Origin of the sequence: Paenarthrobacter sp. DKR-5 (assembly GCF_018531425.1) — a bacterium.
Taxonomy (GTDB): Bacteria; Actinomycetota; Actinomycetes; order Actinomycetales; family Micrococcaceae; genus DKR-5.
Genome location: NZ_JAHBOI010000004.1, coordinates 449,818 through 492,322, shown reverse-complemented (window position 1 = coordinate 492,322; position 42,505 = coordinate 449,818). Strand labels below are relative to the sequence as shown.

The 42,505-nt window shown below is 68.6% G+C and carries 36 protein-coding genes and 2 tRNA genes (1 of these 38 cut by a window edge); 12 read left to right on the top strand and 26 right to left on the bottom strand.

The genetic code is table 11. The annotated features are described in order from the left end of the window. Positions 1-140: 140 nt before the first annotated feature. Genes rsmD through KIH31_RS11485 form a run of 4 tightly spaced genes read right to left on the bottom strand, consistent with a single transcriptional unit; the run spans position 141 to position 4,966 of the window. A complete protein-coding gene (rsmD, locus tag KIH31_RS11500) occupies positions 141-710 on the bottom strand; it encodes a 16S rRNA (guanine(966)-N(2))-methyltransferase RsmD (protein ID WP_214427232.1) in 570 nt (189 codons plus the stop codon). Positions 711-752: 42 nt separating this feature from the next. Then, a complete protein-coding gene (locus KIH31_RS11495) occupies positions 753-3,008 on the bottom strand; it encodes an ATP-dependent DNA helicase RecG (RefSeq protein WP_214427231.1) in 2,256 nt (751 codons plus the stop codon). Continuing rightward, positions 2,995-3,990 carry a DAK2 domain-containing protein gene (locus KIH31_RS11490; protein WP_307857630.1) on the bottom strand — a complete coding sequence of 332 codons (996 nt, stop codon included), beginning with the start codon at positions 3,988-3,990 and terminating at the stop codon, positions 2,995-2,997. The genes KIH31_RS11495 and KIH31_RS11490 overlap by 14 nt, the downstream gene beginning before the upstream one ends. After that, positions 3,980-4,966 carry a thiamine-phosphate kinase gene (locus tag KIH31_RS11485; protein ID WP_214427285.1) on the bottom strand — a complete coding sequence of 329 codons (987 nt, stop codon included), beginning with the start codon at positions 4,964-4,966 and terminating at the stop codon, positions 3,980-3,982. Before KIH31_RS11485 ends, KIH31_RS11490 begins: the two co-directional genes overlap by 11 nt. A 234-nt stretch (positions 4,967-5,200) precedes the next feature. Between KIH31_RS11485 and KIH31_RS11480 the strand changes: the two genes are divergently transcribed. The 4 genes from KIH31_RS11480 to galU all read left to right on the top strand — a co-directional run bounded on the left by KIH31_RS11480 (position 5,201) and on the right by galU (position 8,567). Beyond that, positions 5,201-6,259 (top strand): hypothetical protein, encoded by a 1,059-nt coding sequence (locus tag KIH31_RS11480; protein ID WP_214427230.1) that lies wholly within the window; start codon positions 5,201-5,203, stop codon positions 6,257-6,259. A gap of 69 nt (positions 6,260-6,328) precedes the next feature. Continuing rightward, on the top strand, positions 6,329-6,982 hold the full coding sequence (locus KIH31_RS11475) for a class F sortase (protein WP_214427229.1): 654 nt from the start codon (positions 6,329-6,331) through the stop codon (positions 6,980-6,982). Between the two features lie 94 nt (positions 6,983-7,076). Further along, the gene (locus KIH31_RS11470; RefSeq protein WP_214427284.1) at positions 7,077-7,505 is read left to right on the top strand and encodes a DUF3515 domain-containing protein; all 429 of its coding nucleotides are present in this window, start codon (positions 7,077-7,079) and stop codon (positions 7,503-7,505) included. Positions 7,506-7,664: 159 nt separating this feature from the next. Then, on the top strand, positions 7,665-8,567 hold the full coding sequence (gene galU, locus KIH31_RS11465; protein ID WP_214427228.1) for a UTP--glucose-1-phosphate uridylyltransferase GalU: 903 nt from the start codon (positions 7,665-7,667) through the stop codon (positions 8,565-8,567). Positions 8,568-8,573: 6 nt separating this feature from the next. Here the strand turns inward: galU and KIH31_RS11460 are convergent, their stop codons facing one another. The 6 genes from KIH31_RS11460 to leuC form a co-directional block, all read right to left on the bottom strand. Continuing rightward, the gene (locus KIH31_RS11460; RefSeq protein WP_307857629.1) at positions 8,574-9,728 is read right to left on the bottom strand and encodes a D-alanine--D-alanine ligase family protein; all 1,155 of its coding nucleotides are present in this window, start codon (positions 9,726-9,728) and stop codon (positions 8,574-8,576) included. Continuing rightward, positions 9,725-10,753 (bottom strand): NAD(P)H-dependent glycerol-3-phosphate dehydrogenase, encoded by a 1,029-nt coding sequence (locus tag KIH31_RS11455; RefSeq protein ID WP_250545918.1) that lies wholly within the window; start codon positions 10,751-10,753, stop codon positions 9,725-9,727. The genes KIH31_RS11460 and KIH31_RS11455 overlap by 4 nt, the downstream gene beginning before the upstream one ends. Before the next feature lie 47 nt (positions 10,754-10,800). Continuing rightward, the gene (locus KIH31_RS11450) at positions 10,801-11,595 is read right to left on the bottom strand and encodes a 1-acyl-sn-glycerol-3-phosphate acyltransferase (RefSeq protein ID WP_214427226.1); all 795 of its coding nucleotides are present in this window, start codon (positions 11,593-11,595) and stop codon (positions 10,801-10,803) included. A gap of 6 nt (positions 11,596-11,601) precedes the next feature. Then, entirely contained in the window at positions 11,602-12,927 is a 1,326-nt protein-coding gene (gene murA / locus KIH31_RS11445; protein WP_214427225.1) for a UDP-N-acetylglucosamine 1-carboxyvinyltransferase, read from the bottom strand. A 789-nt stretch (positions 12,928-13,716) separates the two neighbouring features. Beyond that, on the bottom strand, positions 13,717-14,316 hold the full coding sequence (gene leuD / locus KIH31_RS11440; protein ID WP_214427224.1) for a 3-isopropylmalate dehydratase small subunit: 600 nt from the start codon (positions 14,314-14,316) through the stop codon (positions 13,717-13,719). A 9-nt stretch (positions 14,317-14,325) separates the two neighbouring features. Next, complete coding sequence (gene leuC, locus KIH31_RS11435; protein WP_214427223.1) at positions 14,326-15,798, bottom strand: 3-isopropylmalate dehydratase large subunit; 1,473 nt, start codon at positions 15,796-15,798, stop codon at positions 14,326-14,328. Between the two features lie 161 nt (positions 15,799-15,959). Here leuC and KIH31_RS11430 point away from each other — a divergent pair, with 161 nt between their 5' ends. Genes KIH31_RS11430 through KIH31_RS11420 form a run of 3 tightly spaced genes read left to right on the top strand, consistent with a single transcriptional unit; the run spans position 15,960 to position 17,773 of the window. Further along, positions 15,960-16,679, top strand: a complete 720-nt coding sequence (locus KIH31_RS11430; protein ID WP_214427222.1) for an IclR family transcriptional regulator — start codon at positions 15,960-15,962, stop codon at positions 16,677-16,679. A 21-nt stretch (positions 16,680-16,700) separates the two neighbouring features. Then, entirely contained in the window at positions 16,701-17,156 is a 456-nt protein-coding gene (locus KIH31_RS11425) for a carboxymuconolactone decarboxylase family protein (RefSeq protein ID WP_214427221.1), read from the top strand. Positions 17,157-17,209: 53 nt separating this feature from the next. Beyond that, a complete protein-coding gene (locus KIH31_RS11420; RefSeq protein WP_214427220.1) occupies positions 17,210-17,773 on the top strand; it encodes a DUF1697 domain-containing protein in 564 nt (187 codons plus the stop codon). 15 nt (positions 17,774-17,788) lie between these two features. Here KIH31_RS11420 and KIH31_RS11415 read toward each other — a convergent pair whose 3' ends face one another. The 4 genes from KIH31_RS11415 to KIH31_RS11400 all read right to left on the bottom strand — a co-directional run bounded on the left by KIH31_RS11415 (position 17,789) and on the right by KIH31_RS11400 (position 21,507). Continuing rightward, on the bottom strand, positions 17,789-19,405 hold the full coding sequence (locus KIH31_RS11415; RefSeq protein ID WP_214427219.1) for a GTPase: 1,617 nt from the start codon (positions 19,403-19,405) through the stop codon (positions 17,789-17,791). Beyond that, entirely contained in the window at positions 19,402-21,129 is a 1,728-nt protein-coding gene (locus KIH31_RS11410; RefSeq protein WP_214427218.1) for a dynamin family protein, read from the bottom strand. Before KIH31_RS11410 ends, KIH31_RS11415 begins: the two co-directional genes overlap by 4 nt. 113 nt (positions 21,130-21,242) lie before the next feature. Continuing rightward, positions 21,243-21,315 (bottom strand) — tRNA-Glu (locus KIH31_RS11405). A gap of 120 nt (positions 21,316-21,435) precedes the next feature. Continuing rightward, positions 21,436-21,507 (bottom strand) — tRNA-Gln (locus KIH31_RS11400). Positions 21,508-21,904: 397 nt separating this feature from the next. On the opposite strand from KIH31_RS11400, the gene KIH31_RS11395 reads away from it, so the two are divergent. Continuing rightward, entirely contained in the window at positions 21,905-23,293 is a 1,389-nt protein-coding gene (locus tag KIH31_RS11395; RefSeq protein WP_214427217.1) for a hypothetical protein, read from the top strand. On the opposite strand, the gene KIH31_RS11390 is transcribed toward KIH31_RS11395, so the two are convergent. The 3 genes from KIH31_RS11390 to KIH31_RS11380 all read right to left on the bottom strand — a co-directional run bounded on the left by KIH31_RS11390 (position 23,290) and on the right by KIH31_RS11380 (position 26,396). After that, positions 23,290-24,036 (bottom strand): HAD family hydrolase, encoded by a 747-nt coding sequence (locus KIH31_RS11390; RefSeq protein WP_214427216.1) that lies wholly within the window; start codon positions 24,034-24,036, stop codon positions 23,290-23,292. The two genes, KIH31_RS11395 and KIH31_RS11390, sit on opposite strands and share 4 nt — an antisense overlap. A 14-nt stretch (positions 24,037-24,050) precedes the next feature. Beyond that, complete coding sequence (gene gltX / locus KIH31_RS11385; protein WP_214427215.1) at positions 24,051-25,556, bottom strand: glutamate--tRNA ligase; 1,506 nt, start codon at positions 25,554-25,556, stop codon at positions 24,051-24,053. 63 nt (positions 25,557-25,619) lie between these two features. Further along, on the bottom strand, positions 25,620-26,396 hold the full coding sequence (locus KIH31_RS11380) for a fumarylacetoacetate hydrolase family protein (protein ID WP_214427214.1): 777 nt from the start codon (positions 26,394-26,396) through the stop codon (positions 25,620-25,622). A 210-nt stretch (positions 26,397-26,606) separates the two neighbouring features. On the opposite strand from KIH31_RS11380, the gene KIH31_RS11375 reads away from it, so the two are divergent. Beyond that, positions 26,607-27,491 (top strand): endonuclease domain-containing protein, encoded by an 885-nt coding sequence (locus tag KIH31_RS11375; protein ID WP_214427213.1) that lies wholly within the window; start codon positions 26,607-26,609, stop codon positions 27,489-27,491. An 80-nt stretch (positions 27,492-27,571) separates the two neighbouring features. On the opposite strand, the gene KIH31_RS11370 is transcribed toward KIH31_RS11375, so the two are convergent. Together KIH31_RS11370 and KIH31_RS11365 are read right to left on the bottom strand one after the other, a co-directional pair. Then, positions 27,572-28,684 carry a branched-chain amino acid aminotransferase gene (locus KIH31_RS11370; RefSeq protein ID WP_214427212.1) on the bottom strand — a complete coding sequence of 371 codons (1,113 nt, stop codon included), beginning with the start codon at positions 28,682-28,684 and terminating at the stop codon, positions 27,572-27,574. A 120-nt stretch (positions 28,685-28,804) separates the two neighbouring features. After that, positions 28,805-29,857, bottom strand: a complete 1,053-nt coding sequence (locus tag KIH31_RS11365; RefSeq protein ID WP_214427211.1) for a 3-isopropylmalate dehydrogenase — start codon at positions 29,855-29,857, stop codon at positions 28,805-28,807. A 186-nt stretch (positions 29,858-30,043) separates the two neighbouring features. Between KIH31_RS11365 and KIH31_RS11360 the strand changes: the two genes are divergently transcribed. Both KIH31_RS11360 and KIH31_RS11355 read left to right on the top strand, forming a co-directional pair. Next, positions 30,044-31,477: an ABC transporter permease gene (locus tag KIH31_RS11360; RefSeq protein ID WP_214427210.1), complete on the top strand. Its 1,434-nt coding sequence runs from the start codon at positions 30,044-30,046 to the stop codon at positions 31,475-31,477. 3 nt (positions 31,478-31,480) lie between these two features. After that, positions 31,481-32,173 carry an ABC transporter ATP-binding protein gene (locus KIH31_RS11355; RefSeq protein ID WP_214427209.1) on the top strand — a complete coding sequence of 231 codons (693 nt, stop codon included), beginning with the start codon at positions 31,481-31,483 and terminating at the stop codon, positions 32,171-32,173. Between the two features lie 85 nt (positions 32,174-32,258). Here KIH31_RS11355 and metG read toward each other — a convergent pair whose 3' ends face one another. From metG to ilvD, 6 genes are all read right to left on the bottom strand, one after another. After that, positions 32,259-33,818 (bottom strand): methionine--tRNA ligase, encoded by a 1,560-nt coding sequence (metG, locus tag KIH31_RS11350; RefSeq protein ID WP_214427208.1) that lies wholly within the window; start codon positions 33,816-33,818, stop codon positions 32,259-32,261. A gap of 206 nt (positions 33,819-34,024) precedes the next feature. After that, positions 34,025-35,629: a phosphoglycerate dehydrogenase gene (gene serA, locus KIH31_RS11345; RefSeq protein WP_214427207.1), complete on the bottom strand. Its 1,605-nt coding sequence runs from the start codon at positions 35,627-35,629 to the stop codon at positions 34,025-34,027. Between the two features lie 166 nt (positions 35,630-35,795). Beyond that, positions 35,796-36,821 carry a ketol-acid reductoisomerase gene (gene ilvC / locus KIH31_RS11340; RefSeq protein WP_214427206.1) on the bottom strand — a complete coding sequence of 342 codons (1,026 nt, stop codon included), beginning with the start codon at positions 36,819-36,821 and terminating at the stop codon, positions 35,796-35,798. Positions 36,822-36,862: 41 nt separating this feature from the next. Continuing rightward, the gene (gene ilvN, locus KIH31_RS11335; protein ID WP_214427205.1) at positions 36,863-37,375 is read right to left on the bottom strand and encodes an acetolactate synthase small subunit; all 513 of its coding nucleotides are present in this window, start codon (positions 37,373-37,375) and stop codon (positions 36,863-36,865) included. A gap of 2 nt (positions 37,376-37,377) precedes the next feature. Then, positions 37,378-39,276 (bottom strand): acetolactate synthase large subunit, encoded by a 1,899-nt coding sequence (locus tag KIH31_RS11330; protein ID WP_214427204.1) that lies wholly within the window; start codon positions 39,274-39,276, stop codon positions 37,378-37,380. A 274-nt stretch (positions 39,277-39,550) separates the two neighbouring features. Beyond that, positions 39,551-41,242 (bottom strand): dihydroxy-acid dehydratase, encoded by a 1,692-nt coding sequence (gene ilvD, locus KIH31_RS11325; protein WP_214427203.1) that lies wholly within the window; start codon positions 41,240-41,242, stop codon positions 39,551-39,553. Between the two features lie 215 nt (positions 41,243-41,457). Between ilvD and KIH31_RS11320 the strand changes: the two genes are divergently transcribed. Further along, the gene (locus KIH31_RS11320) at positions 41,458-41,910 is read left to right on the top strand and encodes a hypothetical protein (RefSeq protein ID WP_214427202.1); all 453 of its coding nucleotides are present in this window, start codon (positions 41,458-41,460) and stop codon (positions 41,908-41,910) included. Between the two features lie 33 nt (positions 41,911-41,943). On the opposite strand, the gene KIH31_RS11315 is transcribed toward KIH31_RS11320, so the two are convergent. Beyond that, on the bottom strand, positions 41,944-42,505 hold the 3' portion of the coding sequence (locus tag KIH31_RS11315; RefSeq protein ID WP_214427201.1) for a 2-hydroxyacid dehydrogenase. The gene runs 401 nt beyond the window's last position; 562 of the gene's 963 nt are visible here — the last part of the coding sequence; its start codon lies off the right edge, out of view; the stop codon is at positions 41,944-41,946.

The following is a 42,505-nucleotide window of genomic DNA, read 5'->3' as shown; positions in this document are numbered from 1 at the left end:
AACCACAGACCAGAAAAAGTAAGGGAATTTTTGGCCGCCACACTCCCGCGGCGACTCAGAAAACACTACCCCACCCCCACCCCAAACACAAATCCACCCCCACACCCCCACCAACAAGCAAAGACACGGGGGTGGAGGGGCTAAGCCGGTTCAGCGAACCAGAGCCGGGTCTCGCCGTACTTCTTCTCCGCGAAGCGCTCCATGGAGCCGGGCCACCGCGGCTCGGCCGACCGGCTCGAACGTTCGACAACGACGACGGCGGCTTCCTCGAGGTGCTCACCGAGCCGGGCGAGGACCTCGGCGAGGGCGTCGTCGTCCAGCGGGTAGGGCGGGTCCAGGAACACCACGTCCCACCGCCAGCCCGTGCCTTCGGCGCGCTGCAGGAAGGTCTCCACCTTCGCCCGGTGCACTGTAACCACCGCGTGGCCCAGCACGTCATTGATGGCGGCGGCATTCCGCTGGCACACTGCGGCGGCTTTCGCATCCGCTTCGACGAGGTCCACGCTGACAGCTCCGCGGCTGGACGCTTCGATGCCCAAGGCGCCGGACCCTGCGTAGAGGTCCAGCGCCCGCTTGCCGGCGAGCATCTCGAGCGACTCAAGCCGGGAGAACAGCGCCTCTTTCACACGGTCCGTCGTCGGCCGGGTCCGGTTGCCCGGTACCGAGGACAGGGCCGTGCCGCCGGCGACCCCGGCAATGATCCTGCTCACGCCACGCCCCGCCCGCGGGTGCGGAATGACACTGAAGGAAGGTCAGCCGCGTTCAAGGAATGCCTCTTTCTCGGGGTTCAAGTACAAGTCGATGGCGCGCGCCAGCGCCGGGTGCTCCAGCAGCTCCGGGTCCGTTTCCACGATGGCCTGGGCGTCCCGCCGTGCCCGGGAAATGAGGTCCTCATGTTCGACGACGCGCAGGAACCGCAGGGCTGACCGTCCACCGGACTGGGACGCACCAAGGATGTCGCCCTCCCGCCGCAGCTTGAGGTCCTCCTGTGAAAGCACGAAACCGTCCGTGGTGGACTGCACCGCGTCCAGCCGTACGCGGCTGGGGTGGCCGGCTTCCAGATTCGTCACCAGCAGGCACATCCCGGGCAGTCCCCCGCGGCCCACGCGCCCGCGCAGCTGATGCAGCTGCGAGATGCCGAAGCGGTCCGCGTCGGCGATGACCATCAGCGTCGCATTCGGAACGTCCACCCCGACCTCGATCACGGTGGTGGAGACCAGCAGATCCAGCTCACCCGCGGCGAAGGCTGCCATGGTCGCGGACTTCTCGGCCGGGTCGAGCTTGCCGTGCAGGGGCGCTATCCGGACGCCGGCAAGGCTGGGCTCCTGCTGCAGCTGCTCCAGCATCGCCGTGACGGAGGCAAGTTCAGCGGCGTCTTCGGCCGGGGCCGCGCCGTCGTCGTCGGACATTCCGGCGTCATCCGCCCCGATCTTCGGACACACCACATAGACCTGGTGCCCGGCGTCAATCTCCTCACGCGCGCGCTGCCAGAGCCTGTCCGCCCACGCTGGGTGCTCGGCCAAGCCCACCACGTGCGTGGAAATCGGCGCTCGGCCCGCGGGGAGCTCGGACAGGGTGGACGTTTCGAGGTCCCCGAAGACTGTCATGGCAACCGTCCGCGGGATGGGTGTCGCCGTCATCACCAGCAGGTGCGGGGGCTTGCGGGCCTTGGCCCGCAGCGCATCCCGTTGCTCGACGCCGAAGCGGTGCTGTTCATCCACCACAATCAGGCCCAGGTCGAAGAACTGCACGTTGTCCGAGAGGAGCGCGTGTGTGCCGATGACGATTCCGGCCTCCCCTGAGGCGGCGTCGAGCATCGCCTGCTTGCGCGCGGCCGCCGTCATCGACCCGGTGAGCAGCACCACCCGGGTGCCGTTCTCGGCGCCGCCCAGCATGCCGCCCTCGGCCAGCGGCCCGAGCGTGCGCCGGATGGACTGGTAGTGCTGCGCGGCGAGCACCTCAGTGGGGGCCAGCAACGCAGCCTGGCCGCCGGCGTCGATGACCTGCAGCATGGCCCGCAGCGCCACGATCGTCTTGCCGGAACCCACCTCGCCCTGCAGCAACCGGTTCATCGGGTGGTTACGGGCCAGCTCCTCGGCCAGGGTGTCCCCGACGTCGCGCTGGCCAGCGGTAAGGGTGAACGGAAGCCGGGCGTCGAAGGCGGCGAGCACACCGTCAGGAACCGCTCGACGGGCCGTAGCCTCCTCCAGCGCGGCCTGGGCGCGGCGGCGGGCCAGCGCCGCCTGAAGGACCAGCGCTTCCTGGTAGCGGAACCTGTCCCGTGCGCGCTGCCAGTCGGCGGGCACAGCCGGCGCGTGGATCAGCCGGTAGGCGTCCGCGATGGGCAGCAGCCGGTCACGGGCCATTACCTCCCCGGGCAGCGGGTCCGGAAGCTGCGCGAGGTCCACCAGTTCCACCAGGGAGGCGGTGACCTGGGCGACCTTCCAGCTGGTGAGCTTGCCGGAGACCGGGTAGACCGGGATCGGCCGCAGGGCCTGGGCCTCTTCGTCTGCGTCGCCCTCCTCCTCGTCCAGCAGGAGGTAGTTGGGGTTCGTCAGGCTCAGCGCGTTCCGGTAGCGGTTGACCTTGCCGGAGAAGAGCGCGCGGCGGCCCGGCAGCAACTCGCTCTTCGCGGCCCACCCGTTGAAGAAGCTAATGGTCAGCATGCCCTGCCGCGCACTGTCATCAGTGACGACGACCTCGGTGATCGATCCCTTGCGCGCGCGCATCTGCCGCGTGTTCGAGGACAGGACCCGAGCAATCAGGGTCACCTCCTCGTCGAAGGGCAGCTGTGCGATCGGCGTGAGCTCGCCGCGGTTGAGGTACCGCCGCGGGAAGTGGTTGAGCAGCTCCCCCACGGTGTGCAGATCCAGGTACTTCTCGATCGGGCCGGCGGAGCGCTTGCCGATGCGCCGCTCCAGCGAAACGTCCAGTTCCGCCGGCCGCTCGACCTCGCTTCTCCCGGCTTCCGCGGTGCGGCCGCCCCCTGCCGGCTCAGAAAGTGCCATCTGCCGCCTGCCCATGGACGGCCGGCTCCCCGGCGAGATCGGTCAGCGACAAGTTCTCCGGTTCGCCGGCAGCCTTGAGCAGCGCCAGGGCCGGCTCAGGTTCGGGAACGTGAACGTGCACGCGCCAGCGGTACCCGCCCGCGCCGTCGGAGACCTCGGAGACGGGGCTGAGGATCACCGAGTTGCCCAGCTCGTCGAGCTGCAGCCGGAGGTTGGCCGCGTCAAGCGGCTCCAGGTTGATGGTGCACATGATTTCGACGCCGGTTTTGGCCGGGAAACGCGATGCATGTGGCTGTTCGAAGCCAAGTCCGTGCAGTCCGCGGACCACAGCGCCGAGGGTCTGTTCGTGGACCAGCGTGGCGCGCAGCGCGTCGAGCAGCAGCAGGAAGCCGACGGCGCCGGCGTCTACCACGCGGGCTTGTTCCAGCGGAGCCAGCTGGCTCTCGGTGTCGACGACGGCGGCCCGCGCGGCGTCAATCATCGACTCGATCATGGTCACCAGCCCGGAGCTGCTCTCGTCCCCGGTGCGGGAGGCGTCCGCGTCCAAGGCCGCCCGGGAGGTCTCCTCCAGCACGCTGAGCATGGTGCCCGCCACCGGATCGCTGAGCGCGGACCAGCTGCGGATGCGGGCGGATTCCAGCGCCGCGGCGAGGGAGGGGCCGGTCAGGCGGACGGCGCCGCGCAGCGGCTCGGCCATAGCCGCCAGGATTACCGAGAACAGTGTTCCGGAGTTGCCCCGGGCGTTTTCCATCGCGGTGCCGGCGGCCGTGCCGAAAAGTTCGCCGATATCTTCGGTCTTGAGGGCAGCGGCGGCGTCCGCGGCGGCCTTGACGGTGAAATACAGGTTGGAACCGGTGTCTCCGTCCGCGACGGGGAAGATATTGATGGCGTTGAGCTGCTCGCTGTGGTTGCCGAGCAACTTCTCGGCGTTGCCCAGCCACTGCCTCATTGCCTCGGCGTTGGCGGCGACTTTACTCTGCAAAATGGTCCCATCCCGTGGTGGCGGTCGGCCTGCCGGCTACCGTGACCACGGCTTCGCCGGCTTCTATTGAGCCTATCGCAGTGAACCCCTCCGGCAGCGGCGGGCCAGCCGGGAAGCAGCACAGCAGCGAGTGGTCCTCGCCACCGCCGAGCACCCAGTTCAGCGGCTCGGCGCCAAGCAGTTCAGCCGCGCTGCGCAGCGGGCCGGCCAGCCGGTTGAGGGCGTCGGGATCGAAGTCCACGGCAACGCCGCTCGCCTTGGCAAGCCGCCCCCCGTCGCGCACCAGGCCGTCGGACACGTCCAGCATGGCCGTGGCACCGGCTCTGGCTGCCCGGGGACCGGCGTCGAGCGGCGGCAACGGCCGCGACTGCAGCGCGACAAGCTCCTGCAATTCCGCGCTGAGGGAGTTGTAGGGGTGTGCGCTCTCGAGCAGCGCCAGCCCGGCGGCGGCACGACCTGCAGTGCCCGCGAGCGCAAGGATGTCCCCCGCGTGGGCCCCCGCCCGCAGCACCGGTGGGCGGCCTCCAAGGTCGCCGAGCACGGCCACCGTCACCCCTACCTCGGCGCCGGAGGACAGGTCACCACCGGCAACGGCGCACCGGTGCGCGCCGAGCTTGCGGATGGCGTCATTCAGGCCGTCGGCGAAGTCCTCAACCCAGGCCACCGGGGTGTTCTCGGGCATGGTGAGGCTGACCACCATGGAGGTCGCCTCTGCTCCCATCGCGTTGATGTCGGACAGGTTCTGCGCCGCAGCCTTCCAGCCGACGTCGTAGCCGGAGGTTGCGTAGCCGTTCGGCCAGTGCAGCCGAAAATCCCGGTCCTGGACTTGGGTGTCGATGGAGATGACGGTCCGGCCGTCGGGCGCGGCGACGACCGCGGCGTCATCCCCGGGGCCGAGCAGCGTGGAGGGTCCGGCGTCCAGCCGGGGGAAGATCCGCTCCAGCAGCGCCGATTCGTCCAGGGCACCGACCACCAATTCGCTCACGTACTAACGGTATCTGGCAGCGCGGACAGTTCGGGCACTGCACAGCTGCTACCCGAATTCCGGCGCGGTGCAAGAGTATCGCGCTGCCCGCGCAGGTGTTCGGTACTTGTTGTTGGCCCTTCGGGGCGGTGGAAAAGTGCGGAATCCGAGGTCTCGGCGGCGTCGCCGCCAGCGGATTTGTGATGGCTGCCCGCTCACCCGGCAGCCATGGAGGAGGGGACGATCATGAACGAGGGGTATCAGCCCGACACCGGCGAATCACTAGCCGGCCGTACAGCGGCGAAACACTCCAGCAGCTTCATCCGGCCGCGGATGGCAGCCGTTGCCTGCGGGGCCGTCCTCGCCTTCGGAGGTGCATCCGTTCTGATGTCGGCGCCGGCCGCCATGGCAACTCCGCCGACGCCCCAGTCCACCCACAGTTCCAACAGCAGCCCGCTCCCGGACGACGGCGGCGGCGGATCAACCCATGCGGGCGATCAGGCATCCACCCTGCCGGATGTCCTGATGACGGTTCCAGCGGCAGTGGCAAGTCACTTGCCGCTGCCTGCCGTGCCCAACGTCCCAACTTTCCCGGCTCCGGTGCTGGCACCGCCTGTGCCCGTCCTCACTCCGCCTGCACCCACGGTTCCATCCGTAGTTGGACTCCCGCCCTCACAAGTCCAGGACCCACCTTCAAGTGCCGCTCCGGAAGACAACGCTTCCGTTCCGGCGACGCAGCCGGCCGACAACGTCGGCGGCCCGGGTGGCGGCGGCCCAACGGAGTCCGCCACCAGCGCTCCCACCAACGACCCCACGGAGTCCGCCACCAGCAACCCCACCGGCACTGCAACTGATAACCCCTCGGACGAGGCCAGCGAAGATCCGGGCAACGGCCCCACCAACACCCCGGTCGCTACCCCGCCGTCGTCGCCCGCGGGCAGCGCCGGCGGCTCGACGACCCAGGCCAACGGCGGTGGCTCGACGCACGTGACCGGCAGCCATTCCAAGGTCGTGAAGGCCGCCAAGATCAAAAAGGCCAAGGTCAAGAAGGTCAAAGGCAAGAAGGTCAAGGTCGAGAAGGTCAGCGTCGAGGCCCACAAAGTGAAGGCGCAAAAGATCATGAAAGCCAAGAAGGTGAAGTTCAAGAAGATGAAGGTCCGCAAGGGCCTGAACCTGCAGACGGCAGCCAGCGGCGACTCGTTCCAGGCGGACCCGCTGGGCACCGCCGGTGTTCTCGGCGGCACTGTGCTGATGGCCGGGGCCCTTGTTCTTCCCCCGGCAACCAGGCGTCGTAAGCGGCACTGAAGCAAGCGGGCGCGCCGCAAGGGACGCGCCCCGCATGCCAGGCTGCCAATCATTCCCTAGGAGGCAACGGTGGAACGTCCCTCGGCGCCCCGCATCCTCGCGGCCGGCGGCCTGCTGGTCTCGGCAGTGCTGTTTCTCGGCTGGACCAACCAGCCGCCGGCCGCGACGAAGACGGCGTCGACAGAGCCATCAAGGATCGTCGAAACGCTCCCTCCTCAGCCCATCACACCGACCCCCTCAGCAAAGCGACCTGCTCCGCCGCCGGCGGCCCCAATGGCGGCAGCCCCGCGGCGCCTGATCTACCCCGCAGCCGGCGTCGACTTGCCCCTGAACGCGCTGACGCCCAGCCCGGACCAGTTGGCAGCCCAATACCTGCAACCGCCGATCACAAAGGACGCCTACTGGCTCACGAACTACGGCGAACCCGGCCGCGGCTCCACGGATACGACCTACATCATCGGGCACAGCTGGATTGACCAGGACGCGCCGTTCAATCACCTCACCAGCCGCGGCAGGGTGGGCGACATCTTCACCGTCGTGACCGTTACAGGCGCCCTGCGCTACCGTGTCGAGTCAATCCATACCTATACGAAGGCCACGTTGAAGGACAGCCCTGCCTGGGACCAGTTGCCCGGCCGCGTCGTGCTGATCAGCTGCTACACGGAGGATCCGGAGGGCCGCAACATCGTCCTGACGGCGGCACCGCTGCCTGCCGGCGATTGAGGCGCGCCGGCGGGGCTAGGCTGGATGGGTGCGATCCCCTGCTTCCCGCCCCGCCGCCGTCCGCTCCGCGAGCGCCGTTGCTGCCGGCCTGCTCATGCTCGCCGTGAGCGGGTGCTCCCCCGCGGTGGACGTCCAGCCCGCCAAGGACTCAGCGGACCCGGCCTGCGCGCCGATGATGGTGGCGCTTCCCGACAAGGTCGCGGACCAGCCGCTCCGCAAGACCAGCAGCCAGGGCACAGCCGCCTGGGGCGACCCCTCGAAGGTGATCCTGCGCTGCGGCGTCAACGTCCCAGGGCCGACGACGGACCCGTGCGTCGGCGTCAACGGCGTGGACTGGGTGATGAAGGCGGGCAACCCGGTATGGACACTGACGACGTTTGGCCGCAAACCGGCCACCGAGATCCTATTCGACCCGAATAAGGTCGCTTCCAGCACCGTCCTCGCCGACCTCGCCAGCGCAGCGGCCAAGATCCCGCAGACCGCCAAGTGCACGAGCATCTCGGAGACGCTGCCGAAGGGCTAGTCGGCGGCGCCGTGCCCGGAACGAGTAGTGGGCACCTATTCAGTCGCGCTCCGACAGGTCTACCATCGTGCCTATCGCAAGACTCAGAGGTCTCTTACAGGCGCGGGCGCGCAAAGACGCCCTCCCGCCGCCTGCCGTATCGACTACTCAGGGGGAACCATGCGCAAGGCCGTCATACCCGCCGCCGGGCTGGGAACGCGATTCGCGCCCGCCACCAAGGCGATGCCCAAAGAAATGCTCCCGGTGGTGGACAAACCGGCCATCCAGTACGTGGTGGAGGAGGCCGCCAGGTCTGGCATCACGGATGTGCTCATCATCACCGGCCGGAACAAGCGCTCCCTCGAGGACCACTTCGACCGGGAACCGTCTTTGGAGCAGGCGTTGGCGGACAAAGGCGACACTGTCCGTCTGGCCGCTGTCCAGGAGCCGACCGCCTTGGCGGACATCCATTACGTCCGGCAAGGCGACCCGAAGGGCCTCGGGCACGCCGTGCTCCGGGCGCGCAGTCACGTCGGAGACGAACCGTTCGCCGTCCTGCTCGGTGATGACCTGATCCACGAGGAGGATGAGCTCCTGACGGAAATGATCCGGGTACAGGAACAAACCGGCGGCTCCGTCATCGGGCTGATGGAAGTGGAGCCGGCGGAGATCGCCGCCTACGGCTGCGCCGACGTCGTTCCCGCTTCCGGCTCCACCCCCGGTGACGGCGATTACGTGCGGGTGCGGAGGCTGGTCGAGAAGCCGTGCCCGGCGGAGGCGCCCTCGAACCTGGCGGTGATCGGCCGGTACGTCCTGCACCCGGCGGTGTTCGACGTCCTCGAAACCACTCCCCCCGGACGCGGCGGCGAGATCCAGCTGACCGATGCCCTGCAGACCCTCGCTGCGGGCGACAGCGACGGCTTCGGGGTCTACGGCGTCGTTTTCCGCGGCCGCCGCTTCGACACCGGGGACAAGCTGAGCTACCTCAAGGCGGTCTTCACGCTGGCCATCGAACGCTCCGACTTGGGCCCGGACCTGCGCAAATGGTTGTCTGCGCAGTCCGAGGGTGCGGACCTCGGGTAAGAAAAGCTACCGGAGTCCGGTCCGGCGGGTCAGTGCGAGCTGGATCAGCTCGTCGATCAGGTCCGGGTACTGCAGCCCGGATGCGGCCCACATCTGCGGGTACATCGACTTGGGCGTGAACCCGGGCATGGTGTTGATCTCGTTGATGATCAGCTCACCGTCAGGGGTGTAGAAAAAGTCCACCCGGCTGAGGCCCTCGGCTCCCACCGCTTCGAACGCGGCGGCGGCGAGCTCGCGTACCCGCGCCGTGACGTCGTCCGGCAGCTCCGCCGGGCAGCTGAGCGCCGCGGCGTTGTCCCCCACGTACTTGGCGTAAAAGTCGTAGAACGCGTGGTCGTTGGCGGTGACGACGATCTCGCCCGGCATCGAGGTGCGCGGATCCGCGCAGCCGCGGCCCTGCAGCACGGCACACTCGATCTCGCGGCCAACGATGCCGGCCTCCACGACGACCTTCGGGTCGTGCTCACGCGCGGCAAGGATCGCAGTCTCCAGATCCTCGAGCCGGTCCACCTTCGAAATGCCCATCGAGGATCCGGCGCGGGCTGGCTTGACGAAGAGCGGCCAGCCCAGGGCCGCGGAACGCTCCAGCGCAGCTTCCTTGTCCTTGAGCCACTCACGGTCGGTGATCGCCACATACGGTCCGACCTTCAGACCCGCCGACTCGAAGACGACCTTCATGTAGTGCTTGTCCATGCCGACGGCGGACGCCAGGACGCCGGCGCCGACGTACCGCACGTCGGCCAGTTCCAGCAGGCCCTGCACGGTGCCGTCCTCGCCGAAGGGCCCGTGCAGCAGCGGGAAGACCACGTCCACCTCGCCGAGTTCCTCCGGCACCCTGTTGGGGGCGGTGGCGACCAGGCCGCGGTGGGAATTGCCGGCGACGCCGGTCAGGGCCACGGTGGCGTCTGCGGGACGCACTTCCGGCAGGCTTGAGGCACTGAGCGTCCACTGCTCGTCGTGGTCCTGCACCAGCACCCATTGGCCGTTTTTGGCGATGCCGACCGGGACGACGTCGTACTTGTCACGGTCGATGGCGCCCAGCACGCCCTCGGCGGTCACGCAGCTCACGGCGTGTTCGCTGGAGCGGCCGCCGAACAGCACGGCGACGCGGGGCTTTCGGCCGGGTTGTGCCGGGGCGCCGGCGCTTTCGGTCAGGGTCACTTCTCGCCTTCGGACTTCAGTTCGCGGGCCAGCAGCAACGGCCCTAATTGGTCTACGGAGATCTTGCCTTGAAGGACGGCGACGACGGCTGCCGTGATCGGCATGTCGACGCCGCGTTGCTGGGCCAGGTCGTGTACGGCGCGGGCGGACTTGATGCCTTCTGCCGTCTGGGTCATTTTCGCGGTCACTTCATCCACGGTCAGGCCGTGGCCGAGCAGCCGCCCGGCGGTGTGGTTGCGGCTCAGGGCCGAGGAGCAGGTCGCCACCAGGTCCCCCAGTCCGGCGAGGCCGGCCATCGTCTCGAGGTGGCCGCCGAGCGCCATCGCGAGGCGGGTGGTTTCGGCCAGCCCGCGGGTGATTACGGACGCCTTGGTATTGTCCCCGAAGTTCCGGCCTTCACAGATGCCCACGGCGAGGGCGATGACGTTCTTGACGATCCCGCCGATCTCCACGCCGGTCACGTCGGTGTTGGTGTAGGGCCGGAAGTACGGCGGCGTGCAGGCTTCGGCCACCCAGCGGGCTGTGGCGGCGTCGGTGCAGGCGAAGACGGACGCCGTCGGCTCCTCGCGTGCGATCTCCAGGGCAAGGTTGGGCCCGGAGACCACCACTATCCGTTCCGCCGGGAGGCCCAGCTCCTCGCTGATGACCTCGCTCATGCGCGCGTCGGTGCCCAGCTCGAGGCCCTTCATCAGACTGACGACGACGGCACCCGGGGCGATCAGGCCCTTGAACTGACGCAGCTGCCCGCGGAGCGACTGCGCCGGCACCGCAAGCACGACCAGCTCCGCGCCCTCGAGCGCCTCGGCCGCCTCGGCGTACGCGGTGATGTTCGCCGGGAGCGCGATGTCCGGCAGGTACTGCTCGTTGCGGTGGGCGGTGTTGATTTGCTCGACGACGGCGGCGCGGCGGCCCCAGAGCCGGATGCTCCGCGCGGCGTCACCGTCGGCGAGGGCGGCGTCGCCGAGGATCTTGGCGAACGTGGTGCCCCAGCTGCCCGCGCCGAGCACCGCGGTGACGGCAGGCAGCGGCCTCGCCGGCGCCGTCGTACCCGCCGATGCGCTGGCCGGTGAACTCACGCGCCGGCCCCCGGCAGGTTCCCGCCGGCCGCCGGCGGTTGATCATTGCTGCCGCGCTCGATGTAGCGGCCGTGCTTGGACTGGTTGTGCGCCGACGGATCCCAGCGCACCGCCGGCGGCGTCTCGCCGCGCAGCTCGGCGAGCAGCGCGGTGATCGCGTCGAGGATGACGTCGGTTGCCTCGATGAGCGTGGCCTTGTCCAGCGACCGGTCGCGGAATGCGCTCAGGTCCACCGGGTCGCCGACCAGCACGCGCACCCGCTTGCGCGGGAACAGGTGCAGCCGCTTGGCGTAGCGCGGGAAGAGTTCCTGCGCACCCCAGTGCGCCACCGGAACGACCGGCGCCCCCGTCTGCAGTGCCAGGCGGGCGGCACCGGTGTGGCCCTTCATCGGCCACAGATCGGGGTCCCGGGTCAGGGTGCCCTCCGGATAGATGATGATGGACCCGCCGTCATCCATCACCTTCTGGGCCACGCGCAGGGAGTCGTTGGCCGTGCCGGAGCTGCGCTCGACCGGGATCTGCCGCGCCCAGCGCAGCGCCGAACCGACGACCGGGACCTTGAACAGGCCGGCCTTGGCGAGGAAGTGCGGCATCGAGCCCTGGTTGTAGAGCATGTGCCCTACAACGATCGGGTCGATCTCGGTGCAGTGGTTGGCGCACACGATGAAGCCCTGCCCCTTGGGCAGCTTCTCGGTGCCCTCCCATTTCTTGGCGAGCACCAGGTTCATGACCGGCCGCAGCAGGCCGGCGAGAACCCCGAACGCCGTCCGGGTCCCGGCGGATTCACTCATGCTGGCCTAGTTCCCGTCGGTGAAGTCGAAATCCGCCCCGAGGCCCTCGAGCTTCTCGGTGAAGCGCTCGTAGCCGCGGTTGATGATCTCGATCCCGGTGACGCGCGAGGTCCCGGTGGCGGCCAGCGCCGCGATCAGGTGGCTGAACCCGCCGCGCAGGTCCGGAATGTCAATGTCAGTGCCCTTGAGCTGGGTCGGCCCGGAGATCACCGCAGAGTGCAGGAAGTTGCGCTGGCCGAAGCGGCAAGGAACGCTGCCCAGGCATTCGCGGTGCACCTGGATGTTCGCACCCATCCGGATCAGCGCGTCGGTGAAGCCGAAACGGTTTTCGTACACCGTCTCGTGGACGATCGAGACGCCGTCCGCCTGCGTCAGCGCCACCACGAGCGGCTGCTGCCAGTCGGTCATGAAGCCGGGGTGCACGTCCGTTTCGAGCACCAGCGGCGTGAGCTTGCCGCCCGGATGGAAGAAGCGGATGCCGTCGTCGTGGATCTCGAACCCGCCACCGACCTTGCGGTAGGTGTTCAGGAAGGTCAGCATGTCCAGCTGCGAGGCACCCTGGACGAAAATGTCGCCGCGGGTCACGAGCGCCGCGGAGGCCCAGGAAGCCGACTCGTTGCGGTCGGGCAGGGCGCTGTGGACGTACCCGCGGAGCTCCTGGACGCCCTCGATCCGGATGGTGCGGTCGGTCTGGACGCTGATGATCGCGCCCATCTTCTGCAGCACGCAGATCAGGTCGATGATTTCGGGCTCGGTGGCCGCTCCGCGCAGCTCGGTGATGCCCTCGGCGCGGACTGCGGCCAGCAGCACCTGCTCGGTGGCGCCCACGCTCGGGTACGGCAGCTCGAGCTTGGTGCCCTTCAGGCCCTTCGGCGCGGAAATGTGGATCCCGCCGGGGCGCTTTTCGACGACGGCGCCGAAGCTGCGCAGCGAGCTGAGGTGGTAGTCGATCGGCCTGTCACCGATCTTGCAGCCGCCCAGATCCGGAATGAAGGCCTCGCCGATGGCGTGGATCAACGGCCCGCAGAGCAGGATCGGAATCCGGGAGTCGCCGGCGTGGGCGTCGATCTCGGTGCTCGGCGCGGTCTTCGCGTCCGTCGGGTCGAGAGTCAGATCCCCCGTGACCGGGTCCTTGGCCACCGTGACCCCGTGGAGCTGCAGGAGGCTGGTGACAACCTCGACATCCTTGATCTCGGGGACGTTGCGGAGCGTGGACGGTTCGCTTCCCAGCAGCGCCGCAACCATGGCTTTGGGAACCAGGTTCTTGGCTCCGCGGACGGCGACCCGGCCGGAGAGGGGTACGCCGCCACGTACTGTCAGAACACTGCTCATCTACACCAAAATCCTCACGTTCAACGGCCTCACGAGGTTCAAAGGCCTCAGCTAAGCATAGGAGGTAGCGTTACCAGACTGAAACTTAGCCCTGCTGACACGCCCGGTTTGGCCGTCCTATCGTGACCGGATTCACGCCGGCGACGCCCGTCTCCGGGCGGTGGTCCCAGCCGCCCGACCGAAGTCCGCCGCCGTCGTCGGCGTGATCTGCTGTCGTTCCAGTCATGCGCTGTGGGTGTATCCGTCGCGGCTGACCGAAACGACAGCGCAGGACCTGATCGGTGCGGCATTGGAGCCGTCACTGGTCCTCCACAGGCCCTCAAGCCCGGAACGGTTCCACCTGGCCGCCTCGATGTGTCCGAGCACATGCCCGAGCGGCGGAGTCTGGGTGGATGCACCCATCACTTCCGCCGCTGCTGAGCGCCGCCTCCGACCCGCATACCGCAAATGCTCGAGGGGCGGGTACCTGCAGGGAAGGATCCCCGAGGACGTTCTCGCCGCCGAGAAGATGCGCGAAGACAGACTCCGGGCCACGGGCCTCAGGGTCTGCCGGTGGACGTGGAAGACAGCGCTCGACCGCGAGCTCCTTAGCGACCAGCTGATTCACGCCGGGCTGCACCCCGCGCGGCGCCCGGCACGAATCCCGTGACGGCCCGTTTCGCTGCCGTTTTGGTCATGCGCCCCCGATGCAACAGCAGCGGATGACCGAAACGGCAGCAGAAGACGGAACCGGGGCGGACCCGGGCTGGGATGCGGGCCGGACCGGAACCGGGACGGAACCCGCCGCCGTCAGGGCTTGGCCGGGAGCGTCTTCGGCTTCCAGGAGGGCCGGGTCGCTTCGTACGCCGAGATGTCCGCTTCGTGCCGCAGGGTCAGCCCGATGTCGTCGAGGCCCTCGAGCAGGCGCCACCGGGTGTAGTCGTCGATGTCGAAGGGGGCGACGACGTTGCCGCAGGTCACGAGCTTGGCCTGCAGATCGACCGTCACTTCGGTGCCGGGGGCGTTCTCCAGCACCTTCCAAATCAGCTCAATGTCCTCCTGCGCCACCTGCGCGGCGAGCAGCCCCTGCTTGCCGGAATTGCCGCGGAAAATATCCGCGAACCGGGACGAGAGGACGGCCTTGAACCCGTAGTCCTTCAGAGCCCAGACCGCATGTTCGCGGGAGGAGCCGGTGCCGAAATCGCGGCCGGCAACCAGCACCGACCCGCGGTTGAAGGGCTCCTGGTTGAGGATGAACTCGGGGTTCTTCCGCCAGGCGGCGAAGAGTGCGTCTTCGAAACCCGTCCGGGTGATCCGCTTGAGGTAGACAGCGGGGATGATCTGGTCGGTGTCGACGTTGCTCTGCCGCAGCGGGACGCCGATGCCGGTGTGGGTGGTGAACTGTTCCATGGCGATCTCCTAGGCGGCCGCGACGTTGGTGGCGGTCTGGCGCGCCGGGGGCACCGGCGGCAGGTCCGACGGCGAACTGAGGGTTCCGCGCACGGCCGTGGCCGCCGCGACGACGGGCGAGACGAGGTGGGTGCGTCCGCCCTTGCCCTGCCGGCCTTCGAAGTTGCGGTTCGACGTCGACGCGCACCGCTCCCCCGGTGCAAGCTGGTCCGGGTTCATGCCCAGGCACATCGAGCAGCCGGCGAAACGCCATTCCGCGCCGAAGTCCTTGAACACCTTGTCCAGACCTTCGGCCTCGGCTTCCAGCCGGACGCGTGCGGAGCCTGGCACGACAAGCATGCGGACGTTCGGGTCCTTCTGCCGGCCGCGGATGACGTCGGCCGCGGCGCGGAGGTCCTCGACGCGGGAGTTCGTGCAGGACCCGAGGAACACCGTGTCCACCCGGATGTCCCTCATCGGCGTGCCGGCGCTCAGCCCCATGTACTGCAGGGCGCGCTCGGCAGCTGACTTGGCGTTCTCGTCGCCGAAGGAATCAGGGTCCGGGATGCTCTCGGACAGCGACACGCCCTGGCCCGGGTTGGTGCCCCAGGTGACGAACGGTTCAAGCGTGTCCGCGTCGAGGAAGACCTCGGCGTCGAACTCCGCGCCCTCATCGGTCTGCAGCGTGCGCCAGTACTCCAGCGCCGCGTCCCAGTCCGCACCCTCGGGGGCATGCGGCCGGCCCTTCATGTACGCGTAGGTGGTTTCGTCGGGAGCGACCATGCCGGCACGGGCGCCCGCCTCGATGGACATGTTGCAGATGGTCATGCGCGCCTCCATCGAGAGCGCCCGGATCGCCGAGCCGCGGTACTCGAGCACATAGCCCTGGCCGCCGCCGGTGCCGATCTTGGCGATCACGGCGAGGATGATGTCCTTCGAGCTGACTCCCGGCCGCAGGGTGCCTTCAACATTGACCGCCATGGTCTTGAAGGGCTTCAGCGGCAGCGTCTGGGTGGCCATGACGTGTTCCACCTCGGACGTGCCGATGCCCATCGCCAGCGCTCCGAAAGCTCCGTGTGTGGAGGTGTGCGAGTCGCCGCAGACGATGGTCATGCCGGGCTGCGTGAGCCCCAGTTGCGGGCCCACCACGTGGACGATCCCCTGCTCCTTGTCCCCCAGCGGGTGCAGGCGGACGCCGAACTCGGCGCAGTTGTGCCGCAGCGTCTCAATCTGCGTGCGGCTGGTCGGGTCGGCGATGGGCTTGTCGATCTCCAGCGTCGGCGTGTTGTGGTCCTCGGTGGCGATTGTCAGGTCCGGCCGGCGCAGCGGTCGTCCCGCCAGCCGCAGGCCCTCGAATGCCTGCGGCGAGGTCACCTCGTGGACGAGGTGGAGGTCGATGAAGAGAAGGTCGGGCTGGGCAGCGTCGCCCGACCCTTCGCCCTTGCGGACAACGTGTGCATCCCACACCTTCTCGGCCAGCGTTTTGCGGACTGTTCCGGCCACGGCCAGCTCCCTTCATCGATGGCGTTCCCGCCGCGCCGCTCGGTGGTGGGCGGGCGCAGATCGCCGTTGAACGTTTGTGTTCACCAACTGAACCAGTCCGGCTGTCAGATCCGCCAGTGAAACAATTTGCATCTCAGATAATGAGACGTCAATATCAAGACATGGACAATTCTAGTGGCGTCGGTGTCATCGATAAAGCGGCCCAGGTGCTGGATGCCCTCGAGGCCGGCCCCACCACCCTTGCCCAGCTGGTTGCGGCCACGGGCCTGGCCCGGCCCACAGTCCACCGCCTGGCGCTCGCCCTGGTGCACCACCGCTTGGTCAGCCGGGACATGCAGGGCCGCTTCGTGCTCGGCGGCAGGCTGGTGGAACTGGCCTCCGCGGCGGGCGAGGACCGCCTGATTGCGGCCGCCGGCCCGGTGCTCATCCAGCTGCGCGACGCGACGGGTGAGAGCGCCCAGATCTTCCGGCGGCAGGGTGATTGGCGGGTCTGCGTTGCCTCGGCCGAGCGGCCGATCGGCCTGCGCGACACCATCCCGGTCGGAACGCAGCTCTCAATGAAGGCCGGTTCCGCCGCGCAGGTGCTGCTGGCTTGGGAGGACCACGACCGCCTGCTCGAGGGGCTCCAGAACGCCCGCTTCACCCCGACGGTCCTCGCCGGTGTGCGCCGCCGCGGCTGGGGCCAGAGCCTCGGCGAGCGCGAACCCGGCGTCGCCTCCGTGTCGGCGCCGGTGCGCGGTCCGAGCGGACGCGTGATCGCCGCGGTGTCCATCTCCGGGCCGATCGAACGACTCACCCGGCAGCCGGGCCGGATGCACGCCGAGGTGGTCTGCGGGGCCGCCCGCATCCTTACCGAGGCGCTGCGCAAGACCGGCGACTAGACCGGTGGCTAGGATGGCGTGATGGGTGACGCCTTCTACCTCGACAAGTCCAACCCCGACATCTGGAAGGGCCTGAACGCCGTCGCGCTCAAGGTCCGCGCAGCCGCCGAGGACGCCGGCATCTCCCGCGCCGTCCTGGAGCTGCTCAACGTGCGCATTTCCCAGATCAACGGCTGCGCCTACTGCCTGGACCTGCACAGCCGCTTGGCGGCCGACGCCGGCGTGCCGGCCCGGAAGCTCCACGTCCTTGCCGCCTGGCGCGAGGCGGGTGTCTATTCCGACCTGGAGCTCAGCGCACTCACCGTCGCCGAAGCCGTCACCCTCATGGGCGAGGAAGAGCGACGGTCGGCCTTGCAGGAGGCGCGGGCCCAGCTGACCGACGAGCAGTACGCAGCCTTGAACTGGGCCGCAGTGACCATCAACTCCTTCAACCGCATCTCGATCATCAGCGGCTATCCGATCAAGCCGCTCCCCTGACGCCGCAGTCCCGACACGGTACCTTCGCTGACGCTGCATCGTAGGCTGTGGCCATGACGAACTTCGCTGTGTTCCTCCGCGGCATCAACGTCGGCGGCGTCAACATCAAGATGGCGGACCTGCGCACCGCCCTGGCGGACCTGCCCTTCGAGGGCGTGAAGACGCTGCTCGCCTCCGGGAACGTGGTCTGCAGCGCGGAGCTGTCCGTCCAGGAGGTCAAGCGGCTCGCCGAGAGCCGCCTGCGGGAGCGCTTCGGGTACGACGCCTGGGTGGTGGTCTTCACCGGTGCCCGGCTGGCCGAGCTGATCGATATTTGCCCGTATCCCGCCGACGACGGCGCCGTGCACACCTATGTGACCCTCGGTTCCGAACCTGCGGTTCTGGACGAGCTCGCCAGTACTGCGGCGCAGGACCCGGCACTGCAGGATGCGTCGGTCGGCCTGACCCGGCTCGGGCCCGAGGCCGTGGCCTGGCTCGCCCCTGTGGGAGGGACCCTCGAGAGCCCGTTCAGCAAGCTCTCCTCGAAACCGAAGTACAAGGCCTCCACCACCACGCGGAACCTGCGGACGCTGCTGAAGGTCCGCGACGCTGCCGCGGCGGGAGCTGCCCGCACTTAGCTTCCCGGCCCGCGCCTAACCCCGGGCGCGGCGGACGCACTCGGTGAACTCCCCGAGCACCAGCAGCTCAGCCTGCACCGGGCGGACGATCACGGCGTCGGCAACGTCGGCGACCGATGCCTGCAGCCTGCGCCGCGCCGCGCCGGCGCGTGCGCGGGCTCCCGCGGCCGCGAGCGGCCTGGCGGCGAGCGCCAGGACGATCCCCAGCAGCAGTCCCCCGGCGAGGAGCAGAGTGGGCACCGGGAAGCCCTGCGTCCGCGGCACATCGGGGACGGGCAACTGGAGGTAGCCCAGCACGGCGGGCACCGCCAGCCAGACGGCCCCGGCGAGCGCCGCCAGCAGCCCCAGCCACTGCAGCACCCCGAAGACCGGCCACCACCAGGCCAGCCGGCCGCTGTGCAGCTCCGTCCGCGCGACGGCCCCGTCCAGCTCTTCCTCCAGGTCCTGCCGCCCCCGGCGCGCGGCAGCCCGGATGGCTGCCCGCCACGGATCTGACGCCCCGGCTGCTGCCTCGTCGGCAAAGGTCCGGACGGCGGAATCCAGCCGGGCTCGTTCGGGAGGGCCGGCGGCCGGCAGCGACGTGCGGTTCAGCTCGGGCCTGACGTCGCTGCGGCCCAGGTTGAGCCGGCGCAGCGGGTCGGGGCGGAGCCTGACGAGCCAGCGGGTCAGCGGCCAGCCGGTGCGTTTGACCGCCTCCCGGCGGTAGGAGCCGGCGACTGCCTGTGCCACTGCGTCCACGCGGGCCGCTTCGGCCAGTTCCCTGCCCAGCCGGCGCCGGCCGCTGTCCGAAATGCCGGCCGCGTCGGAGGTGCCGGCGGCCTCGCCGAGCGACCGCGCGGCTCGGCCCACCTCCAGCGTGAGCCGCGCCGTGGCTGCCTGTCGGCTCTGCGCGACGTCCGCGATCCGGCGGCGAAGCCGTGTCAGCCCTGCGCCGGTTCGCGCCGAAACGGGGAGGACGTCCACGTCGCCCAGGCCGTCCTGCGCGAGGACGGAGCACAGGGAGGCCGTCACCGCCTCCTGGTCCGCCGGGGAAAGTCTGTCGATCTGATTGAGCACCACCGTCGTGACAGCGCCGTCCGCGGCGAGCCGGCGCAGGAACCCGTGGTGCAGGGCTGCGTCAGCGTATTTCTGCGGGTCGAGCACCCAGACCAGCACGTCCACCATCCCGGCCATGCGTTCGACAATGCGCCGGTGCTCCGCGGCGGTCGAGTCGAAGTCCGGCAGGTCCAGCAGAATCAGGCCGGCGTCGGGCTCGGACTCACCCGCGGAGTCCACCGGATGGATCCGCCGCGGCACGTCGAGCCAGTCGAGCAGTTCCTCGCTGCCGGCCGGCCCCCACACCGCGGCGAGTGGATCCGCCGTCGTCGGCCTCCGTGCGCCGACGACGGCCGCCGAGGTGCCGCTCACGGCGTTGAAAAGGGAGGACTTGCCGCTGCCGGTCGCGCCGAAGAACCCGACGACTGTGTGCTCCGAGGAGAGCGACCGGCGGGTGCTGGCGCGCTCGAGGACCTGGTAGACCTCGGCGAGCACATCCGCGCTGAGCCTGCCCTCCCCCAGTTCCCTGGCCTTGTTCAGCGCCTCCAGCCGGTGGGTCAGGGCCGAAGCCTCGCTGCGGTCGCGGTGCCGGCTCACGAGAGCTGCCCCAGCCGGAGCAGCGACTGTGCATGGTCCCGCAGGTCCGCCGCCGCCTGTGCCGGCGCGAGCCCGACCAGCCGGTCGGTGAACCGTGCGCAGTCGGCAGCGAACAGTGCCTCGCAGCGCGTGGCCAGATCCTCGCGGGCCCGCCGTGCAAGGCGCCGGACCGCATCCTCGCCGAACACCGCCTCGAGCAGTTTCTGGCCGATGACCGCCGAGCCGCCGGCAATCCCGAGTTCCAGGCCCGTCAGACCTCCGGTCATCGAGAACACCACGACCATCAGCGCGACGCCGGCGCCGTTGACGCCGAAGGACAGCATCCGTGCCTGCAACCGGCGGTTGGAGCCCTCGGCTTGGATCATGGCGAGCAGGGCGCGCTGCCAGTCGCGGATTGCCGCGGCGGAGGCCTGCTCGAATTCCGCCCCGGGCCCCGAGAGGTCGTCCCCGCCCAGCAGCAGCCGGCCGGCCGGTTCCGACCGCCAGCGCCGGTCCGCCTCTTCGGCGGCGTTGCCGGCTTCTGCGACGATGACGGCCTGCAGCCCGGATTCGATGGCGTGCTCCACCCGGACGGCCGGCGCGGGCTGGCCGCGGAGGAATGCGCCGATGCGGTCACGCATGCGCCCGGCATTCTGTTCGAGAGCACGGAAGAATTCGCCGGTTCCCACGAAGTCCTGCCAGCGGGCCAGCACCTCGCCGCGCAGCAGTGTGCCGTCCTGGGCCGAGTCCATCACCCGCTGTGCCGCGCGCCGGTACGGCTCTTCCGCGGCGGACCGCAGGTGGCGGACGGCCACATGCTGGTCGTGCGCCGCCTGCGCCGCGGCGTCCACCTTCACCGCCAGCGCCTTGACGGCGCCGCTGAGCGTGCGGCGGGCCACCTCGGCCCGGGAGGCCGCGTCAAACGCGATGCCTGCCAGCCAGCGCCGAAGCGGCTCGACCAGGAGGGCAGGAAGCATCCCGGCGTCGTCGAGCCGGGTCTCGGGAATCACAAAGAGGAGCGCTTCCGCCAAGCCATGGGCCTGAAGCATCGCTTCAAGGTCCGCAGTCACCTCGTCCTCGGCGTCGGTCGGGACCCTGTCCAGCACGACGGCGACCAGGATGTCCCGGGAGGCTGCGTCGAGCAGCAGCGCCCAGGGCACGGCGTCGGCATACCGGTTGGCCGTCGTCACGAAGATCCACAGGTCCGCCGCGTCCAGCAGCTCGCCGGCGAGGCGGCGGTTCTCATCGGCCACGGAGTCGATGTCCGGTGTGTCCAGCAGTGCGATGCCGGAGGGCACCGACTGCTCGGGCACGACGGTCAGCGACGTCGCTGCGCCGGCTTCGGCGGGTTCGCCGGTGCTGCGGCTCAGGCCCGGCAGGATGCGCCGGTCCTCGAACCAGCCGGCGTCCTCGGGATGGTGCAGCAGCACCGGTCTGCGCGTCGTCGGCCGCACGGCTCCGGCGCGCGTCACCGGACGTCCGGCAAGGGCGTTGACCAGCGTGGACTTGCCTGCGCCGGTTGACCCGCCGACGACGGCGAGCAGCGGCGCGTCCAGGCTGCGCAGTCGGGGAAGCAAATAGTTCTCCAGCTGCGCCAGTGCGCCCGCGATGCCTGCACGGGCGGTCTCGACGCCCGTCAGCTCAAGCGGCAGGTCGGCCCCCCTGAGGTCGCGGCCCACGGTCTCCAGCAGCGCGATCTCGGCCGCGTGCCGGCTTGCCGGCCCTTCGCTCGGATTCGGGTTCACCTGCCCATCATGCCAGCAGGATCCGCCAATCCCGGGGATTCCCGATCCGGGCAGGCAGCATCCGGGCAGACAAAAAAGCAGGTCCCGGACGGATGCCCGGGACCTGCTATCGGTGACCCCAGCGGGATTCGAACCCGCGTTACCGCCGTGAGAGGGCGGCGTACTAGGCCGCTATACGATGGGGCCTTGCACTTTGTGTCCGCCTCTTCCGAAGAAGAAGCTAGACGAGTATGACACAGAGAATGTGTCCTGCGCCAATCGAGTGGCGCACCCCGTTTTGCCCGAAAAACCGGGCCAAACGAAGAGCTGGGATACCAGGACTCGAACCTAGAATGACGGTACCAGAAACCGTTGTGTTGCCAATTACACCATATCCCAAGGGCACTTTCGGGCTGATGATCGAAGCGGTCTTCGCTCTCTCAGCGCCTCAGCACGAGTCATTACTTTACCCGATTGTCGCACGAGCAACAAATCGGCCTCCCGCCCCGCGCGAGCGGCCGTTGTGGCGGGTTTTCCCTGTTGGAGGCCGCCCCGTCTGCCCGCTCGCCACGATGAGCGGGCGATGAGCGGCCGACGAGCAGGCCTTGCGTCGTACATCACATTATGTTTACCCTCGGTAAGTTACTCCTGAGTAACAACACGGTTCCGGTAGTCGGCCCAATGCGGGCCTTTTTGGGGGACGGGACCCGCAGCCGCCGTCGACCACGGCGGCTGCGAGCCGAAAGTCCGGCAGCGCACCGCTGCGCGCCGGATCCGACCGTCGATAGGAAACACTGTGGTTTCGAGCAGAGTCGCTTCAATCACGTCCCGGCCCCGGGCCGCACACCGGATCACCATCGCACTGCTTCTCGTGCTGCTGCTGGCCCTCCTCACCGTTTTCTCGCTGATCATCACCCGCATTGCGGACGGCTCCCAGCAGCTCAAGGACGGCGCCGACAAGGCTTCGGCCGGCGCAGTCAAGCTCAGGGACGGCGCGGGCAAGGCCGCCACCGGTGCCGGGACCCTGGCTAGCGGGGCGGGCAAGGCGGCCGACGGCGCCGCCGCGGCCGGCTCCGGGGCAGGCCAGGTCGCCGACGGTGCGGCCCGGCTGTACCAGGGCATCAGCGGCAAGCTCGCGCCCGGCGCGGAGAAGCTGGCCGACGGCGCGCAGAACCTCTACGCCGGTGCCGGCAAGATCTCCGCCGATGTCCACGGCAAGCTGGCCCCGGGCGTCTACACGGTGAACGCGGGCGCAGCCAAGCTGCAGGCCGGCGCCGAGCAACTCTCCGCCGTGCTCACCCCGACGGCGTCGGGCACCTCGGACAACAACCTCGCGGACGGTGCCGGCCAGATAGCCGCCGGCCTCACCCGGCTCAAGGGCTACCCGGGCCCGAACGGCGATGCCACCAAGGGCGACGGCACGGCCGCGCTGCGCCAGGGACTGCAGCAGCTGCTGGACGCGGCCAATGATCCGGTCAAGGGCCTGGTCCCGATCAGCGTCCTGCGTTCCCAAATCCAGCAACTCGCCACCGGCGCCGGACTGCTCGACGACGGCGCCGGCAAGCTCGCCGCAGGCTCGGCAACACTGAAGGCCGGCTTCGGTACGCTCGCCGGCAAGCTCAACAGCCAGGACCCGCAGGCACCGGGTCTGGTGCTGGGAACGCAGATGCTTGCGCGGGGCACGGCCGCGATCCAGGTCGGCATGGACGGCGTACCCGGGGACCCGAACCACCCCGGGCTGCTCAAGGCGACCCAGGCGATCACGGACGGCTCCGCGAAGCTGGCTGCCGGTTCCCGGCAGCTCGCGGACGGCATCACTGTGCAGGACGCAGCCTCGCCGGGCCTGTTGCAGGGCTCGCAGGCGCTGGCAGCCGGAGCGGCCAAGCTCGCTGACGGCAACACCCAGCTCGCGGTGGGCACCGGCAAGATCTCGGCCGGCGCGGCGGCGCTTTCCGACGGCACCAGGAAACTCTCCGCGGGCGCGACCGCGCTGGCCGCCGGCAATCTCAAGATCGCCGACGGCACCGGCCAGCTTCACGCCGGGGCGGCTTCCGTCACCCCGGCGAGCGTAGCGGGCTCGTCAGGAACCGCGCTGGCGGTGTTCGTCGTCGGGCTGCTGCTGATCGCCGCCGTCGCGCTCAATGTCCTCAAGCGGCGGCGCGTCTCGTGGCTCCCAGGCGCCTAAGCGCCCTCCGGGCCGGCGCCTGAGCCGGAGAAAAGGACGGTGAGTTCGCTCAGGCTGGTGATTTCGGGACCGGCGAACCGGCCCGTCTCGACGCCGGACCTGTTGAGCCACACGGACAGCAGTCCCGCGGCTGCCGCGCCCTCGGCATCGACCAAGCGGTTGTCCCCCACGTAAAGCGTGTGGGAGGGGTCGGTGCCGAGCCGGCGCGCACCCTCATGGAAGATGCCCGGGTCCGGCTTGGCGACCCCGACCGTGTCGGTGCCCACCAGGACGGAGATGCGCTGCAGGCCGCAGCCGTCGAGCTTCACCCGCTGGTAGTCCTCGACGTTGTTGCTCACCGCGCCGTACGGCAGCCGCGCGGCGTCGAGGGCGTCCAGGAGTTCGGCGACGTCGTCGAAGGCTGCCCAGTGGCGGGGCAGGAGCCGCTGGTACTCATCGTTCCAGCGGCCGAAGCCCTCGTCGTCCAGCTCGGCGGCGCCGAAAACTGCGTGCACGTGACGCGCGCGCAGCACCCGCTGCTCGACGAAGGTCAGCTCCCCCGCCAGGTACATGTCGTAGTACCCCTGCGGATCGGCCCAGAAGAGGTGCTTGAATTCCTCCCACTCCTGGTCCTGCAGGTGCGGCAAATGCGGTCCGCTGACATGCTGCAGCGTGGTGGACATGGCAGAGCGGAGGTCCACCAAGGTGTCGTCGATGTCGAACAGCACCGCCTTGACGCGCCGTTCGAGGCCGTTGAGTTCCATGACGGGGCTGTCCCTCAGCCGCGGAAAGCCTTGATGCGGGCCAGCGAGGAATCCTTGCCCAGGATCACCATCGACTCGAACAGCGGCGGCGAGATGCGCCGGCCGGACACCGCGGTGCGGATCGGGCCGAAGGCAAGCCGGGGCTTGATGCCGAGCTCCTCCACCAGCGCCTGGCGCAGCGCCGCCTGCAGGTTCTCGGCGGTCCAGTCGGCCCCGGTGATCGGTTCGAGGGCGGAGAGCCCGGCATCGAGCACCTCGGAAAGATTCTCGGGCAGGCCCTTGCGCGCGTCGTCGGCAATGTCGATCGCGTCGTCGGCCTTGAACAGGAACGCGAGCATCTCCGGGGCCTCGCCGAGCACGGCGATGCGCTCCTGCACCAGCGGGGCGGCCTCGGTGAGGATCTCCTCCTCGCGGGCGGTCAGGGTGTCGCCGACCAGGCCCGCGGCCTGAAGGTACGGCACCAGCCGGTTGCGGAAGTCCTCGGCCGCGAGCATGCGGATGTGCGTGCCGTTGATGGCCTCGGCCTTCTTGTGGTCGAAGCGGGCCGGGTTGGGAAGCACGTCCCGGACGTCGAAGTGCTCGATCAGCTGCTCCACCGTGAAGATGTCCTCATCCGAGCTCAGCGACCAGCCCAGCAGGGACAGGTAGTTGAGCAGGCCTTCCGGAATGAAGCCCCGCTCGCGGTGCAGGAACAGGTTGGACTGCGGGTCCCGCTTGGAGAGCTTCTTGTTCCCCTCACCCATCACGTAGGGCAGGTGCCCGAAAAGCGGAAGGTACTGGGCGACGCCGATGTCGTGCAGGGCGTGGTACAGCACGATCTGGCGGGGCGTCGAGGAGAGCAGGTCCTCGCCGCGGAGCACATGGGTGATGCCCATCAGGGCGTCGTCGACGGGGTTGACGAATGAGTACAGCGGCGAACCGTCGGCGCGCACCACCACGAAGTCCGGGACGCTGCCGGCCTTGAACGTGATTTCGCCGCGGATCAGGTCCTCGAACACGATGTCGTCGTCGGGCATGCGCAGGCGGAGCACCGGCTTGCGGCCCTCGGCCTTGAACGCCTCGATCTGCTCCTCGGAGAGGTTGCGGTCGTAGTTGTCGTAGCCGAGCTTGATGTCGCGGCCCTCGGCGCGGTGCCGCGCCTCGATCTCCTCCGGCGTCGAGTAGGACTCATACAGGTGTCCCGCGGCCCGAAGCTTGGCCAGCACGTCCTGGTAAAGGTCCAGGCGCTGCGACTGGCGGTACGGGGCGTGCGGTCCACCGACCTCGACACCCTCTTCCCAGCTGATCCCGAGCCATTTGAGCGCATCCAGCAGCTGGTTGTAGCTTTCCTCGCTGTCCCGCTGCGCGTCCGTGTCCTCGATCCGGAACACGAAGGTGCCCTTCACATGCCGGGCGTAGGCCCAGTTGAAGAGTGCCGTGCGGATCAGGCCGACGTGCGGGGTGCCTGTCGGGGACGGGCAGAACCGGACGCGGACCGGGGTGTCGGGGGTGACGGTGGGGATTCCAGCAGAGGTAGTCATAATGGTTCTCAGTTTACGGCCTGCCCGGTGCGCCCGCGGGCAGGCATCCGGCCGTTGCGGCCGTTACCGGCGCACGGCCGGGTTGGACAGCCGGCCGATCCCCTCGATTTCGACGTCGTACCGCTGCCCGGCCTCGATCAGGCCGACGCCGGCCGGCGTGCCGGTCATGATGACGTCGCCGGGCAGCAGGGTGAAGGCGCGCGAGACGTAGGAAACGAGCTCCTTCACGCCCCAGATCATCTGGTCCGTGTTGCCGTCCTGCTTGAGCTCGCCGTCGAGGTAACCCTTGACCGCGAGGCTCTCCGTGTCCAGCTGCGTTTCGATCCACGGCCCGAGGGGCGCGGCGGTGTCGAAGCCCTTGGCCCGCGCCCACTGGTTGTCGGTCCGCTGCGCGTCGCGCGCGGTCAGGTCATTGCCGCAGGTGTAGCCGAAGACGACCTCGTCGACGCGCTCGACGGGCACGTCCTTGCAGATCCGGCCGATGACGACGCACAGCTCCGCCTCATAGGAGATCTCGTCCGAGAAGTCCGGCAGCACGATCGGGTCCCCCGGGCCCGCCACGGAGGTGTTGGGCTTGAGGAACATCAGCGGGGACTGCGGCACCTCGTTGCCCAGTTCCCGGGCGTGTTCGGCGTAGTTCCGCCCGATGCCGATCACCTTGCTGCGCGGGATGATCGGCGCGAGCAACCGGACGTCCTCCAGCTTGTGCCGGACGGCCGTCCGCTCGATACCGCCGAAGAACGGGTCGCCGCTGATGACGGTGACTTCTTCTTCGCCGGGGGCGCCTTCGACGATGCCGTACAGGGGGTCAGAATCCACAACAAACCGGGCGATACGCATGGGTACGACTTTACACAGTGGCCTTGGCGTCGTTCCGGCATCCGCCCCGGAAGTGAAACTCCCCCAGCGGCACCCTTCGCGCCGGGAATGCCCGTTCCACCTCCTCAGGCGGATCGCGTCTGCTCCTCCAGAGGGCCGACGGCGTCCCGCTTGCCAACATTTCCACCAGGCAAGGGCGCAAAAGACGCAGGTCCGGTTCATGCTCGGCCCATGCATACACCGGAGCGCGTGGCACAGCTGATGGGCGGCACTGCCTGGCGGGAGGACCTCGTGCGTCTCGCCGGCGTGCACGCCCTGCGCAAGAGTGCGGCCGCCGGGCGCCTGCTGCGGCTCCGTCGCGGGCTGTACATGCTGCCGCCGCTTCCGGCAGCCGAGCTGGCGGCAGCAGCAACGGGCGGCGTGCTATCGCAAGCGTCAGCTGCGGCCATCTGGGAGCTGCCGATGGTGGCGGGGCCGACGGCGGTGCATCTGACGGTCCGTCCGTCGGCGCACCCGGAAGCGGTCGAGGACGTGCGGTTCCACTACGCCCGCCTGGCCGGGACGGACGTCTTCCACCGCGGCCCCGGCGTCGCCGTCACCAGTCCGCTGCGCACAGTGCTCGACTGCGCTGCCAGCCTGCCGTTCCGGGAGGGCCTTGCGGTGGCGGACTCTGCCCTGCGTCTGGGCCGCATCGACGCCGGGCAGCTGCGGCAGGTTGCCTGCGCGCGCCGCGGCCACGGTAGCGCGGCTGCCCTGCGGGTGGCGCGGTTGGCAAGCGCCCTGGCCGCGAATCCGTTCGAGTCCGCGCTTCGGGGCATCTGCCTGGACGCCGGCCTCAACGGTTTCGAGCCGCAGGTGCAGGTTCGCGACGCCGGCGTGAACTACTACCTGGATCTCGCCGACCGCCGACGGCTGCTGGCGCTCGAAGCGGACAGCTTTGAACACCACGGCCACCGCAAGGCTCTGCACGCGGACTGCACGCGCCACAACGAGCTTGGCCGGCGCGGCTGGCTCGTGCTGAGGTTCAGCTGGGAGCACGTGATGTTCGAGCCGGAGTGGGTGCTGGCCGTCGTCCGCGACACGTTGCAGTGCCGGCGCATCCGTCCGGGGAGGTGAAAGCGCGCAAAAGGGCCCCTTCGCGCGCGAAGGGGCCCTTTTGCCTCTCGTCCCGGAGGCGGAACCTGGCGGCGGGAGTGTCAGGCCAGGCGGGTGAGCCAGCCGTGCGTGTCCTCGACCGCGCCGGTCTGGATGCCGAGCAGCTGCTCACGCAGGCTCATCGTCACCTCGCCAGCCTTGGCGTCCGGGGCGCCGATGACCGAGTCGCCGTCGACGAGCTTGCCGATCGGCGTGATGACGGCGGCAGTCCCGCACGCGAACACCTCGGTGATCTCGCCGGACGCGATGCCCTCGCACCACTCGTCCAGAGTGATCTTGCGCTCTTCGACCTTGAGCCCGCGGTCCTCGGCGAGCTGGATGATCGACGAGCGGGTCACGCCTTCGAGGATGGTCCCTGTGAGGGCGGGGGTGACCAGGGTTCCGTCCTTGAAGACGAAGAACACGTTCATGCCGCCCAGTTCCTCGACGGCGTTGTCGTTGGCTTCATCAAGGAAGACGACCTGCTTGCAGCCGTGCGCTTCGGCCTCGAGCTGGGCCGCGAGCGACGCCGCGTAGTTGCCGCCGCACTTGGCCGCTCCGGTGCCGCCGCGGCCGGCGCGGGCGTAGTTGCGGGAGAGCCAGATGGAGACGGGCGCCAACTCGCCGCCGAAGTAGTTGCCGGCGGGCGAGGCGATGACGCGGAAGGAGACTTCCTTGGCCGGACGCACGCCCAGGAACGCCTCGGTGGCAATCATGAAGGGGCGCAGGTAGAGGCTCTCACCCTCGCCGTTCGGGACCCACTCCTTGTCCGCGCCGACGAGTTGGCGCAGCGCCTCCAGGAAGATCTCCGGCGGCAGCTGCGGCAGCGCCAGACGGGCTGCGGAACGGTTCAGGCGCTCGGCGTTCTTCTCGGCACGGAATGTCCACACCGATCCGTCCGCGTGCCGGTAAGCCTTCAGCCCCTCGAAGATCTCCTGGCCGTAGTGCAGCACGGCTGCGGAGGGATCGAGCATGATCGGTCCGTACGGCTCAAGGCGTGCGTCGTGCCAGGAACCCTTGCCGTCCTCGCCGACGCTGTAGTCGACGATGACGGTGTGGTCAGTGAAGTGGTTGCCGAAACCGGGGTTGGCCAGGATGGCGGCCCGCTCTTCCTCGGTCCGCCGGTTCGTCGAAAGCTTTTGTGCGAATTCGACGCCCGCATCTGTCTGCGTCATTGTTCCTCCACGATGTGCTGCACGTCCTCGTGCGGTTAATACCTGTTAACTCCCAGCGTACCGCTCGCTTCCCGCCGAGCGGCCAGCGCCGCTTCCCCGGGGCCGCCGGAAAGCGGCCGGCTAGAGAGCCGCCGCAATGGCGTCCCCGACCTGGGCCGTCGGACGGACCGCGGTGCCCCGAGTGTCGATGTCGGCCCGCACGGCCGCCTGGATCCGCCGCGCGGCGTCCCCATGGCCGAGATGTTCGAGCAGCAGCCCCGCGGAGAGGATGGCCGCCGTCGGGTCCGCCTTCTGCTGGCCGGCGATATCCGGCGCGGAGCCGTGCACCGGCTCGAACATCGACGGCGCTGTGCCGTCCGGATTGATGTTGCCCGACGCCGCCAGGCCGATCCCGCCGGTGATGGCCGCGGCAAGGTCGGTGATGATGTCGCCGAAGAGGTTGTCGGTCACGATCACGTCGAACCGGGACGGGTCGGTGACCATGAAGATCGTGGCGGCATCGATGTGCAGGTAGTCGACCGTCACCTCCGGATACTCTGCAGCCACGGCTTCGACCGTCCGCTTCCACAGGTGGCCGGCGTAGACCAGCACGTTGTGCTTATGCACGAGGGTCAGCTTCCGGCGCGGCCGGCTCTGCGCGCGGGCGAAGGCATCCCGCACAAGTCGTTCGACGCCGAAGGCGGTGTTGACCGACACCTCGGTGGCGATCTCGTGGGGCGTTCCGGCCCGCAGGGCTCCGCCGTTGCCGACATACGGACCCTCGGTACCCTCGCGGACGACAACGAAGTCGACGTCGCCGGGCGCGGACAGCGGTCCGGGAACTGCCTTGTACAGGGTGGACGGGCGCAGGTTCACGTAGTGGTCGAGGGTGAAGCGCAGCTTCAGCAGCAGCTCACGCTCGATCAGCCCTGAGGGGATGCGCGTGTCGCCGGGGGCGGCCCCCACTGCCCCGAAGAGGATGGCGTCCTTGGTGCGCAGATCCGCGAGAACTGCGTCCGGCAGGATCTCCCCGGTGGCCAGCCAGTGCTCGGCGCCGAGTGAATACTGCGTGCTGTCCACCTGCACGCCCCCGCCGGCTGCCGCCTTGCGAAGGACCTTGAGGGCCTCGGCGGTCACCTCCGGACCGATGCCGTCGCCGGGAATGACTGCCAGATTGATAGTGGAAGGGCTCATTGCGCCAGCCTAGCGAAACATTCCACATGCTGGTCAAACTGTCTCAAAAAGTGGATTTCGATGAGCGTGGATGCCTTCCGGTCCTCACAGCCGGCTCACAGCGAGCCGGGGGTCAACGCCTAGCTACCGTTGGCATGCTGGGCTCCGGGCGCCACCATGGCGCCCTTTGTGAGCTTTGGAGGAATGTTGAGTGTTCTAGCTCGTAGTGTGGGCAACGCTTTTCGCAACAAGGTGCGAAGCGGCGCCGTCGTCGTCATCCTGGCGGTCGCCATCGGCCTTGCCATGTCCATGCTGGTCGCCAACCAGGCCGTCGGCGACAGGATCAGTGCCCTGAAGGGTTCGGTCGGCAACAACCTGACCGTCAACCCGGCGGGGGCCCGCGGGTTCCAAGGCGGCGGCGAGCCGCTCACCGCCGCCGACGTCACCAAGGCCAAGGCGGTGGCCCACGTCAGTTCGGTTACCGGGACACTCTCCCTGCGGCTGCGCACGGAGACGGCGACGACGACGGCCCAAGCAGGCACGCAGGCAGGAACCGCGCAGGGCGGACCGGGCGGCGGAGACGGCACCACGAGCCTGCAGTCCGCCGTCGAACCGGGCACCCTCGGCAACCGTCAGAACCAGTCCGGCGCCCAGTCCGGCCAGGGTCCCCAGGGCGCCCCCGGCTCGGGCAACGGGGGCAACGGCAACGGGACTGTCCGCACGTTCACGCTGCCAGTCTCGGCGACCGGCGTCGCCGGCACCGAGGACGCGAACGGCAACACGATCAACGTCACCAGCGGCAAGCAGCTCTCCAACTTTGCAGCAACTTCGACCCAGGCGCTCGTCGGCACCACGCTGGCGCAGAAGAACAACCTGAAGGTCGGCTCCACGTTCACCGTCGACAGCACCAAGATGACGGTGGCGGGAATCTTCGACGGCGGCACGGTCTTCGACAACAACGGCATTTACCTGCCGCTCGCGGCGGCACAGAAGCTGACCGGCCAGACGGGACAGATCAGCGCTCTGACCGTGAAGGTCGACAGCATTGAAAACGTCGACTCCACCAAGACCTCGCTGACGAACGCCCTGGGCAGCACCCGGGTGGACGTGACCGCCGGCTCGCGCAACCTCGACTCCGCGGTCAGTTCCCTGGCCAGCGTGCAGAACATCTCCCTGATCGCCTTCATTGCCGCTCTCGTGACGGCCGGGCTGATCGTCCTGCTGATCATGATCATGGTGGTACGCGAACGCCGGCGCGAGATCGGCGTGCTGAAGGCCATCGGCGCTCCCAACCGGACCATCGGCCTGCAGTTCGTGCTCGAGGCGCTCGTCCTCGTGGTGATCGGCGCGGTGGTCGGCACCGCGGTGGCGGTCTTCAGCAGCTCCGGCATCGCCTCTGCGCTGGTCTCGGCCAACACGGCCACCGCCGGCGCGCGCGGCGGCCGCGGCGGATTCGGCGGCGGCGGTTTCGGCGGCTTCGGCGGCGGTGCGCAGCTGATCGGAAACCTCACCACGACCATCGGCCCGGGAACGCTGCTGGGCGGCCTCGGGGCGGTCCTGCTGATCGCCGCGCTCGGCGCCCTGGTCCCTGCCTGGCTCACCGCCAAGGTCCGCCCCATCGAAGTTCTGCGAGGAGAGTAAGCCATGTTGGAAGTACGCAACGTCAGCAAGCAGTTCAAGTCCGGCGACCACACGATCAAGCCGGTCAACGACGTCAGTTTCAGCCTGGAGCAGGGCACCTTTGCCGCGATCCTCGGCAAGAGCGGCAGCGGCAAGAGCACCCTGCTCTCGCTGCTGGGCGCCCTCGACAAGGCAACCAGCGGCGACGTCATGGTCGACGGCGTGAACGTGAGCACCCTGCCCGACGGCAAGCTCACCGCCTACCGGCGCAACGACATCGGGTTCGTCTTCCAGCAGTACAACCTGGTGCCGAACCTGACAGCCAAGGAAAACGTGATGCTGCCGATGGAGTTCGCGCGGGTCAGGCGTTCGGAGCGGCAGGCCCGCGCGGCGGAGCTGCTGGAGCAGGTGGAACTGGAAGCGGACGTCCACGACCGCAAGGCCAACCGGCTCTCCGGCGGCCAGCAGCAGCGGGTCTCGATCGCCCGGGCGCTGGCCAACAACCCCAAGATCATCCTGGCGGACGAGCCCACCGGAAACCTGGACGAGCAGACCGGTGAGCTGATCATCGAACTGCTGCGCTCGCTCACCCGCACGCAGAACACCACTGTCCTCGTGGTCACCCACGACATGGCGCTGGCCCGCAAGACGGACCGCCGGTTCCGGCTGGCCAAGGGCAGCCTCGCCGAGGAATTCGACCGCAGCCGGGCCCGCTAGCACCCCTCCCCCAACGCCGAACGGCCAGGGACGGCGGCTTCCGCTCGCGGAAGGTCGCCGTCCCTGGCCGTTCGCACCTCAGGGGTCAGGCTTCGGCCGGCTCCTCGTAGCGCGGGAAGACGGGCGCGGGGGCGGGCAGCTCGACGCCGGGGACGATCGCGTGCGCGATGGCGCTGAACTGGCGGGCGTCCTCGGGCTGGCCGAGCAGCGTCAGCAGCTTTCCCGCCGATGAGGGCATCACGGGCTGCACGAGCAGCGCCACGATCCGCAGCACCTCGAGCGTGACATACAGCACCGTGTTCATGCGTTCGACGTCGGTCTTGCGCAGCACCCACGGCGCCTGGTCCGCGAAGTACGCGTTGGTCTCCCCCAGCACGGTCCAGATCGCTTCCAGGGCCGCGTGGAAGTGCTGGACCTCATAAGCGGCCCGGGACTTCTCCAGCAGCCGCTCGGCCTTGGCCAGCAGCTCGTGGTCCTCGGGGGCCAGCGTGCCGGGCTGGGGAACCTTGCCCTCGCAGTTCTTGGCCACCATGGACAGGCTCCGCTGCGCGAGGTTGCCCAGGTTGTTCGCGAGGTCCGCGTTCATCCGCCCGACGACGGCCTCGTGGTTGTAGGAACCGTCGGCGCCGAAGGGCACCTCACGCAGCAGGAAGAAGCGCACCTGGTCCAGGCCGTACTGGGCCACCCAGTCCGCCGGCGCCACGACGTTGCCGAGCGACTTGGACATCTTGACGCCGTTGTTGTGCAGGAAGCCGTGGATCATGACCCGCTTGGGCAGCTCGAGCCCGGCGGACATCAGGAACGCCGGCCAGTAGATGGCGTGGAAGCGGGAGATGTCCTTGCCGATCACGTGCACATCCGCGGGCCAGAACTTCCGGAACCGTTCCGAGTCGACGTCGGGGTAGCCGACGCCGGTGAGGTAGTTGGTCAGCGCGTCCACCCAGACGTACATCACGTGCTCGGGGTTGCCCGGCACGGGAACGCCCCAGTCGAAGGTAGTACGGCTGATGGACAGGTCCTCCAGCCCGCGCTTGACGAAGCTGATGACCTCGTTGAACCGGGTGTGCGGAGCGGCGAACTCCGGCTGGTCGGCGTAGAGCGCCAGCAGCTTGTCCTGGTAGGCGGAGAGCCGGAAGAAGTAGGACTCCTCTTCGGTCCAGGTCAGCTCCGTGTCCGTCTCCTTGGAGTAGCGCTTGCCGTCCTCCCGGAGTTCGATCTCGTCCTCGCCGTAGTAGGTCTCGTCCCGCACCGAGTACCAGCCGGCGTACTTGGACAAGTAGATGTCCCCGGCTTCTTCCATCTTCTTCCACAGCGCCTGGGAGGCGGCGTAATGGTCCTCGTCCGTGGTGCGGATGAAGCGGTCGTAGGAGATCTGCAGGGCCTTGTGCGTGTCCTTGAACACGGCGACGTTGCGGTCCACGAGCTCCCGCGGGGTGAGCCCCTCGCGCTCGGCGGTCTGCTGGATCTTCAGCCCGTGTTCGTCGGTGCCGGTCAGGAAGAACACGTCGTAGCCGTCGAGCCGCTTGAAGCGCGCCATCGCATCGGTGGCGATGTACTCGTACGCGTGCCCGATGTGCGGCACCCCGTTCGGGTACGTGATGGCGGTCGTGAGGTAGTACGGCGTCTTCGAGTCTGCAGATGTCACCCTAGAAAGTTACCCCGATTCGCTCCCCTGTGCCGCATCGTTACCAGCGGTACGGGGCGCGGGGCACGCCGCGGAGCTGCTTTGCCGGCGGCAACGAAACTTGCTCGGGCGTAGAGCGCCCTCCCAAGTATTAAAGCCGCCTACGCAAAGCACCCCCGCGGCGCGTGGCCGCCGGCGAAGCCAGGCCTTCGGTGAACCAGCAGAGCTTAGTCCGCGAGGTCGACTTCGCGGGCCATGGAGGCGCCGATGGAGTCCTTGACCGAGTCGAGGACGTCCTGCGGGACCGAGCTGTCCACGGTCAGCAGGGACAGTGCCTGACCGCCTTCGGCGTTGCGGGCCACCTGCATCCCGGCGATGTTGACGCCGTTCTCGCCCAGGATCCGGCCGAGGGTGCCAACGACGCCGGGGCGGTCCTGGTAGGAGATGACCAGCAGGTGCTCGCTGATCGGGATCTCGATGTCGTAGCCGTTGACGCTGACCAGCTTCTGGATCTGCTTGGGCCCGGTGAGGGTGCCGGCCACGGACACCTGGGTGCCGTCCGAGAGGGCGCCGCGGATGGTGAGCACGTTGCGGTAGTCCGGGGACTCGGTGGTGGTGATCAGGCGCGTGTTGACGCCGCGCTGCTCGGCCAGCACCGGAGCGTTCACGTAGGAGACCTGCTCGGAGACGATGTCCTTGAAGACGCCCTTCAGGGCCGCCAGTTCCAGGGCCTTGACGTCATGGACGGCGATCTCGCCCGCAACCTCGACGTCGATCTGGGTCACCGAGTCGTGCGTGAGGGCGGTGAAGACGCGGCCGAGCTTCTCGATCAGCGGGATGCCGGGACGGACGTCGGAGGCGATGACGCCGCCGGCGACGTTCACGGCGTCGGGCACGAGTTCGCCGGCCAGGGCAAGGCGGACCGATTTCGCCACCGAGATGCCGGCCTTTTCCTGCGCCTCGTCGGTGGAGGCGCCCAGGTGCGGGGTGACGACGACGTTGTCCAGGCCAAAGAACGGCAGGTCCGTGCTGGGCTCCTTGACGAACACGTCGATGCCGGCGCCGGCGATCCTGCCTTCCTTCAGGGCGGTGTACAGCTCGGCTTCGTCCACCAGTCCGCCGCGGGCGACGTTGATGATGTACGCGGTGTTCTTCATCTTCTCGAACGCCGCGGCGCCGATCATGCCCACGGTCTCCGGGGTCTTGGGCATGTGGATGGAAATGAAGTCGGACTGCTCGAGAAGCTCATCGAGGGAGACGAGCTGCACGCCCAGCTGCGCTGCCCTGGCTGAGGTGACGTAGGGGTCGTAGGCGAGGATCTTGGTTTCGAAGGCCTGCAGCCGTGCCGCGATCAGGGCGCCGATCCGGCCCAGGCCGATGATGCCGACCTTCTTCTCGAACAGCTCCACGCCGGTGTACTTGGAGCGCTTCCACTCCCCGTTCTTCAGCGCGGCGCTGGCGGCCGGGATGTGGCGGGCCAGGCTGAGGATGTGTCCGATGGTCAGCTCGGCCGCGGAGACGATGTTGGAGGTGGGGGCGTTGACGACCATGACGCCGGCCTGGGTGGCGGCCTTGATGTCCACGTTGTCCAGGCCCACGCCGGCGCGGGCGATGACCTTCAGCTGCGGCGCGGCGGCGATCGCTTCGGCGTCGACCTGCGTGGCGGAACGGACGAGGATGGCATCGGCGTCGGCGATGGCGGAGAGCAGCTGGGAGCGGTCGGCGCCGTCGGTCTGCCGGATCTCGAAATCCGGGCCCAGCGCATCCACGGTGGCGGGCGACAATTCCTCGGCGAGAAGGACGACGGGCTTACGGCCATTTACTTCGGTCACGGACGATTCCTCAGCTCAGTACTCGGGGCTCTGTGCCTGCCGGCTCGGCACGGGCCTGCAGGAACGGGATGATGCAAGTCTATAAGCGCACGAAGGCCGGGTTCACACTGTGACGTGTGAACCCGGCCTCGTTTGGCGCCTCCGGATCCTGTGCAGGACCGCCGGGCTAGCGGGCGACGGAGCCTTCGGTGTAGTCGTCCTCGTTCTTGATCCAGGAGAACAGCTTGCGCAGCTCGCGGCCGGTGGCCTCGATCGGGTGGTCCTCGCCCTTCTTGCGCAGCGCCTTGAACTCCGGAGCCCCGGCGTCCTGGTCGTCAATGAAGCGCTTGGCGAAGGTGCCGTCCTGGATGTCCTTCAGGACAGCCTTCATGTTCTCCTTCACGTGCGGGTCGATCACCCGCGGGCCGGAGACGTAGTCGCCGTACTCGGCCGTGTCGGAAACGCTCCAGCGCTGCTTGGCGATGCCGCCTTCGACCATCAGGTCCACGATGAGCTTGAGCTCGTGCAGCACCTCGAAGTAGGCAACCTCCGGCTTGTAGCCGGCCTCGGTCAGGACCTCGAAGCCGTACTGGATCAGCTGGGAGGTGCCGCCGCAGAGCACGGCCTGCTCGCCGAAGAGGTCGGTCTCGGTCTCTTCGGTGAAGGTGGTCTCGATGACGCCGGCGCGGGTGCCGCCGATGGCCTTCGCGTAGGAAAGCGCGAGTTCCTTGGCCTTGCCCGACGGGTTCTGCTCGACGGCGATCAGGTCCGGCACGCCGCGGCCGGCTTCGAACTCGCGGCGCACGATGTGGCCCGGTCCCTTCGGAGCCACGAGGGCGACGTCGACGCCGGCCGGGGGCTTGATGTAGCCGTAGCGGATGTTGAAGCCGTGGCCGAAGAACAGGGCGTCGCCGGCCTGCAGGTTCGGGGCAATGTCCTCGGCGTAGACGTGGCGCTGGACCTGGTCCGGGGTGAGGACCATGATCAGGTCCGCCTCGGCAACGGCGTCGGCGACGTTGAGCACGCGCAGGCCCTCGGCCTCGGCCTTGGCGCGGGACTTCGAGTCCTCCTGCAGGCCGACGCGGACGTCGACGCCGGAGTCGCGCAGGCTCAGGGCGTGGGCGTGGCCCTGGCTGCCGTAGCCGATGACGGCGACGGTGCGGCCCTGGATGATCGACAGGTCGGCGTCGTCGTCGTAATACAGATCAGTCACTTTGGATATCTCCTCGTTTGGGTTTCTAGCTGTCTTTGGGGTCAGGCGGACCGCAGCGCGCGGTCGCTCATCGAACGGGATCCCCGTCCTACGGCCAAGGTGCCGGACTGCACGATTTCGCGGATGCCGAAGGGTTCAAGCACTGACAGCAGCGCATTGATCTTTTCGGCGTCGCCGGTGGCTTCGATCACCAGTGCCTCGGTGGAGACATCGACAACAGAGGCCCTGAAGAGGTCCGCAGCCTGGGTGACCTGCAGACGTGTCGCGGCATCCGCGCGTACCTTGACCAGGATGTGGTCGCGCTGCACGGAAGTCTCGGGAACGAGCTCAACGATCTTGATCACATTGATGAGCTTGTTCAGCTGTTTGGTGACCTGCTCCAGCAGGTCACCTTCGGCGTCGACGACGACGGTCATCCGGGAAATCCCCTCGACCTCCGTCACACCGACCGCCAAAGAATGGATGTTGAATGCGCGCCGGGCGAAGAGGCTGGCCACGCGGGTGAGCACGCCGGGCTTGTCTTCCACCAGAACGGACAGGGTGTGCCGTGCCATGGTCAGTCCTCCTCTTCCCACTGCGGGGTCAGGTTGCGGGCAATCTGGATCAGGTCGTTGCTCACGCCCGCGGGGACCATCGGCCACACCATGGAGTCGGGGCTGACGACGAAGTCGATGACGACGGGCCGGTCGTTGATCTCCAGCGCCTGCTGGATCGTGGCGTCGATGTCCTCGTCCCGCTCGCAGCGCAGTGCGGCGCAGCCGTAGGCTTCAGCCAGCTTGACGAAGTCGGGCACGCGCACGGTGTCGTGGCCGGTGTTCAGGTCCGTGTTCGAGTAGCGGCCCTCGTAGAAGAGGGTCTGCCACTGGCGCACCATGCCCAGCGACGAGTTGTTGATCACCGCGACCTTGATCGGGATGTTGTTGATCGTGCAGGTGGCCAGCTCCTGGTTGGTCATCTGGAAGCAGCCGTCGCCGTCGATGGCCCACACCACACGGTTCGGGCTGCCCACCTTGGCGCCCATCGCCGCGGGGACGGAGTACCCCATCGTCCCTGCGCCTCCCGAGTTCAGCCAGGCGTGCGGGCGCTCGTATTTGATGAACTGCGCGGACCACATCTGGTGCTGGCCCACGCCGGCGACGAAGATCCCCTCAGGCCCGGTCAGCTCGCCGATGCGCTTGATGACCTTCTGCGGCGCCGTCAGCCCGTCCGAGGGCTCGGTGTAGCCAAGCGGGTAGGTCTCGCGCAGGTTGTTCAGGAACCGCCACCAGTCCGCCAGCTCCGGCTTGCCGGCGCTCTCGAACTGCGCGCGGACGGCCTGCGTGAGGTCCGGGATGATTTCCTTTACGGACCCGACGATCGGCACATCGGCCACGCGGTTCTTGGAGATTTCCGCCGGGTCGATGTCGGCGTGGATGACCTTGGCATGCGGGGCGAAGGTGCTGAGCACGCCCGTCACGCGGTCGTCGAAGCGCGCCCCGAGGGTGATGAGGAGGTCCGCCTGCTGCAGCGCCGTCACGGCGGAGACCGAACCGTGCATGCCGGGCATCCCGACGTGCTGCTCGTGCGAATCGGGGAAGGCGCCGCGGGCCTGCAGCGTGGTGACGACCGGTGCGCCGGTCAGCTCCGCCAGTTCCCTCAGTTCCCGGGACGCGTGGGCTTTGATGACGCCGCCGCCCACGTAGAGCACCGGCTTGGTGGCAGCGGCAATCAGCTTGGCGGCCTCCCGCACCTGCTTGGAGTGGCCGCGCAGCACGGGCCGGTAGCCGGGCAGCTCGATCTTCGGCGGCCAGGAGAAGGTCATCTTCGCCTGCTGCGCGTCCTTGGCCACGTCCACCAGCACGGGCCCCGGGCGGCCGGTCGAAGCGAGGTGGAAGGCCTCGGCCATGACACGCGGGATGTCCTCGGGGTCGGTCACCAGGTACGAGTGCTTGGTGATCGGCATGGTGATGCCGACGATGTCCGCCTCCTGGAAGGCGTCCGAGCCGATAACGGCGGAGGAGACCTGGCCGGTGATGGCGACGATCGGCACGGAGTCCATGTGGGCGTCCATGATGGCGGTGACCAGGTTGGTGGCCCCGGGCCCGGAGGTGGCGATGCAGACGCCCACCTCACCGGTGACCATGGCGTAGCCCTCGGCCGCATGCCCGGCGCCCTGTTCGTGCCGGACCAGGATGTGGTTCAGCTTCGAGGCGAAGAGCGGGTCGTAGGTGGGCAGGATGGCGCCGCCCGGCAGACCGAACACGTCGGTGACGCCCAGTTCTTCCAGCGAGCGGACAATCGCCTCGGCGCCGGTCATTTCCACCGGCGCGACGACATTGTTCGGACCGAGGACGGCAGAGCCTGCTACGGACGCGGCATGGGTGTCGCTGGCTGGTGCCGCGTCGCGGTGCTCCGCGGGGGCACCTGAGGGCTTAGTGGCCATCAGCGAGGGGCTGACGGGCGATCCTTTGCTCATCGGGCTCTTCCTTCGGTGGATCTCTTGGTGCGTGGTTTGTCTCGTGCGTGCGGGCCGCTGGAGGGAATAAAAAAACCCCTCAGCCTTGCGGCTATCCGAGGGGTTGCGCGTGACGGATCGTTACCAGTCGGGCCTTATCGGGCCACGCGCTTGGTAATAAGTACGACGACGTCGGTAGCGGTGCGCATGCGATCAGTTTTCCCCTCGGTGAGACGGGTGTCAATCCGGGTGACACCCGTCTCACCATGCGGACGCTGGCGTCCAGCAGGTGGCCTTAGCCGCAGAACGCGCCCTCGGCGGCGGAGTGCACGAGCTTGGCGTACTTGGCGAGCACACCCTTGGTGTACGTGGCCGGCAGGGGCTCCCAGCCGACCTTGCGCTGCTCCAGCTCAGCTTCGTCCACCAGCAGGTCGAAGGACTTGTTCGGAATGTCCACGCGGATGCGGTCGCCGTCCTTGACGAAGGCGATCGGGCCGCCGTCGACCGCCTCGGGAGCGACGTGACCGATGCACAGCCCGGTGGTGCCGCCGGAGAACCGGCCGTCGGTGAGCAAGAGCACGTCCTTGCCCAGGCCGGCACCCTTGATGGCGCCGGTGATGGCGAGCATTTCGCGCATGCCGGGGCCGCCCTTGGGGCCCTCGTACCGGATGACGACGACGTCGCCCTTCTGGATTTCGCCCTTGTCGAGTGCGTTCAGGGCGCCCTGTTCGCGCTCGAAGACGCGGGCGGTTCCCTCGAAGACCTCGGCGTCGAAGCCTGCAGTCTTCACGACCGCGCCGTCCGGGGCGAGTGAGCCCTTGAGCACGGTCAGGCCGCCGGTCTTGTGGATCGGGTTGTCCAGCGCGCGCAGGATCTTGCCGTCGAGGTCCGGCGGGTTGATTTCGGCCAGGTTCTCCGCCACGGTGCGTCCCGTGACCGTGAGGCAGTCGCCGTGGATGAGCCCGGCGTCCAGCAGCGCCCGCATGATGACAGGGACGCCGCCGACACGGTCGACGTCGGTCATCACGTAGCGGCCGAAGGGCTTCAGGTCACCCAGGTGCGGGATCTTCTCGCCGATCCGGTTGAAGTCCTCCAAGGTGAGGTCCACCTCGGCTTCGCGGGCGATGGCGAGCAGGTGCAGCACCGCGTTGGTGGAGCCGCCGAATGCCATGGTGACGGCGATAGCGTTTTCGAAGGCCTTCTTGGTCATGATGTCGCGGGCGGTGATCCCCAGGCGCAGCAGGTTGACCGCGGCCTCGCCGGATTTGTGCGCGAAAGCGTCCCGGCGGCGGTCAGCGCTGGGCGGGGCGGCCGAGCCCGGCAGCGACATCCCGAGGGCTTCGCCGATGCAGGCCATGGTGTTGGCCGTGTACATGCCGCCGCAGGCTCCTTCGCCCGGGCAGATGGCCCGTTCGATGCGGTCAAGGTCCCCCTTGGACATCTTGCCGGCAGCGCAGGCACCCACCGCTTCGAACGCGTCGATGAGGGTGACGTCCTTTTCGGTGCCGTCCTCCAGCTTGACCCAGCCGGGCATGATGGTGCCGGCATAGAGGAACACGCTGGCCAGGTTCAGGCGGGCCGCGGCCATCAACATGCCGGGCAGCGACTTGTCGCAGCCGGCCAGGAGCACCGAGCCGTCGATGCGCTCGGCCTGCATGACCGTCTCCACCGAGTCGGCGATGACCTCGCGGGAAACGAGCGAGAAATGCATGCCCTCGTGGCCCATGGAGATGCCGTCGGAGACGGAGATGGTGCCGAACTGCATAGGGAAGCCGCCGCCGGCGTGCACGCCCTCCTTGGCGCCTTGGGCGAGCCGGTTGAGGGAAAGGTTGCACGGCGTGATCTCGTTCCACGAGCTCGCGACGCCAATCTGGGGTTTGACGAAGTCGTCGTCCCCCATTCCAACTGCTCGCAGCATTCCGCGCGCTGGTGCGGCGTGGATGCCATCGGTGACGACACGGCTCCGGGGTTTGATGTCAACGCTCATGACATTGGATTCTATGACCCGCCGCCGACGCATTTGGACCAGATCAGCCGCCGGCGACCAATTTTCGCGCGAAAAACCTCCGCATTACGGACATCCGTCCCACATTGTGAGACAGGCGGCGGGCATCCCCCGTTGGTTTGTCGGGCGCCTCCCCTAGACTGTCCGCCAACGGGACCATTGATATCGGGGGACGGCCCACAGGCGGGAGAAAGCGAATGGAAACCAGCGAAGAGTTGAAGGATGCCCTGCGGCGGATCTTCGACGCGCAGATTCCGAATTTCGGCGACTACAACCTTGTCTGCGCCAGCAACGAGCACGCGGCCACCAAGGCGGGGCATCACCGGGCCCACCCGAAGTTCTTCATCGTCGGGTACCGCCGGCAGCCGGCCGAACTCGTGGTGGCCCCCTTCAATGCACCGTCGCTGACGGCAGGCAGCGTGCCGGTCACGCTGAACATGACAAATCTTTCGCATGCGATGGAACTGGCCGACGGCGATTACGAGGTCGGCACCAGCACGGGCCGTTCCTTCCGCTTTGGCGTCGGTGCGCGCGCGAAGCTGCCCTCCGCGGAAGGACCGGACCGCGTGGTGGACCAGCGTGATGACCAGGAGGACTTTGCCGACTTCATGTCCGACCTGGTCCGACTGACGGCCCCCTCACAGCGCTAGGGGCCCCCAGCGGGCCTCCGGCGGGAGTTGGGCTCAGCTTGCGTACGGTCCGTCCTGGACGACGTTTTCCGGCTTCCGTCCGGCGGCGAACGCCTCGAGCTGGCGGGTCAGCAGCCGGACGATCCGCGGGAAGAAGGCGGAGGTGTTGCCTCCCACATGCGGGGTGATCAGCGCGTTCGGGGCGGACCACAGCGGGTGGCCTGCCGGAAGCGGTTCCGGATCGAACACGTCCAGCGCCGCGTGCAGCCGGCCGCTGACCACCTCGGCCGTCAGGGCATCCGAATCCACCACGGCGCCGCGGGCAACGTTGACGACCAGGGCGCCGTCCGGCAGCGCGGCCAGCAGCCGCGCGTCCACCAGGCCCCGCGTGGCCTCGGTCAGCGGGGTGATGAGCACCAGGATCTCAGTGGTCGGGGCGAGCTCGATCAGCTCGTCGACGCCGTGCACGTGTCCCTGCGCGTCGTCGCGCGCCGTGCTGCCGACCCGCGTCAGCTCGATTTCGAAGGGGGCGAGCCGGGCAGCGATTTCCGCTCCGATCCCGCCGACGCCCACCAGGGTGACCGCCCGGTCCGCGAGCGACTTCCGCCGCTGCGGG

What these genes read in the sequence shown, in the direction of transcription:
- KIH31_RS11495 (WP_214427231.1), bottom strand. Translation starts at nt 3,008, where the DNA reads ATGGCACTTTCTGAGCCGGCAGGGGGCGGCCGCACCGCGGAAGCCGGG.
- KIH31_RS11480 (WP_214427230.1), top strand. Translation starts at nt 5,201, where the DNA reads ATGAACGAGGGGTATCAGCCCGACACCGGCGAATCACTAGCCGGCCGT.
- KIH31_RS11470 (WP_214427284.1), top strand. Translation starts at nt 7,077, where the DNA reads ATGCTCGCCGTGAGCGGGTGCTCCCCCGCGGTGGACGTCCAGCCCGCC.
- galU (WP_214427228.1), top strand. Translation starts at nt 7,665, where the DNA reads ATGCGCAAGGCCGTCATACCCGCCGCCGGGCTGGGAACGCGATTCGCG.
- KIH31_RS11450 (WP_214427226.1), bottom strand. Translation starts at nt 11,595, where the DNA reads ATGAGTGAATCCGCCGGGACCCGGACGGCGTTCGGGGTTCTCGCCGGC.
- murA (WP_214427225.1), bottom strand. Translation starts at nt 12,927, where the DNA reads ATGAGCAGTGTTCTGACAGTACGTGGCGGCGTACCCCTCTCCGGCCGG.
- leuD (WP_214427224.1), bottom strand. Translation starts at nt 14,316, where the DNA reads ATGGAACAGTTCACCACCCACACCGGCATCGGCGTCCCGCTGCGGCAG.
- KIH31_RS11430 (WP_214427222.1), top strand. Translation starts at nt 15,960, where the DNA reads ATGGACAATTCTAGTGGCGTCGGTGTCATCGATAAAGCGGCCCAGGTG.
- KIH31_RS11425 (WP_214427221.1), top strand. Translation starts at nt 16,701, where the DNA reads ATGGGTGACGCCTTCTACCTCGACAAGTCCAACCCCGACATCTGGAAG.
- KIH31_RS11420 (WP_214427220.1), top strand. Translation starts at nt 17,210, where the DNA reads ATGACGAACTTCGCTGTGTTCCTCCGCGGCATCAACGTCGGCGGCGTC.
- KIH31_RS11390 (WP_214427216.1), bottom strand. Translation starts at nt 24,036, where the DNA reads ATGGAACTCAACGGCCTCGAACGGCGCGTCAAGGCGGTGCTGTTCGAC.
- gltX (WP_214427215.1), bottom strand. Translation starts at nt 25,556, where the DNA reads ATGACTACCTCTGCTGGAATCCCCACCGTCACCCCCGACACCCCGGTC.
- KIH31_RS11380 (WP_214427214.1), bottom strand. Translation starts at nt 26,396, where the DNA reads ATGCGTATCGCCCGGTTTGTTGTGGATTCTGACCCCCTGTACGGCATC.
- KIH31_RS11375 (WP_214427213.1), top strand. Translation starts at nt 26,607, where the DNA reads ATGCATACACCGGAGCGCGTGGCACAGCTGATGGGCGGCACTGCCTGG.
- KIH31_RS11370 (WP_214427212.1), bottom strand. Translation starts at nt 28,684, where the DNA reads ATGACGCAGACAGATGCGGGCGTCGAATTCGCACAAAAGCTTTCGACG.
- KIH31_RS11365 (WP_214427211.1), bottom strand. Translation starts at nt 29,857, where the DNA reads ATGAGCCCTTCCACTATCAATCTGGCAGTCATTCCCGGCGACGGCATC.
- KIH31_RS11355 (WP_214427209.1), top strand. Translation starts at nt 31,481, where the DNA reads ATGTTGGAAGTACGCAACGTCAGCAAGCAGTTCAAGTCCGGCGACCAC.
- ilvN (WP_214427205.1), bottom strand. Translation starts at nt 37,375, where the DNA reads ATGGCACGGCACACCCTGTCCGTTCTGGTGGAAGACAAGCCCGGCGTG.
- KIH31_RS11330 (WP_214427204.1), bottom strand. Translation starts at nt 39,276, where the DNA reads ATGAGCAAAGGATCGCCCGTCAGCCCCTCGCTGATGGCCACTAAGCCC.
- ilvD (WP_214427203.1), bottom strand. Translation starts at nt 41,242, where the DNA reads ATGAGCGTTGACATCAAACCCCGGAGCCGTGTCGTCACCGATGGCATC.
- KIH31_RS11320 (WP_214427202.1), top strand. Translation starts at nt 41,458, where the DNA reads ATGGAAACCAGCGAAGAGTTGAAGGATGCCCTGCGGCGGATCTTCGAC.